Annotated in this window: 56 protein-coding genes and 1 tRNA gene (1 of these 57 running past the window's edge); 36 read left to right on the forward strand and 21 right to left on the reverse strand. The window is 36.1% G+C overall.

The window, feature by feature from the left end; all coding sequences use genetic code 11:
• Both N2Z72_03040 and N2Z72_03045 read right to left on the reverse strand, forming a co-directional pair.
• A partial coding sequence (locus N2Z72_03040; GenBank protein MCX7696654.1) for a hypothetical protein occupies positions 1-264 on the reverse strand: 264 nt, incomplete at its 3' end.
• A 41-nt stretch (positions 265-305) separates the two neighbouring features.
• On the reverse strand, positions 306-1,205 hold the full coding sequence (locus N2Z72_03045) for a hypothetical protein (GenBank protein ID MCX7696655.1): 900 nt from the start codon (positions 1,203-1,205) through the stop codon (positions 306-308).
• Between the two features lie 35 nt (positions 1,206-1,240).
• On the opposite strand from N2Z72_03045, the gene N2Z72_03050 reads away from it, so the two are divergent.
• Positions 1,241-1,951 (forward strand): ComF family protein, encoded by a 711-nt coding sequence (locus tag N2Z72_03050; protein ID MCX7696656.1) that lies wholly within the window; start codon positions 1,241-1,243, stop codon positions 1,949-1,951.
• Positions 1,952-1,955: 4 nt separating this feature from the next.
• On the opposite strand, the gene N2Z72_03055 is transcribed toward N2Z72_03050, so the two are convergent.
• Positions 1,956-2,028, reverse strand: a tRNA-Lys gene (locus N2Z72_03055).
• Positions 2,029-2,115: 87 nt separating this feature from the next.
• Between N2Z72_03055 and yidC the strand changes: the two genes are divergently transcribed.
• From yidC to N2Z72_03090, 7 genes are all read left to right on the forward strand, one after another.
• On the forward strand, positions 2,116-4,002 hold the full coding sequence (yidC, locus tag N2Z72_03060) for a membrane protein insertase YidC (GenBank protein ID MCX7696657.1): 1,887 nt from the start codon (positions 2,116-2,118) through the stop codon (positions 4,000-4,002).
• Between the two features lie 43 nt (positions 4,003-4,045).
• Complete coding sequence (gene rpmG, locus N2Z72_03065) at positions 4,046-4,234, forward strand: 50S ribosomal protein L33 (GenBank protein ID MCX7696658.1); 189 nt, start codon at positions 4,046-4,048, stop codon at positions 4,232-4,234.
• A 7-nt stretch (positions 4,235-4,241) separates the two neighbouring features.
• Positions 4,242-4,403, forward strand: coding sequence for a DUF4295 domain-containing protein (locus N2Z72_03070; protein MCX7696659.1), 162 nt, complete (start codon positions 4,242-4,244; stop codon positions 4,401-4,403).
• Positions 4,404-4,489: 86 nt separating this feature from the next.
• Complete coding sequence (locus N2Z72_03075) at positions 4,490-5,218, forward strand: tetratricopeptide repeat protein (GenBank protein ID MCX7696660.1); 729 nt, start codon at positions 4,490-4,492, stop codon at positions 5,216-5,218.
• Positions 5,215-5,709, forward strand: a complete 495-nt coding sequence (gene ribH / locus N2Z72_03080; protein MCX7696661.1) for a 6,7-dimethyl-8-ribityllumazine synthase — start codon at positions 5,215-5,217, stop codon at positions 5,707-5,709. Before N2Z72_03075 ends, ribH begins: the two co-directional genes overlap by 4 nt.
• A 26-nt stretch (positions 5,710-5,735) precedes the next feature.
• Complete coding sequence (gene fmt / locus N2Z72_03085; protein ID MCX7696662.1) at positions 5,736-6,677, forward strand: methionyl-tRNA formyltransferase; 942 nt, start codon at positions 5,736-5,738, stop codon at positions 6,675-6,677.
• On the forward strand, positions 6,661-7,584 hold the full coding sequence (locus N2Z72_03090; GenBank protein ID MCX7696663.1) for a helix-hairpin-helix domain-containing protein: 924 nt from the start codon (positions 6,661-6,663) through the stop codon (positions 7,582-7,584). The genes fmt and N2Z72_03090 overlap by 17 nt, the downstream gene beginning before the upstream one ends.
• Positions 7,585-7,635: 51 nt before the next feature.
• On the opposite strand, the gene rpsA is transcribed toward N2Z72_03090, so the two are convergent.
• Positions 7,636-9,468: a 30S ribosomal protein S1 gene (gene rpsA, locus N2Z72_03095; GenBank protein ID MCX7696664.1), complete on the reverse strand. Its 1,833-nt coding sequence runs from the start codon at positions 9,466-9,468 to the stop codon at positions 7,636-7,638.
• A 57-nt stretch (positions 9,469-9,525) separates the two neighbouring features.
• Complete coding sequence (locus tag N2Z72_03100) at positions 9,526-10,221, reverse strand: NAD-dependent deacylase (GenBank protein ID MCX7696665.1); 696 nt, start codon at positions 10,219-10,221, stop codon at positions 9,526-9,528.
• A gap of 69 nt (positions 10,222-10,290) precedes the next feature.
• Here N2Z72_03100 and N2Z72_03105 point away from each other — a divergent pair, with 69 nt between their 5' ends.
• Genes N2Z72_03105 through N2Z72_03120 form a run of 4 tightly spaced genes read left to right on the forward strand, consistent with a single transcriptional unit; the run spans position 10,291 to position 14,110 of the window.
• Complete coding sequence (locus N2Z72_03105; protein ID MCX7696666.1) at positions 10,291-10,800, forward strand: hypothetical protein; 510 nt, start codon at positions 10,291-10,293, stop codon at positions 10,798-10,800.
• 54 nt (positions 10,801-10,854) lie between these two features.
• Entirely contained in the window at positions 10,855-11,409 is a 555-nt protein-coding gene (locus N2Z72_03110; protein MCX7696667.1) for an RNA polymerase sigma factor, read from the forward strand.
• The gene (locus N2Z72_03115) at positions 11,406-12,647 is read left to right on the forward strand and encodes a hypothetical protein (GenBank protein ID MCX7696668.1); all 1,242 of its coding nucleotides are present in this window, start codon (positions 11,406-11,408) and stop codon (positions 12,645-12,647) included. Before N2Z72_03110 ends, N2Z72_03115 begins: the two co-directional genes overlap by 4 nt.
• On the forward strand, positions 12,644-14,110 hold the full coding sequence (locus N2Z72_03120; GenBank protein MCX7696669.1) for a T9SS type A sorting domain-containing protein: 1,467 nt from the start codon (positions 12,644-12,646) through the stop codon (positions 14,108-14,110). Before N2Z72_03115 ends, N2Z72_03120 begins: the two co-directional genes overlap by 4 nt.
• Here the strand turns inward: N2Z72_03120 and N2Z72_03125 are convergent.
• Both N2Z72_03125 and panB read right to left on the reverse strand, forming a co-directional pair.
• Complete coding sequence (locus N2Z72_03125) at positions 14,097-14,801, reverse strand: RNA pseudouridine synthase (protein ID MCX7696670.1); 705 nt, start codon at positions 14,799-14,801, stop codon at positions 14,097-14,099. The two genes, N2Z72_03120 and N2Z72_03125, sit on opposite strands and share 14 nt — an antisense overlap.
• Positions 14,802-14,803: 2 nt before the next feature.
• Complete coding sequence (gene panB / locus N2Z72_03130; GenBank protein MCX7696671.1) at positions 14,804-15,625, reverse strand: 3-methyl-2-oxobutanoate hydroxymethyltransferase; 822 nt, start codon at positions 15,623-15,625, stop codon at positions 14,804-14,806.
• A 68-nt stretch (positions 15,626-15,693) separates the two neighbouring features.
• On the opposite strand from panB, the gene N2Z72_03135 reads away from it, so the two are divergent.
• The 3 genes from N2Z72_03135 (at position 15,694) to N2Z72_03145 (ending at position 18,219) form a co-directional block, all read left to right on the forward strand.
• Positions 15,694-16,671, forward strand: a complete 978-nt coding sequence (locus N2Z72_03135) for a chorismate synthase (protein MCX7696672.1) — start codon at positions 15,694-15,696, stop codon at positions 16,669-16,671.
• A complete protein-coding gene (locus N2Z72_03140; GenBank protein ID MCX7696673.1) occupies positions 16,665-17,432 on the forward strand; it encodes a hypothetical protein in 768 nt (255 codons plus the stop codon). The genes N2Z72_03135 and N2Z72_03140 overlap by 7 nt, the downstream gene beginning before the upstream one ends.
• 274 nt (positions 17,433-17,706) lie before the next feature.
• Complete coding sequence (locus N2Z72_03145; protein ID MCX7696674.1) at positions 17,707-18,219, forward strand: shikimate kinase; 513 nt, start codon at positions 17,707-17,709, stop codon at positions 18,217-18,219.
• On the opposite strand, the gene N2Z72_03150 is transcribed toward N2Z72_03145, so the two are convergent.
• A complete protein-coding gene (locus N2Z72_03150; protein ID MCX7696675.1) occupies positions 18,181-18,651 on the reverse strand; it encodes an NUDIX hydrolase in 471 nt (156 codons plus the stop codon). The two genes, N2Z72_03145 and N2Z72_03150, sit on opposite strands and share 39 nt — an antisense overlap.
• Positions 18,652-18,692: 41 nt before the next feature.
• Between N2Z72_03150 and guaB the strand changes: the two genes are divergently transcribed.
• The 7 genes from guaB to N2Z72_03185 all read left to right on the forward strand — a co-directional run bounded on the left by guaB (position 18,693) and on the right by N2Z72_03185 (position 28,084).
• Complete coding sequence (gene guaB / locus N2Z72_03155; protein MCX7696676.1) at positions 18,693-20,162, forward strand: IMP dehydrogenase; 1,470 nt, start codon at positions 18,693-18,695, stop codon at positions 20,160-20,162.
• Between the two features lie 10 nt (positions 20,163-20,172).
• Entirely contained in the window at positions 20,173-22,152 is a 1,980-nt protein-coding gene (locus N2Z72_03160; GenBank protein MCX7696677.1) for a peptidylprolyl isomerase, read from the forward strand.
• Between the two features lie 68 nt (positions 22,153-22,220).
• On the forward strand, positions 22,221-22,985 hold the full coding sequence (locus N2Z72_03165) for a hypothetical protein (protein MCX7696678.1): 765 nt from the start codon (positions 22,221-22,223) through the stop codon (positions 22,983-22,985).
• Complete coding sequence (locus N2Z72_03170) at positions 22,975-24,312, forward strand: peptidylprolyl isomerase (GenBank protein ID MCX7696679.1); 1,338 nt, start codon at positions 22,975-22,977, stop codon at positions 24,310-24,312. The genes N2Z72_03165 and N2Z72_03170 overlap by 11 nt, the downstream gene beginning before the upstream one ends.
• Entirely contained in the window at positions 24,303-25,286 is a 984-nt protein-coding gene (locus tag N2Z72_03175) for a MoxR family ATPase (protein ID MCX7696680.1), read from the forward strand. The genes N2Z72_03170 and N2Z72_03175 overlap by 10 nt, the downstream gene beginning before the upstream one ends.
• A gap of 6 nt (positions 25,287-25,292) precedes the next feature.
• Positions 25,293-26,525 carry a U32 family peptidase gene (locus N2Z72_03180; protein ID MCX7696681.1) on the forward strand — a complete coding sequence of 411 codons (1,233 nt, stop codon included), beginning with the start codon at positions 25,293-25,295 and terminating at the stop codon, positions 26,523-26,525.
• Positions 26,522-28,084 carry an alkaline phosphatase gene (locus tag N2Z72_03185; protein MCX7696682.1) on the forward strand — a complete coding sequence of 521 codons (1,563 nt, stop codon included), beginning with the start codon at positions 26,522-26,524 and terminating at the stop codon, positions 28,082-28,084. The genes N2Z72_03180 and N2Z72_03185 overlap by 4 nt, the downstream gene beginning before the upstream one ends.
• On the opposite strand, the gene N2Z72_03190 is transcribed toward N2Z72_03185, so the two are convergent.
• The 9 genes from N2Z72_03190 to N2Z72_03230 all read right to left on the reverse strand — a co-directional run bounded on the left by N2Z72_03190 (position 28,077) and on the right by N2Z72_03230 (position 36,214).
• Positions 28,077-28,883: a TIGR02757 family protein gene (locus N2Z72_03190; GenBank protein MCX7696683.1), complete on the reverse strand. Its 807-nt coding sequence runs from the start codon at positions 28,881-28,883 to the stop codon at positions 28,077-28,079. The genes N2Z72_03185 and N2Z72_03190 overlap by 8 nt on opposite strands.
• Positions 28,867-29,421: a 2-oxoacid:acceptor oxidoreductase family protein gene (locus N2Z72_03195; protein ID MCX7696684.1), complete on the reverse strand. Its 555-nt coding sequence runs from the start codon at positions 29,419-29,421 to the stop codon at positions 28,867-28,869. Before N2Z72_03195 ends, N2Z72_03190 begins: the two co-directional genes overlap by 17 nt.
• Positions 29,422-29,432: 11 nt before the next feature.
• The gene (locus N2Z72_03200) at positions 29,433-30,233 is read right to left on the reverse strand and encodes a thiamine pyrophosphate-dependent enzyme (GenBank protein ID MCX7696685.1); all 801 of its coding nucleotides are present in this window, start codon (positions 30,231-30,233) and stop codon (positions 29,433-29,435) included.
• A 4-nt stretch (positions 30,234-30,237) separates the two neighbouring features.
• Positions 30,238-31,317: a 3-methyl-2-oxobutanoate dehydrogenase subunit VorB gene (locus tag N2Z72_03205; protein MCX7696686.1), complete on the reverse strand. Its 1,080-nt coding sequence runs from the start codon at positions 31,315-31,317 to the stop codon at positions 30,238-30,240.
• A gap of 10 nt (positions 31,318-31,327) precedes the next feature.
• Complete coding sequence (locus N2Z72_03210) at positions 31,328-31,552, reverse strand: 4Fe-4S binding protein (GenBank protein ID MCX7696687.1); 225 nt, start codon at positions 31,550-31,552, stop codon at positions 31,328-31,330.
• A gap of 92 nt (positions 31,553-31,644) precedes the next feature.
• Positions 31,645-32,775 carry a radical SAM family heme chaperone HemW gene (hemW, locus tag N2Z72_03215; GenBank protein MCX7696688.1) on the reverse strand — a complete coding sequence of 377 codons (1,131 nt, stop codon included), beginning with the start codon at positions 32,773-32,775 and terminating at the stop codon, positions 31,645-31,647.
• Entirely contained in the window at positions 32,759-34,657 is a 1,899-nt protein-coding gene (locus N2Z72_03220) for an amidophosphoribosyltransferase (GenBank protein ID MCX7696689.1), read from the reverse strand. The genes hemW and N2Z72_03220 overlap by 17 nt, the downstream gene beginning before the upstream one ends.
• Before the next feature lie 254 nt (positions 34,658-34,911).
• On the reverse strand, positions 34,912-35,535 hold the full coding sequence (locus N2Z72_03225; protein ID MCX7696690.1) for a hypothetical protein: 624 nt from the start codon (positions 35,533-35,535) through the stop codon (positions 34,912-34,914).
• 4 nt (positions 35,536-35,539) lie between these two features.
• Positions 35,540-36,214 carry a hypothetical protein gene (locus N2Z72_03230; protein ID MCX7696691.1) on the reverse strand — a complete coding sequence of 225 codons (675 nt, stop codon included), beginning with the start codon at positions 36,212-36,214 and terminating at the stop codon, positions 35,540-35,542.
• Positions 36,215-36,307: 93 nt separating this feature from the next.
• Here N2Z72_03230 and N2Z72_03235 point away from each other — a divergent pair, with 93 nt between their 5' ends.
• From N2Z72_03235 to N2Z72_03295, 13 genes are read left to right on the forward strand one after another with little or no spacing between them, the layout of a single operon-like run.
• Positions 36,308-38,254 (forward strand): hypothetical protein, encoded by a 1,947-nt coding sequence (locus N2Z72_03235; GenBank protein ID MCX7696692.1) that lies wholly within the window; start codon positions 36,308-36,310, stop codon positions 38,252-38,254.
• Positions 38,255-38,256: 2 nt separating this feature from the next.
• Positions 38,257-39,549: a DUF4270 domain-containing protein gene (locus N2Z72_03240; protein MCX7696693.1), complete on the forward strand. Its 1,293-nt coding sequence runs from the start codon at positions 38,257-38,259 to the stop codon at positions 39,547-39,549.
• Between the two features lie 8 nt (positions 39,550-39,557).
• Positions 39,558-41,399 (forward strand): glutamine--fructose-6-phosphate transaminase (isomerizing), encoded by a 1,842-nt coding sequence (gene glmS / locus N2Z72_03245; GenBank protein MCX7696694.1) that lies wholly within the window; start codon positions 39,558-39,560, stop codon positions 41,397-41,399.
• A gap of 53 nt (positions 41,400-41,452) precedes the next feature.
• Complete coding sequence (locus tag N2Z72_03250; protein ID MCX7696695.1) at positions 41,453-42,298, forward strand: CAP domain-containing protein; 846 nt, start codon at positions 41,453-41,455, stop codon at positions 42,296-42,298.
• Entirely contained in the window at positions 42,295-43,269 is a 975-nt protein-coding gene (locus N2Z72_03255; GenBank protein ID MCX7696696.1) for a glycosyltransferase family 9 protein, read from the forward strand. Before N2Z72_03250 ends, N2Z72_03255 begins: the two co-directional genes overlap by 4 nt.
• 51 nt (positions 43,270-43,320) lie before the next feature.
• Complete coding sequence (locus tag N2Z72_03260) at positions 43,321-43,710, forward strand: DUF4783 domain-containing protein (GenBank protein MCX7696697.1); 390 nt, start codon at positions 43,321-43,323, stop codon at positions 43,708-43,710.
• Positions 43,711-43,715: 5 nt separating this feature from the next.
• A complete protein-coding gene (nadC, locus tag N2Z72_03265) occupies positions 43,716-44,567 on the forward strand; it encodes a carboxylating nicotinate-nucleotide diphosphorylase (GenBank protein MCX7696698.1) in 852 nt (283 codons plus the stop codon).
• 42 nt (positions 44,568-44,609) lie between these two features.
• The gene (locus N2Z72_03270; protein MCX7696699.1) at positions 44,610-45,002 is read left to right on the forward strand and encodes a hypothetical protein; all 393 of its coding nucleotides are present in this window, start codon (positions 44,610-44,612) and stop codon (positions 45,000-45,002) included.
• Positions 44,999-46,351, forward strand: coding sequence for a DNA repair protein RadA (gene radA / locus N2Z72_03275; GenBank protein MCX7696700.1), 1,353 nt, complete (start codon positions 44,999-45,001; stop codon positions 46,349-46,351). The genes N2Z72_03270 and radA overlap by 4 nt, the downstream gene beginning before the upstream one ends.
• A gap of 4 nt (positions 46,352-46,355) precedes the next feature.
• Positions 46,356-47,195, forward strand: coding sequence for an MBL fold metallo-hydrolase (locus tag N2Z72_03280; protein ID MCX7696701.1), 840 nt, complete (start codon positions 46,356-46,358; stop codon positions 47,193-47,195).
• Between the two features lie 30 nt (positions 47,196-47,225).
• Positions 47,226-49,274: an acetate--CoA ligase family protein gene (locus N2Z72_03285; GenBank protein ID MCX7696702.1), complete on the forward strand. Its 2,049-nt coding sequence runs from the start codon at positions 47,226-47,228 to the stop codon at positions 49,272-49,274.
• Between the two features lie 12 nt (positions 49,275-49,286).
• Positions 49,287-49,961 carry a hypothetical protein gene (locus tag N2Z72_03290; GenBank protein MCX7696703.1) on the forward strand — a complete coding sequence of 225 codons (675 nt, stop codon included), beginning with the start codon at positions 49,287-49,289 and terminating at the stop codon, positions 49,959-49,961.
• A 6-nt stretch (positions 49,962-49,967) separates the two neighbouring features.
• Positions 49,968-50,666, forward strand: coding sequence for an Mpv17/PMP22 family protein (locus tag N2Z72_03295; protein ID MCX7696704.1), 699 nt, complete (start codon positions 49,968-49,970; stop codon positions 50,664-50,666).
• 1 nt (position 50,667) lies between these two features.
• Here the strand turns inward: N2Z72_03295 and N2Z72_03300 are convergent, their stop codons facing one another.
• From N2Z72_03300 to N2Z72_03315, 4 genes are read right to left on the reverse strand one after another with little or no spacing between them, the layout of a single operon-like run.
• Positions 50,668-51,942: an aspartate kinase gene (locus N2Z72_03300; GenBank protein MCX7696705.1), complete on the reverse strand. Its 1,275-nt coding sequence runs from the start codon at positions 51,940-51,942 to the stop codon at positions 50,668-50,670.
• 37 nt (positions 51,943-51,979) lie between these two features.
• Positions 51,980-52,621, reverse strand: coding sequence for an MBL fold metallo-hydrolase (locus N2Z72_03305; protein MCX7696706.1), 642 nt, complete (start codon positions 52,619-52,621; stop codon positions 51,980-51,982).
• Positions 52,622-52,644: 23 nt separating this feature from the next.
• Positions 52,645-53,832: a hypothetical protein gene (locus tag N2Z72_03310; protein ID MCX7696707.1), complete on the reverse strand. Its 1,188-nt coding sequence runs from the start codon at positions 53,830-53,832 to the stop codon at positions 52,645-52,647.
• 24 nt (positions 53,833-53,856) lie between these two features.
• Positions 53,857-56,304 (reverse strand): DUF5686 and carboxypeptidase regulatory-like domain-containing protein, encoded by a 2,448-nt coding sequence (locus N2Z72_03315; protein MCX7696708.1) that lies wholly within the window; start codon positions 56,302-56,304, stop codon positions 53,857-53,859.
• A 526-nt stretch (positions 56,305-56,830) separates the two neighbouring features.
• On the opposite strand from N2Z72_03315, the gene aspS reads away from it, so the two are divergent.
• Positions 56,831-57,671: the 5' end (the start) of an aspartate--tRNA ligase gene (gene aspS / locus N2Z72_03320; GenBank protein MCX7696709.1), read on the forward strand. Its footprint extends 911 nt past the window's final position; only the first 841 of its 1,752 coding nucleotides appear in the window; its start codon is at positions 56,831-56,833; the stop codon falls past the right edge of the window.

The raw sequence follows: 57,671 nt of genomic DNA on the forward strand, positions 1-57,671 counted from the left end.
TGCATTGTCCAACGTACTGAAGGGAGTATCCAATGAATTATCTGTTTGCTCCCCACCCCCAACTTTTTTATATGAAGACAATTCTTTATCGATTCGATCTAGCAATTCATCAACCCTTTTTGATAAATCACCCTGCGAATCGCTACTGGCATTTTGACTAGTTAATTGAGTTTGAGCAGGTTTTTTTCTTTTCCTGGTAGAAAAATAAATTATGATAACTGCAATGATTAAATAAAACAAAATTTGATAAAAAGCTTTTTCCATAACCGAATCTTAATTTAATTTGGTAAAAATATTAAAATTTTTTATTCCAACAATAAAAAAGTAGTACCTAATTCTCGCTCTGTAGTAAAAAGTGTGATTTGATATTTTCCTTTAGGTAAATCAAGATTTTCCCTTAAATAATCTACACAAACTTGTTCTGATTTCTGTTTGTAACGAACCGTTGTTTTAGTAGAATATTGTATTCTCTTTCCCTGGTAAACGACAGAATAACTTCCTTGAGAAAGAATTATATTATCAGGTCTAGCTATCCTAATATAAACTTCAAGATCATTACTTTGTACCAATGGATTTTCTCCCACAGTGAAACAAATACGAATTAAATCGGTTTTCTTCGCCTTGTTTGTTAGCTGCTCCTTTGAGCCACTTTTTATGTTGTATGCATTCGCTACTATGTTGTATACAGACAAATATGCAGCAGAAGTAATTTTGTTGGACAATTCTTCTTTTTCTTTTTCAAGTTCAATTGTTTTCTGGGTATATTCTTCTATTTTATTTCTCAAATTTTTATTTTCTGCTTGGAGTTGTAAATTTTCTCGATATAAGCTATCAATCTGATGTACATAACTCTGAGTGATTCGTCTCAATGCATCAAGTTTTTTCTTGATTCGATAATAATCTGCTTGACTGTTTATCAGTTTTTCTATTTCCTTAGCTTGTGCCATAATAATGCTGTCTTTTTCAGCCAGTTTACCTGATATCTCTCCGTATTGTTGCTTGATTTTTTCATGTTCTGCTAGCAAAGAGTCAAGCTCTGCCTTAAGTTCCATATTTTGTTGAATAGTGGTTTGTTTTTCAATCACAACAGTACGAGTTTCCTTTTTGTTTAACATCAATAAAACAACCAGTATAGCTATCAGAACAGCTTCAACGATGGCAACGATTTGCCATCTACGAGCTCTTTTCTCTGAAGTCATATCCATGATGAAAATTTTTGCAAATTTATAACTTTACAAATATGAAACGAATCCATGTTTTCAATACTTTCACAGAAAGCCTATTACATTTGTTTTATCCCAACATTTGTGCCGGCTGTGGGATGATATTGTTAAGAAATGAAAATACCATTTGCATCAATTGTTATACAAAACTCGAATTCAGAAATGATGTCAATGAAGAAGAAAATCCTGTCGCCCAACTATTTTATGGAAAAATTATTTTCCATCATGCCATGGCACTATTGCATTATCATAAACAATCCCTAATACAAAAGCTTCTATTTGATTTAAAATATCATCAAAAACCCAACATTGGATGGTGGCTTGGAAGAATGATGGCAATTCATATCCAAAACTCACCATTTCTAAAAGATGTTGAGATTTTAATTCCTGTTCCTTTGCACCCTAAAAAATTAAGGGCAAGAGGATACAATCAATCACAAGTTATTTGTGAAGGAATACTTGACGTACTACCACATCTGAGTCTTGAAACTGATGCAATCATTCGTTCCATTTTTACAGAAACTCAAACACGAAAAAATACGTGGCAAAGATTTCAGAATGTAAAAGAAGTTTTTCTACTTAAGAAACCAGATCGCTTGAAAAATAAACACATACTTATCGTAGATGATGTTATCACAACTGGATCAACGATGGAAGCTTGTGCAAAAAAAATCCTTCAAGTCGAAGGAACAAAAGTCAGTTTTGCTGCAGTAGCAAGTCCTGTTTAACTTGTCTCCCCGGCAGGATTCGAACCTGCGACCCGTTGATTAAGAGTCAACTGCTCTGCCAGCTGAGCTACGGAGAGAACCATTGCAAAGATATAACATAATTTTTAAATGTCAGCATTCGTATTAAATTTCTCTTTTACCTTTGTAACTCAAAACTATTACACATGAAATACAGAGAAATTATCGGTTTTACTCTTATATTTCTCATTATCATTGTTTTCTCCATCATCAATCAACCAACCTCCCCCCCCGCTCAGAATCCACCCAGTGATTCACTTACAGTAAAAACAACTCATGATTCAGACTCTCTTAGTCAGGCCCCATCGATGGAAGATTCGACATATCACCAAACAGGTTTGCATTTATCTTCTTCAGACTCTTCAGCATTAACTGTTTCATTTACTACATCGGGTGAATTTTATAAACATTTCAATGGAAAAGAAGACACGATTCAAGTCGAAAACGATGTAATGAAGGTAACATTTTCTACCAAAGGTGCAATGATACGACAAATTGAGCTCAAAGATTTCCTAACCTACGACAAACAACCTTTAAAACTATATTTTCAAAACGAAAATTTATTCAATGTCATCTTATCAACTAAAAAAATTCTTTTACATACGGAAAAATTATTTTTCACACCTCTTACCTCTCAAAAGCATTTAATGGTAACGAATGATTCGCTAAAGTTAATATTTGAAGCATTAGCTGTCAACGAAACAGACTCCCCGTGTGGCAAACTCATTTTTGAGTATGTTTTCAGAAAAGACGCCTACGACTTTAATTTTTACATAAGGACTGAAAACGGCAAAACGTTTCTTCCGCCAGGTATTTCTCTTTTCACTTTACAGTGGAAAAGTGAGCTGGCAAGAAGTGAAAAACATGCTGAAACCGAACGCACCAATTCCACTATTCACTATGCATCTGCAAAACTGGAGACTAATTACCTTTCAGAACGAAAAAATGATGATAAAAAAATCAATTATCAATTAAATTGGATTGCTTACAAAAGTCAGTTTTTCACTTCGGTATTGCTGACACAATCGAAACCATTTACTTCATCCGAAGTAAAAGTTTATACTAAGGAAATTGAAGACCCTAAGTATTTAAAGACAATGTATTCAACCTCTATCTATGAATTCAAACCCGAGGAAGAAAATTCAATCAAATTCAAATTTTTCACAGGACCACTTAAGTACAAGCTATTACGTTCCTACAAAGCTAAATTGGAACGACAAATCCCTCTAGGTTGGGGTTTTGCTCCTATAGCATGGATTAACAGGTTTGCTGTACTACCCGTATTCAACTGGCTTGAAAGCTATAATCTTAATTATGGAATTATTATTCTTATTTTAACCATTTTATTAAAAATTGTACTCTTCCCCATTACTTATCGAACTTACTTAAGTTCAGCTAAAATGCGGGTTTTACAACCAGACATAGAAGCCATTAACAAAAAATTTCCGAAGCCAGAAGACGCTGCAAAGAAGCAACAAGCCATGATGGAATTGTATAGGCGTTCGGGTATCAATCCTGCTGCTGGCTGCTTCCCTATTTTATTACAATTGCCCATACTCATTGCCATGTTTAGATTTTTCCCATCTGCCATTGAGCTACGTCAGCAACCATTTCTTTGGGCAGAAGATTTATCAACGTATGATTCTATACTTGACTTAGGTTTCCATATTCCTTTTTACGGAGATCATGTCAGTCTGTTCACACTACTGATGACGATCTCTACTCTCGTATACACACGCCTCAACGAAAAATTAATGAGTACCGGTTCTCAAACACTACCTGGTATGCGGTTTATTACTTATCTAATGCCCATCTTATTTCTTGGCTTTTTTAATAGTTTTTCTGCTGCATTGAGTTATTATTATTTACTAGCGAATCTGTTTACCTTTGTGCAAATTTTTGGAATTCGTTATCTTATTAGCGAAGACAAACTTAGAAAACAAATCGAAGAACATCGCAAAAAACCTCTCAAAAAATCTCGTTGGCAACAGCGACTTGAAGAAATGCAGAAACAACAAACAAAGAAAAAATAATTTTTAAAAAAGTATTATTTTTGCATCTCAAAAATTGATTCTTATGGCAAAGAAAAGCAAAGAAGCAAGAATACAAGTGATCCTCGAATGCACAGAACATAAAAACAGTGGTTTACCAGGAACTTCACGTTACATTACGACCAAAAACAAAAAAAACACACCCGACAGATTAGAATTGAAAAAATATAATCCCATTCTAAAAAAACATACCATTCACAGAGAAATAAAATAATTAAGCCATGGCAAAGAAAGTTATCGCAACCCTAAGAACGGATAAGAAAGCCCAATACACTAAGGTTATTAAACCTTATCGCTCAGCAAAAACTGGGGCATATAAGTTCAAAGAAGTTATTATTCCAAGTGAACAAGTGAAAGAATTTCTTCAACAAAAATTTGAGTAATTAACATTTTTCAATTACTAAAAGCTGCTGATAAATGGCAGCTTTTTTTATTTAAATATTGTAAGTTTGCATGTAAAATAAATAGTATGACAACAGAAAATCTTGAAAATGTTCAGCAAGAACCACAAAACCAGCAAAAAAGTGATCAGAAAAAAGGACCTCAATTTTCTTGGCATAACATAGATGAGTTTTTCAAAAAAAATAATAAGATCATTTCAATCGTAGTAGGTACTCTTGTTGTTATCGTGGTTGGATTTTGGGGATATAAAAAGTTCATTCAAGGACCACGTGAAGAAAAAGCAGGAGAAGAAATGTATTTCGCAGAATATTATTTTACTGTTGACTCCCTTAATAAAGCTCTTAATGGCGATGGTATACATCCTGGTTTTCTTGATATTATTAATGATTATTCTGGAACATCCGTTGGTAATCTCGCTCGCTTCTATGCTGGTGTCATTTATTTAAAACAAGGTCTTTATGATGAAGCTATTGAACAATTGAAAAAATTCAAAAAACGTGGATACATCATAGGTGCCATTGGCTACGGACTACTAGGAGATGCTTATGTAGAACTAGGAGATTACGAAAATGCTATCAAATACTATAAAAAAGCCAGTGAACATTATCCTAATTTTTTCACTACCCCTATGTATTTATTGCGTTTAGGCTGGTGCTACGAAGAAACTGGTGAATGGGAAAAAAGTCTCGAATGTTACAAACAAATACAAGAAAATTATCCAAATAGTTTTGAAGCACGCGACATCAAGCGATACATAGGTAGGGCAGAACATATGCTCTCATTCAATCAACCATGAAAAAAAAGAAAAATCTTTCTGAAATAACTTTTCCAAAACTTAATCATAAAAGACTGAGAATTGTTGTTATTACATCCGAATGGAATAGTGAGATCACACATGAATTAGAAAAAGGATGTATTAATACTCTTAAGGAAGCCGGTATTGAGAAAATTGAGACATACCATGTGCCAGGAAGTTACGAGCTTCCACAATATGCTAATATGCTTATCGAACATAACCTTTCGCTCAATCAAGCTATCGATGCTGTCATTTGTCTCGGATGCGTCATAAAAGGAGAAACTCCTCATTTCGACTACATATCTTCGGCGGTTTCGCATGGCATTATGAACGTTAGTCTCAAATTCAACATACCTGTTATCTTTGGTGTTCTAACAACTCTTAACATGAAACAAGCTAAAGAGAGGGCTGGAGGTAAATATGGAAATAAAGGCATTGAAGCAGCTGCCACTGCTTTGTGCATGATCTATGAACGACAGAAGTTGCTATGAAATGGCTAAATAAGCGTATCATATGCATGGGGAACACGCATTTTTCTTCCTATGTGTTTTCTTACTTATTTGCTCAAGGATTGCCTATAGTTGCCTTTGTTACTTCGCCTGATAAACCTGCAGGAAGAGGCTTGCATTTGAAGTCTACCCCTGTCAAACAACTTGCTCTGCAATTAAATGTTCCTGTTATTGAAACTGACTTGCTTCAAGATGAAAAACTTATTTTTCAATTACATTCTTTCCAACCAGATTTATTCATTGTCATAGCATTCAAAAAACTTCCGGAAGCCCTGCTGAAAGTTCCACAAGACGGGGCAATCAATCTTCATATGTCTTTACTGCCAAATTACCGTGGAGCAGCTCCTATTCATTGGGCAATTATTCGAGGTGAACAAAAAACAGGTCTCACCACTTTCATTCTTAATAATAAGATCGATGCAGGAGATATTATTCATCAGATGGAAATTCCTATTGAATTTCACGACACTCACGACACACTCGAAGAAAAAATGATTTCTTTTTCTGGTCAATTTATGATAGATTCGCTCAATAAGTTTTATTCTTTTAATTTCAAACCCCTTCCACAAGCCAACAATCCAGACCTACCTCGTGCACCCAAACTCACAAAAGATAACACGCGTATCAACTGGAATCAACCTTCCATTTCAATATACAACTTCGTAAGAGGTTTGTATTCAAAACCTATGGCGTGGACAACTTTAATGACAGATAAGCTTTCCACCCCATGGTACTTCAAAATCCATGAAACACGTCCCTTCGACGGATCCATCAACTTCAGTGATGAAGCAGGCACTATTATTTTACATCATAGAAAAAGAATTCTTGTTTGCACATCAAGCGAGCCTTTAGAAATTTTATTCCTTCAACCAGAAGGTAAAAAGAGAATGTCAGCCGATGAATTTATACGTGGGTATGAAAATTACTTAAATCATGCCAAATTTGCGTGAGTATTTAGACCGTCTGGTCAACATACCCCACAAAGAAAAAATAGGAATTATTTTGTTGATTGTTATTGCCTTGGTGATTTCCATCCTGCCTTACTTTCATGACAACCCCGTAGAAACGAAATCGTATGATTATGATGATTACCTCGAAATGATCAAACAAGCACAAACTCAAATTGATTATCATCATCGAAAAAAAGAATTATCTTTTGATTTTACAAAAAATGAACAAAGATCCTTTCATCTCAACCCATTTCCTTTCAACCCCAACGAATTCAGCTACGAAATGGGAAAGTCCTTAGGTTTAAACGATAAACAAATTCGCTCCATTATTAAATACCTTCAAAGCGGAGGGAGATTTTTGACCAAACGTGACTTTCGGAAAATGTACCTCATTTCCCCAGAAGAATATCAAGCACTCGAACCTTACATTCTTTTACCAGACAGCTTAATTCCAATCACATATGAAAAGAAATTTTCTCCTCAAACCTTTAAATCTAAACCAAAAATTGAGCTAAATTCGGCTGACAGCTTGGAACTACTAAAAATTAAAGGTATCGGCCCTTATTTTGCTCACAAAATTCTCCAATATAGAAAAAAACTAGGTGGCTTTTATAACATTCAACAGTTGCTTGAAATCAAAGGTATGGATAGCACTAAATTTAAAGCCATCGAAAGTGAAATTTTTGTCAATCCAGCACTAATACAAAAGATCAATTTAAATCATGCTACTTTTGATGAATTAAAAACACATCCATATATTTCATATAATTTGGCTCTTTCGATTATTAATTACCGAAAACAGCATGGTTTCTTTTTATCCATAGAAGACCTAAAAAAATGCAAGCTTGTGACTGAAAATATATACTATAGAATTTATCCTTACTTAGAAATAAATGCAACTGAATAAAAAAAGGGGAGATTCTCCCCTTCTCAACGATCTATTATAACGTGAACATACTTACTTTCCTTTCTTCCTGTCCTTAAGTTTAGCAAACACTTCGAGATCACCCAAGGTTTCTCTTTCTTGCGGTAGCTTTTTGGTTTCTTTCTTTTCCTTTTCTTCAGCTTTAGCTTTCTTTGGCTCTTTAGGTTCCTGATAAGTTTTTGTATGCGAAACAACGATCTTTTGAAGTTCTTTGGAAAACTCCATAACCTTGAAATCTAGGGTTTCATCAACTTCGGCTAAAGTTCCGTCCTGTTTGACAAGTTGACGAAGTGGAGCTGTTCCCTCTATACCATAAGGCAATGAAATAACAGCATTTTTATCGTTTTTCTCAACGACTACCCCCTTATGAATTGAACCTACCTTGAAAACTGTTTCGAAGAAATCCCACGGATTTTCCTCCAATTGTTTGTGTCCAAGGCTTAATCTTCTGTTATCCACATCAACTTCCAGTACAACTACGTCGATTTCATCACCTATTTTAACGAACTCAGCTGGATGCTTAATTTTTTTTGTCCAGCTCAGATCGCTCACATGAATAAGTCCATGTACTCCTTCTTCAAGCTCAACGAACACACCAAAATTGGTATAATTTCGGACTACAGCTTTATGCCTGGATCCTATGGGATACTTTTCATGAATGTTAACCCATGGATCGGGCATGAGTCGTTTAATACTAAGTGACATTTTTCTTTCTTCACGGTCAAGAGTTAGGATAACAGCTTCGACCTCGTCGCCTAGCTTGAGAAAATCCTGAGCAGATCGCAAATGTTGAGACCATGACATTTCAGTTACATGGATTAGACCCTCTACCCCTGGAGCTATTTCAACAAAAGCTCCATAGTCTGCCAACATTACCACTTTACCTTTTACTTTGTCGCCAACTTTCAAGTTTGGATCGAGTGATTCCCAAGGATGTGGGGTGAGTTGCTTCAAACCAAGAGATATGCGTTTTTTGCTTTCATCAAAATCTAAAATGACAACATTGATTTTCTGATCAAGATGAACTATCTCTTCAGGATTAGTCACTCTTCCCCAACTTAAATCCGTAATATGGATAAGCCCATCAACACCTCCTAAGTCAACAAAAACACCATAAGAAGTAATGTTCTTAACAGTTCCTTCAAGGATTTGGCCCTTTTCAAGTTTGGCAATGATTTCAGCTTTTTGAGCTTCGAGTTCATCTTCAATGATTGCTTTGTGAGAAACAACAACATTTTTAAATTCATGATTGACTTTGACTACTTTTACATCCATGATCTTACCCACAAACTGATCATAATCTCGGATAGGTTTCACGTCAATTTGAGAACCAGGCATAAAACATTCAATTCCAAACACATCTACAATAAGTCCTCCTTTTGTACGAGAAAGTACTTCACCTTGGACGATTTCTCCCCTTTCATATATTTCGTTAATACGATTCCACGCATTAAGCAATCGTGCTTTTTTGTGTGAAAGAACAAGTTGACCAGTTCCATCTTCCTGCACATCAACATATACGTCTATCTTATCACCCACCTTCAGGTTGGGGTTATAACGAACCTCATTCAAAGGGATGACTCCGTCGCTCTTGTAGCCAATATTTACAAAGACTTCTCGGTCAGTAATTGCAATCACGGTTCCTTGAATAAGCTCCTTTTCAGCAATTTGCTTCAAAGACTGAGTGTAAAGTTCTTCCAGCTTTTTTCTTTCTTCGGTTGGAATTTCTTCAGTTTCTTTTTCGTAAGCTTCCCAATCAAAATCATCTTCATTTATCTTCACATTTTCTGACAATGTTTCTTCCACCTTGCTGGCGGAAATCACCTCTTCTTGTTGTTTTTCACTTCTTAATAATTCTTCACTCATTCATGAATCTCCTTTCTTGCTTTTCTAAAGCAGGTGCAAAATTAAAAAATATTTTTATTACGTATATTTTTCAATTAATTCTTGAACAATCATGGGAACACCAGTTGATGCTGGTTCAGAAATATAGCGGATTCCAGGTCGGGAAACTTGCATTTCATGTGCTTTTGGATCGATTAGAAACACTGGAATATTGGGCCTACAATAGTATATAAGGCTTGCAGCAGGATATACGACCAAAGATGTTCCGATGATTAAAAAAATATCAGCCTCATTAACCAATTCTACAGCTCTAGGAAAAAGCGGAACATCTTCTCCGAACCAAACAATGTGGGGGCGTAAGAGGGAACCATCAGGTGCTTTTTCGCCAAGAATAATATCCCTATAACCAATATCGATAATTAAATTAGGATTTTGAGAACTCCGAGCTTTGGTGAGCTCACCATGCAAATGTAAAATTTTTGAAGATCCAGCTCTTTCATGTAGATCATCCACATTTTGAGTGATGATGTAAACATCAAAAAATTTTTCAAGTTCGACCAAAGAAAGATGTGCCCGATTAGGATATGCATCTTTGAGGGCTCTACGTCTCATATTATAAAACTCAAGCACGTCCTCAGGATGATTTAGCCATGCTTCCAAAGAGGAAATTTCCTCCATACGATATTGCTTCCACAAACCGTTAGCATCCCGAAAGGTGGGTATACCGCTTTCTGCACTGATACCCGCGCCTGTTAAAATTCTTATTTTCTTCATACGTATTCGTTTCTAATTTATTGCAAACATAAAAAACAGATAGATTTATAAAAATTGTATCTTTGTTATATGAAACACTTTTGTTTGTTTTTCAGTTTTATTTTTTCCTTATTACTCATATCTCAAGAATATGTTCTTAGCTTAGAATCGATGTACAAAACATCCAAAAAAATAATTATCTACCCTGGTGAAATTATAAGCGTATACATAAATAACAGCGACGAAGAAATTACAGGGAATGTGAAAGAAATCTCTTCTTCTCATTTGACACTTGATTCGGTCAAAATTCCACTTGGTGATATTCGTATTATAAAGACATATCATAACCGCAAACTTTATAAAAAAGTTTTACTTGGAGCTACTATCGTCATCTCTGGAGCAGTTGTAGTAACCGGATTCATTCTGATTTTTAATGCTATTCATGCAGGAGCGCCTGCTGTTTTTTATCTTTTGCCTACTGGTTTGGCTTTCGATATTGGTGGCATACAAGCTATTTCATGGGCATCTACAAGACTTTTTTCTAAAGGTACTATTCATTACGTGGGAGAAGATTGGGTAATATTTGTTAAAAAAAACTAACCATAATATAACTTTTTTTATTCCATCACGTCTATGAATATGAGTAAAATTAAAATGAAAAAATATCTGAGTGAGACTGCCTTGATTGAAGCTGTGAAAAAAGGTGATAGTTTTGCCGCAGAACTACTTTACCGTCGCTTTTCTTCAACTTTTTTTGGTGTTTGCCTACGCTATGCACGTAATCGGATGGATGCTGAAGATATTTTACATGATGCTATGATAAAAATTTTCTCCAAACTGGATTCATATAACTTCAATGGGTCTTTTGAGGGATGGGCTCGGAGAATTGTGGTTAATACTGCCATTGACTTCTACCATGCTCAATTAAAATGGAAAGAAAATACTCAGGATATCGACGAATTAAGAACAGAGTCCTCTGTTATTTGTGAAATGCCTACAACAGTAGATTTAAAGAAAATACTTAGTCTTATTCAATCTCTACCTGAGCCTCATAGAATAGTATTTAATCTGTTTGCCATAGAAGGATTTTCCCATAAAGAAATTGCAGAGATCCTAGGAATCTCAGAAAATCTTTCCAAATCTTATTTATTTAGAGCAAGAAAATATTTGCAGAAGAAAATAAAAGTCCTGGAGGAAGAATTATTATGAAAGAAAATTTTGATAAAATTTTCGAGCATTTAAGAGAATACAAGGAAACACCTCCAGAATCTGTCTGGCAAAGAATATCTTTTACTCTTACGAAGAGAGGTTTTTTTAAAAAACCAAAACATCAAGAAAGGTATTTCTATCTTGCTGTCATTGCTTTGCTTTTACTTTTTTGGTTTATTAACGAATGGTTTTCTCTATTTCATTTAGGAAGATCCAGCCTTATTGTAGCTCAACAAGCTAGCAATATTCAAGCATTGGGCTTACCTTATCCTTCCAGAGTATATAAGCAAACTATACCTTTAACTTTTTATTATGTATTTTACACCCCATCAAACACAGTTCAAAAAACGCACGAATCTGAACTCTTTAGAGAAACTCTTGAACACAATGAAATCATTACAAATAATTTTTCATTGGCCGATTATCCTATAAGATCATTAGAAGCATTTGACCTGAAGCAATTACCAGTAAAGGTTAATTCCGACACATTTTATCAAAATCTTTATGTAAATCCTTTTGATTTTCCTCACTCTTGGTTCGAAATTGAATTAACAGGTGCTGGTTTCGAGAAAATTTTTATACCTGAACTATACAAAGAAGTTTACGGTTATAACTGGGGTCCTTTTATCACTTTTCACTCTAATAATATTTACACCGGTACTGGTGTTTATTTTCACACCATCTATGTCCCTAATAGATATAAATATAGCAAATATGAGACCTTTGTGAAGGATTATACGATGGGGATTGATTCCATTGTGCTTATCCAAAGCGAACTGGATAAAATTTCATTTCAACCTCTAATCTATGCTGGTTACCATCCTATATATGATTCTGTGTTAAAAAACTACACCACAGAACATCCTGATGCATACTATTATGCTGAAATTCCTTTACATGTAGGTTTTCAAAATCAAATTAATCGATTTGGTTTCAAGGCAGAATTGGGGTTTTCGATTAATTTGCGCCAAGGCATGAAAGCATACACCAAAGAAAAATTTTTCGAAGAAACTGGAATTGTACCTGTAAATTGGAAGCCTTTCAATTATACTATGAGTTCTGTTTTTTATAACTTTTCTCTTAAGGGTGGTATATTCTATCAATTCTTGCCTTCATGGAACGCTGGTGTCAATGTCTACTATAGGAATTACCTTTCCCCAGTATTTGAAAATGAAGGTAAGAACTTTAATTATCCATCCTCCATGAGTGTAAGTCTTTCAATAAGCAAAACACTATGAAAAAAATATGGTTAACTTGTTTCTTTTTCTTACTCACATTTTTGATTTCCGGAGAGGAACTACCCATTCAGTTATTAATCACTGTTCGTGATAGTCTTACACAACAACCTATAAGTGGGAAAAAAGTTTTTGTTGTAGTCCCCCAAGGATTTGAAACACTTTTTACTCAGACTAGCTTTGTTACAGTGACAGATCAAAATGGTCAAGCTTACTTTGAGACTTTTGTTACTCAAAACATTCTTCCTATTCCTTTGCATGTTTACACTTATGATTTTAATTTTAACCAAAAAAAGAAGACCGTCTGGATTCAGAAATTTTATGATCCTCTTGAAGTTAGTTTAATTATACGCGAAAACGAGTTGCCAATAGCTCGTAGAAAATACATTCAAATTGATTTATACGATTCCCTATGTCGTGGTTTTTACATGCTCTCTCCGACCAATTTGACAAAGAAAAAAGGACTGATTGAAAACTACTATTGGGACGTACTCCATAGCGGATGGATTCATGAAGAAAATTATCTATATTATATCAGGCATTATCATGTTCCAGTATTTTTAAAAATCGAATATATTGATAGCCTTACCCAAATATTTTACGATTCAGTTATTTATGAAGATAAAATTGATATTCCTCGTGAAACGATGTTGACTTTTTATGGCCAACTGTGGGCTGGAACACCGTCCCATCCCATCAATGTGGTTTCTGGCAAAACAGCTGTTTTCCTATTAGCTCAAAATCAAATTTTTTCTCTTGAAGATACATTTGATATCTTATATCCCGGTGCCTATTATTCAGCTATTCCTATACTTTACTGCCGTGTAACTTTTAGAGTTTACGGTTTTCCTCCTAACATTGAAGAAGAATACTTTCCATGTTACTACAATTCTGTTGTAAGCTGGTTGCATGCTACTTTTTTCTGGATGGATACATTAGGTGAAAGACATGACATGTATCTTAAGAAAAAAAATAAACCATTTGGCCCCGGTTGGATTTTAGGACATCTTGGTTTTAATAAGCCCTATTTGTATGATATCATACTTTACAATCTCCAGATGGAACCGCTCGATCTTGTTCATGTGGATAGCTCCGGCTATTTTGAATTTAGAAATGTCGCTCGTGGAGCTTATTACTTGGCTACAGAACGAATAGGTGAAGATCCTGTGATTAAATATGTTATAGTTTCCGAAGAAGACCTCTCCCCCGAAGTTTATATCTCAGGGAGTGACGATCCTGATAACATCAAATACTTGATTTATCCTAACCCCGCATCTCACACCATCAAAATCCAAGGACCTGCAGTTCGTGAAGTTAAAATTTATGACATCACTGGTAAAGTTTATCATCTTGCCAACATTCAAAATAATATCGTTCCTATAGCAAACCTCAGTAATGGTTTATATCTTCTTCAATGTGAGCTTGATGGAGAATTAAAAACATTTACGTTTATTAAATCAAATTAGCATTTTCAAGAAGGCTTCGCCAAGGTTCGACAAGTGGTGGCAGAGAAACGCATTCAATGATTTGATGATGAACGGGATGGATGAATTTTATTTTCCATGACCATAGGCCTATACTTCCATCAGAATTTGAACGCCGCGCGCCGTACTTCAGATCTCCCTTGATAGGACATCCTATGTACGAAAGTTGTGCCCTTATTTGGTGATGCCTACCTGTAAGCAATTTAATCATAAGCATATAATATCTTTGAGATGACGAAATTAGTTGATAATGAAGTTTTGCACACTGATAGCCTTCACGAGGTTCGGAAGAAACATAGACCTTGTTGTTTTTTTCATTTTTTTTCAGATAATGAACAAGTTCAGCTTCCTGTAAACATGGACGACTTGTAACGATTGCTAAATACCATTTTTCTGTCTGTCGTTCGCTAAATATCTTATTCATTCGAGATAAGGCTTTAGAAGTTTTGGCTAATACTAGAACACCACCAACAGGTCTATCTAACCGATGAATTACACCGACGAAAGCATTTCCTCGTTTATGGTATTTTTCTTTTAAGTATAATCTGACATATTCAGAAAGTGGTATATCTCCTGTTTTATCCCCCTGAACAATCTCCCCAGGTAATTTTTCTATAATGATCAAGTGATTATCCTCATATAAAATGCGCTCACTGATAGCCTTTTTTAACATGCTCAATATTGTTCGTTCTCACTAGGGAACTGTAGTGTTTTCACGTCATTGATGTAATGTAAAACTGCTCCTAATATTTCTGCATGCAAGTTATGATATCTTCTTAAAAATCTTGGACTGAATTCCTGATTAATTCCCAGCATATCATGTAGTACCAATACCTGTCCGTCAACGTATTTCCCGGCACCTATACCGATCACCGGAATTTTTAGCATTTCGGCAACTTCTTTTCCCAGTTGAGCTGGGACTTTTTCTAATACAATAGCAAAACATCCGGTTTTTTCAAGCATAATAGCATCTTCTTTAAGTTTTTGAGCTTCTTCGACTTGAGTAGCTCTAACACTATACGTGCCAAATTTATAAATAGACTGAGGTGTAAGGCCTAGATGACCCATGACTGGAATTCCAGCTGATAAAATTCTTTCTACACTTTCTATAATTTCTCTTCCGCCTTCTACCTTGACAGCTTCAGCACCACTTTCCTTCATAATTCTTATGGCACTTTTTAATGCCCCATAAGAATCGCCCTGATATGTTCCGAAAGGTAAATCTACCACTACCATGGCTCTTTCCACAGCTTTTGCAACCGACGTAGCATGATAAATCATCTGATCCAAGGTGATGGGTAATGTTGTCTTGTTTCCAGCCATCACATTGGATGCTGAATCTCCAACTAAAATTACATCAATTCCTGCTTTATCAATAATTTTAGCCAGTGAATAATCATAAGCTGTGAGCATTGCAATTTTCTCCCCACGAACCTTCATGTTCATCAATACATGGGTTGTTACCTTCTTGATTTGCTTGAATTCTTGAATATTCATTCTTGATAATTTTTTCAAAAATAGATGTTTTATTTGTTACCTTAGCAGATTCTTCTTATGTTTGAATCATGAATTCCTTCGGAAGATTATTTCGCATACAAATTTATGGTGAATCTCATACCACCCAAGTAGGTATTTTAATTGACGGTTGCCCTCCTGGGATTCCAATTTCCGTTGATGACTTTCTCGACGATATGTTGAGGAGAAAACCAGGAAAGCATGGCACAACTCAACGAATGGAGGCAGATGTCCCTGTGATTACATCGGGAGTCTTCCGGGGTTTTACAACAGGTGCACCTATTCATATTTTTGTAAAAAATCAAGACCATCACTCGGACGAATATTTAAGTACGGAAAATATTCCCCGACCAGGGCATGCTGATTACGTTGCATATATTCGTTATAAAGGATTCAACGATCTTCGAGGAGGTGGCATGTTTTCAGGTAGACTCACTGCTGCACTAGTATTGGCTGGTGTAATAGCTAAAAAAATTATTGCTCCGACAAAAGTTGAAGCAAATGTTATCACAATTGGTGGATCAGACAAGGAGTGGGAAAAAATCATTGAACATGCTATTCAAGAAGGAGATTCATTGGGTGGCCTCGTAGAATGTCGCGTAAATCAAGTTCCTGTTGGACTAGGAGAACCCTTTTTTGATTCTGTAGAATCTCTTATTGCCCATGCCATCTTTAGCATACCCGGTATTAAAGGTATTGAATTTGGTGATGGATTTCGTGTCACAACCATGAAAGGCAGCGAGTACAACGACATCATTTTACCAGATGGAAAATTTGCTACTAATCATGCAGGAGGAATACACGGTGGATTAACCAATGGTAACGACATCATCTTCAGAATAGCTGTCCGTCCCCCAGCTAGCATACGAAAACCACAGCAAACCATAAATCTCAACACAGGTAAATCTGTTTCGATATCTGTCGGAGGCCGTCACGATGTTTGTTTTGCTCTACGCATTCCACCCATAGTGGAAGCTCTAACTGCTTGTGTAATTGCTGATCTTTTATTAATTGCCAAGTCATGGTAAAGAAAAAGCTACTTCTATTTGTAGCAGGATTTCCCATACGACATAGTCTAAGTCCTAGAATTTTTAGATACCTTGCAAACAAAACTGGAATTGACCTCCATTATACTCGATTATCTACCGAAGACCCAAACGATATCTCAAAGCTATTAGAATTAGGTTTTAATGGAGGAAACATTACCATGCCTGTAAAAGAAAAAATTTGTCAATTGCCATTTGTTCAGTCTCCGAATGTCCAGCTTATTCGTGCAGCCAATGTGATATACAGAAAAGAAAACATATGGTACTTAGAGAATACTGATATCATTGGTGTCAAGGAATCTCTTCGACCATTTGAAAAACACATTTGCAATCAACCAGCTTTGGTGATTGGTGCAGGAGGAGCTGGAAGAGCTGCCGTACTGGCTCTGAGAGAATACACTCATAATATTACACTAACCAATCGCACTCATGAAAAATCTCTTTATTGGGCAGAAAAATTATCCACTCAAATTCTTCCTTTTGAGCAGATTGCATACACAATATATCAGTTTAAAGTCATTATCTATACGATTCCCGTATATATCCCCCTCAATATAGAACCCTTTCAGATCTTTTTGGAAGCAAACTATTCTAAAAGCTTTTATTGGAACAAAACTCCCTTCTTTATTGGAGGACTTTATTGGTTGATTCATCAAGCTATTCCCTCATTTGAATTACTTACTGGCAAAGACCCGAAAGGGTCAATTACAAGTGTTGAAACTATTATAAAAGAAATAACTTGATATCTTAGATCTAACTCCTTTTATTTAAAAGTTGTTTTCTCGCTGATGCATTCAATTTTTTAGTGAAATAAAATGCTCCCAGCAGAAATAATGCATTTTGTATCTCAGTATGTAATTCTTTATTGCTTTGCCACGACACATCGTGTAATAGCATCCTTCACATGTAGTCATTTGCATCTATGCTAGTCGCTACACGGAAATCAGAATCAATTTGATCAAAAACACAATCAAGAGTATCAATGTAGAGATTAAAATTTTTTACATTAGCAAAAAAATGATCTTGCCCATCGATGAACTAGCGATTCGTCCTATTTTCCTCGTGGGTTTTATGAAAAGCGGTAAAACGACCATTGGAAGATTAATAGCCAAACGACTCAATCGTACTTTCATTGATTTAGATGAATATATTGAAGAGAAACTGAATCAAAAAATCAGCGTTCTTATAAGGGAAAAAGGATTAACTATCTTTCGAAAAGAAGAAACCAGAGCATTAAAAGAAGTCGTAAGAAATTATCCAACCAACTCTGTGATAGCTACCGGAGGAGGTATCGTAGATTACAAAGTGAACAGGATTTATTTGCCTAAGCATGGTTATGTCGTCTGGCTTTTCTCATCGTTGAATGAACTCATGAAAAGACAAGACAATAAGGATCGACCATTGTGGAATAATGATGTAACGAGTCTATTTTATTCGAGAATTTACCACTATAGCGAAATCGCCGATGAGATCATCATCACAGACGGAAAATCAATTGAGGAAGTCGTTCGTTATGTCGTTGGTCAATAAAAGATGTTTCTTCACATCTTCCAAAATCTTTGCATGATCAAATGCCATAGAAGGTAATGAAAAAAGAGAAAACCATGAAGCTTCTGCAGCATCATCTGCCGCACTAAGTTTGATTTGATCATCGAGCCAAGCAATAAATGTTATTGTAATGGTACGATGCCTTGGATCACGCTTTGGATCACTGTAAGCGCGAAATTGATTAAAGGTTTCTTCGGGTAAATCTATTTGTAATTCTTCCTTGACTTCACGTCGTATGGCATGTTCTAAAGTTTCATTTTCGTCTACAAATCCACCAGGCAATGCCCATAAATTCTTATAAGGTTCATTTTTTCTTTTAATAAGAGCAACAAAAACATTTTTCTTTTCTTTATATAACAATATTGCATCAACCGTTACGGCAGGACGAGGATAATCATAGCACCACCGTTTCATTTGGAAGTATTTTATTTATAAATTTGCACAAAGATAGGAAAATGAACAACTACATTTCTGAACGAGTTATAGGAGAAGGTCTCACTTTTGATGACGTTTTACTTTTACCTGCCTACAGTGAAATACTTCCTCACGAAACTGTTTTGACCACGCGTTTTTCTAGGAACATCATCCTCAATGTCCCTTTTGTTTCAGCTGCCATGGATACAGTTACCGAAAGTGCCATGGCTATAGCCATGGCTCAGGAGGGAGGCATCGGCGTGATTCATAAAAACATGAGCATTGAAGATCAGGCTAAAGAAGTAAAAAAAGTCAAGCGTGCTGAAAACGGTATGATCATTGATCCGGTTACAATATTCCCGAGCCAAACTGTGGGTGATGCACTTCAGATGATGAAAGAACATAAAATAGGCGGCATTCCTGTTGTAAATGATAAAAAACAACTGGTAGGTATAATAACCAATCGTGATCTTAGATTTGAAAAAGACCTTCACAAGCCTATCGAAGAGGTTATGACCAAATCACCTTTGATCACCGTCCCTGAATTCGTCACTTTTGATAAAGCTGAAGAAATTTTGCAAGAACATAAAATAGAGAAACTTCCAGTTGTTGATAATAACAACGTTCTGATTGGCCTTATAACGTACAAGGATATCATTAAAATCAAGGCTAGGCCCAATGCATGTAAAGATTCTTATGGCAGATTACGTGTAGCTGCAGCTGTAGGTGTATCAAAAGACACAATTGACCGAGCTTTTGCATTAAAAGAAGCAGGTGTTGATGCTTTAGTGGTTGACACAGCACATGCTCACTCTAAAAAAGTTTTTGAAGTAGTCAGATCATTAAAAAAGACTTTTCCCGACTTAGACATTATTGCAGGAAACATTGCCACATACGAAGCTGCCAAAGACCTTTCTACATTAGATGTTGATGCCATCAAAGTTGGAATAGGACCTGGATCCATTTGCACGACACGTGTCATTGCGGGGATTGGGGTTCCACAACTTTCAGCTATCATGGCTGTAAGCAAAGCTCTAGAAGGAAGCGGAATTCCTATCATTGCCGATGGAGGCATACGTTATTCAGGTGATGTGGTCAAAGCCCTTGCAGCTGGTGCTGATTCAGTCATGATTGGAAGCATATTTGCAGGCGTAGAAGAAAGTCCCGGAGAAACTATTCTTTACGAGGGTAGAAAATTTAAAGTCTACCGTGGCATGGGTAGCTTAGAAGCTATGCAAAGCGGTTCCAAGGATCGTTACTTCCAAGATGAGGAAGACGTCAAGAAACTAGTCCCCGAAGGCATTGTGGGACAAATTCCTTATAAAGGAACATTGAGTGAGGTGATGATTCAAATGGTGGGTGGACTCAGGGCTGGGATGGGCTATTGTGGTGCCAGAAATATTAGCGACTTAAAAAAAACACGATTTATCCAAATCACTCATGCAGGTATTATTGAAAGCCATCCTCACGATGTAACCATTATTCGAGAAGCACCTAATTACAGTCGATAAAACAACCCATATGAAAAAATACGTTCTCTCATTTGTCATTTTGTTATCTTTAACTTTTTCCTCCTTTGCTCAGGAGGATGAAATTATTATGATCATTGACAACGAACCTGTCACAAAAACAGAATTTCTAAAAGTTTATCTCAAAAACAACAATGATCCTGATCCATACAACGAACAAAGTATCCGTAATTATCTCGATCTTTTTATCAACTACAAACTTAAAGTAAAACAAGCCATCAAAGAAGGCCTTGATACCACTAAAAAATTTCGACAAGAATTTAATAATTATAAACGGCAGTTGGCTCAGAACTATCTCTATGACAAAGAAACTTATGACAAATTACTCAATGAGTCTTACGAAAGAAGCCAGTTTGACCTTCGCGTTTCACATATTCTTATAAAGCTTACACCTAATGCTTCACCTGCTGACACATTAAAAGCTTACAAAAAAGCTCTAGATATTCGATCGAAAATTCTCAAGGGGATGCCTTTTGAAGATGCTGCTCTAGCTTACTCTGAAGATGAAACAGTTAAAGATAGAACAGCAAAAGATGGAACGGTCATTTCAGGCAATAAAGGAGATCTTGGCTTCTTTACCGTATTTAATATGGCTTACGAATTTGAAACTGCAGCATACAACTTGAAAATCGACGAAATCAGTATGCCCGTACGTACCCAGCTCGGCTATCATATCATTAAGCTAACAGATAAAAGACCTGCCTTAGGAAAGGTACTTACAGCTCACATTCTTGTTCAGACGAAAGACATTGGTGAAGCAAATGCCATACAAAAAATCAATGAAGCATACCGACTTATTAAAGAAGGCAAAACTTTTGAAGAGGTTGCCAAAGAATATTCCGACGACAAAGGTTCCGCTACTAAAGGCGGTCAGCTTCCATGGTTTGGATGCTTTCGCATGGTACCTGAATTTATCACTCCGTTGTATACAATGAAACCTGGTGATATATCCGAGCCTATTAGGTCTATATATGGTTATCATATTATCAAGCTCATTGATCGAAAACCCGTTCTTTCTTTCGAAGAGGAAAAAAATAACCTTAAAAACCAACTTCAGCGAGATAAAAGGTATCAGCTAACCCGAAAAGCACTTGTCGAAAAACTCAAAAAAGAATATGCTTATTCTTACAAGCCCGAGGTCCTTAAAAAATTACTTCCTTTACTTAACGATAGCCTTTACGATGCAAGTTGGAAATATCCCAAAATCCCTATCATGAAGGACACATTATGTAAAATTGGTAAAAAAGTTTATACACTCGAAGAATTTGCAGACTTTTTTATGCAAAGGCAATCTCAACTCAAGAGGGGCGACGATTGGTGGACGTTTATTCTATTTCAATTTGACAATTTTATTCAAGATAAAATCATAGAATATGAATATGGCCAACTAGAACGCAAGTATCAAGATTTTGCAGATCTTGTCAAAGAATATCACGATGGCATCTTGCTTTTTGAACTCATGGATCAGAAAGTTTGGTCACGTGCAGTGAAAGACACCACAGGGCTCAAGGAATTTTACAAAACCGTTCAAAACAAATATATGTATGGAGAAAGAGCAGATGTAGTTGTTTTTACCACATCAAGTGAAAATACAGCCAAATCTCTCGAACGCTTTATCTCCAAAAAAGGTAAAAAAGTTCAAGATCCTATTACCATCCTCAAAACTGTTGTCAAAGATACTTCAGTTTCCGTGAAACACCAAGAGATGAAAGTCGAAAAAGGCACATCTCCACTTGTCGAAAAACTCCCATGGAAGCCTATGCAAGTAAAAATCGTTCCTGAGAATAATAATTTTCATGTTGTTTGGATTAAAAAAATATTGGCCCCTGAACCCAAACCATTGAACGAAGTTAAAGGTTTAGTGGCAGCTGAATACCAAAACTATTTAGAAGAAAAATGGATTTCAGAATTAAGATCTCGATACAAATGGCAAATCAACGAAAACGTTCTTTCCTCACTCTGGAAAAAGTAATTATTATTTTTCTTTTTGCTTCTGTTTTTCTTACATTTTGTTCAAAAAGCAAAAAGAAAAAGCTTCTTTTGGCTGAATTTGAAAAAGAAAAACTTTACGCAGAAGATATTTTTATTCCATCGGGTCTTGATAAGAAAGACAGCCTTGCTTATTTAAATAAACAAGTTGACAATTGGATCAAAAAAGAGGCTTTATTTCGTATGGCAAAAGAGAACTTGCCTGATTCTGTCTTGAAAATAATTAACAAAAAATTACAAGATGTCGAAAAGCAACTGGTTTTAGCAGCATATGAAAATTGGTTAATAGACAGTTTACCTCCAATTCATATTACTGACGAAGAGATAGCCGACTTTTACCATAAAAACAAAAATGAATTTCCTCTTCAACAAGTTATGGTACAACTTCATTTTGTTGAAATTTCCCAACAGGATCCCAATTACTTCAAAATCAAACAACAGTTTCTTTATCCTTCGCCAGACCTCACAATTATAAATTCGCTCACATCGCAAGCAAAAAGAACGTTCCTTGTTCCAAATACATGGGTGTATTTTAAGGATGTAGTAAAAGAAATACCATTTTCATTCAAAGATACTATAGCTTTTGTTCAAAATACCACCTTTTTTGAGGTAAAAACTACCGATGCTGTGTTTTTGGGGCGTATTTATAAATATCTTTTGCCTCATCAAAATGCACCTTTGTTTATGGTGAAAGATATGATTAAGGATTTACTGTATCATACCAAAAAAAACACTTTTCTAGAAGAATTATACAATAAAAAATACCTGAATGCTTTACATTATTATCGAATCAAAAATTATATGAATGAGAAATAGTGTTTTCGTTTTTCTGATGCTGGCATCACTAATGGCTCTGTCGCAACCCGTCGGTCAAGTTCTGGATAAAATTGTCGCCATCGTTGGAAATAAAATCATTACCCTTTCGGACGTAGAAATCCAATATTGGCAATTTGTGATGATGGGACAGAAACCGACTGATGAGTTACGTTGTTCAGTTCTGGAAGAACTTATGTTCCAGAAAATGCTGCAAGTGCAAGCAGAATTTGATTCTGTGACAATTTCTGATAATCAGGTTGAAAACGAACTTGACAGACGACTTCGTTTCTTCATAAATCAAATGGGAAGCCCCGAACAACTTGAAAAATTTTATAACAAATCTATTGTGGAAATCAAAGAAGAATTTCGTGAACTTGTTCGCGAACAATTACTTATAGAAACCATGAAGTCCAAAATAACAGAAAACGTTAGTGTTTCTCCTTCCGAAGTCAGAAAATTCTATCAACAACTACCCCCCGATAGTATACCACTGATAGAATCACAAATTGAATATGGCGAAATAGTTGCCATTCCACAACCTTCAGATATTGAAAAAAAAATTGCTTATGAAAAAATTAGTGAAATTCATCGGCGAATAACTCAAAAAGGTGAAAATTTTGAGGTTCTTGCCAGACTCTATTCACACGATATCGAAACAGCTAAAAAAGGTGGAGAAACAGGGTTCTGGGGTAAAGGTCAAATGGTTTCTTCCTTCGAAGCAGCAGCTTTTAGCCTGAAAAAGCCCGGAGATGTTTCGGACATTATCGAGACACCATATGGTTACCACATTCTTCAACTCATTCAGCGTCGTGGAGAATTTGTTAATGTCCGTCATATACTAATTATTCCTGAGGTTTCTGACGCTGATATTCGGAGAACAAAAAAACAACTTGATTCTTTACGTAATGAAATTCTCAGTGGTCGGATTACCTTTGAAGAAGCTGCTTTTAAGTTTAATCCACCTGAATTAAAAACAAGAAATGGACTTGTTATTAACCCTTATAACGGTAAAACTACTTTTTCACCTAGTGAACTAACCCCTGATGTTTTTCTGGCCATAGATAAACTTAAACCCGGTGAAATTAGCCCTGTCTTACCATATCAAACCGACAAAGGACAATCAGCATTCCGTATCTTTTATCTCAAATCTAGAACTGACCCTCGAAAGGCAACGCTCGAAAAGGACTATGCACTTTTTGTTGAACTCACAACAGAATTGAAAAAAAAACAAGCTCTTGAAAAGTGGTTTTATGATCACAAAAAATATATTTATATCAAAATTGACCCTGAGTTTTCAGATTGTTTGTTCAAATATAAATGGAATTAAATATGATAGCTTTTGCCAACGACGTTGAAGCAGCCAAAAAATTCAACGAACTTTACCACCGCATGCGGCAGGAAATTGCCAAAGTTATAGTAGGTCAGGACGAGGTGATCGAAAAGATTCTCATCAGTATGTTCTCTAAAGGACATACGTTGCTCATTGGCGTACCGGGCCTTGCTAAAACCCTCATCATTACCACCATAGCTCAATCCTTATCTTTAACCTTCTCACGTATTCAGTTTACACCTGATCTTATGCCAAGTGATCTCATTGGGACAGAAATTTTAGATGAAAACCGTCAGTTTAAGTACATCAAAGGTCCCATTTTTGCAAATATCATTCTTGCTGACGAGATCAACCGCACACCTCCGAAAACACAGTCAGCATTGCTCGAAGCTATGCAAGAAAGGGAAGTTTCTTTTGCCGGTGTAACTTATCCTCTTCCAAATCCTTTCTTTACATTGGCAACACAAAATCCTATAGAACAAGAAGGAACTTACCCTCTGCCAGAAGCTCAACTCGACCGATTTATGTTTAGCATCTGGCTAGACTATCCATCGTTCGAAGAAGAAATCGACATTGTCAAACGTACAACTCTCGAAACAATGCCTACAGCTTCGGTAGTCTCAAATGCTGAAGAAATCATTTTTTTTCAAAATCTCGTACGCCGTGTTCCTGTCACTGATTATGTTGTAGAATACGCAGTTAAACTCACAGCTAAAACACGCCCTAATTCTCATTTCGTACATCCATGGGCAAAAAAATATATTGCATGGGGTGCAGGTCCTCGTTCCAGTCAATATCTCATACTTGGTGCTAAATGCCATGCTTTACTTCACGGAAAACATATGCCAGACATCGAAGACATAAGGGCAGTTGCAGAAAATGTACTTCAACATAGAATTGTCAAAAATTATAAAGCAGAAGCTGAAGGTATCTCTTCTCGCGACATCATACGTGAACTGCTTAAGGATTAAACAAATATGTACGAAATTGAAGTAACAGCTCCTGTTGGTTCTTTTGAATCACTTCAAGCAGCATTAGAAGCAGGAGCAGATTCTGTCTACTTCGGAGTAGGCGAATTAAATATGCGATCCGCATCCACCACAAATTTTACTCCACAAGAGTTACCTTATATCGTAAAAAAAACTAAAGAACATAATGCAAAAGCATATCTCACGCTCAATGTTGTTATATATGAAGAAGAACTAGAAAATGCTTTTGATCTTTTACAAAAAGCAAAAGATGCTGGTGTAGATGCCATCATAGCTACAGATTACAGTGTTCTATCCAAAACGCGAGAATTGAAAATGCCTGTTCATCTATCTACTCAAACTAATATTACCAATTCTGAAGCTGTTCGGTTTTATTCCCAATGGGCCGATGTAGTTATTCTTTCAAGAGAACTTTCATTAGAACAAATCAATAAAATCCATACAAGAATTCACAAAGAAAAAATTCTAGGTCCTTCGGGAAAACCAATCAGACTGGAAGCTTTCGTACACGGTGCTTTCTGCATGGCTATCAGTGGAAAATGCTATCTCAGTAAGGATTTGCATAACCAAAGTGCTAATCGCGGAAAATGTCTGCAAGTGTGTCGAAGAAAATACAAACTTTTTGACGAAGAACGCAACATCGAATTAGAAATGGAAAATGGGTACATTCTCTCGGCACGCGACCTCTGCACACTTTCATTTCTAGATAAAATTATCAATGCTGGTATAAGTATTTTGAAAATTGAAGGAAGAGGACGTTCCGCTGAATATGTCTATACGACAGTTAAAGTGTATAAAGAAGCTGTCAAAGCCATTCAAAGTAATACTTTCAATCAAGACTTTATAAAATACGGTCTCGAACAACTCAGTAAAGTCTATCATCGTCAATTCTGGGAAGGCTACTATCTTGGAAGAACAACTATTGAATGGAGTAATCAGCCAGGCTCTGCTTCAACAGAATACAAAGAATACGTTGGTAAAGTAACTCATTATTATTCTCAACTTAATGTTGCTGAAATTAAGGCCGAAACTATGCCTGTTTATGTTGGAGCTGAAATCTATATTATCGGTCCCACCACAGGAGTCGTAAGAACTACCATCTCAGAACTTCACACCGATGTTGGTCCTTCCAGTTCAGCTTCTCAAGGAACCATTTTCTCTATCAAAGTTCCTGTAAAAGTTCGAAGAAATGATCAAGTTTTTATAATCAAACAACGATGAGTGCAACTCGTAGAATTTTAATATTTCATGCTATTGCAATAAAAGTGTTTTTTTCAAGCTTTTCTCAATCATGTATACCACGCAATATTATCATCATGATTGGCGACGGAATGGGATTTGAACAATATAAAGCGACACAATACTTTTTTGACAAGGACAGCATTTCGTTATTTAATCTATTTGAAATCAAAGCAGCAGCTCATACCGGCAACCATGGAGTGGACTACGATCCTGCTCGCGCATGGGTTGATAAAAATTACCTCATGTCAGCTTTTACTGAATCGTCGGCAGCTGCTACAGCTATTTCAACTGGTTATCTCACTTTACAAGGAATGCTTGGCTTAACCCCTGATAGTATCCCTGTTTTACACTTAGCTGAATTAGCATATCGCCTTAATAAATCAAGTGGTGTTGTTACTTCTGTTCCATTCACTCACGCTACACCTGCTGGGTTTGCTATACATCACCCCAACCGAAAATCTTATACCAACATTGCGTACGAGATGTTACTTCATTCACCACTCCAACTTATTATGGGTACCGGACATCCATTTTACGATAACGACGGCAAATTAAAAAATACACCCTCTTGGACTTACATCGATTCCTCTTTGTGGAATTTTTTCTTTGCCTTAAAAAATAAAAATATTATCTATAACGGTGCTTCGTATTATTTCTCCAAAGAATGGCTTGGAACAGATAACATTTTAGTTTTAGACTCTGCCATCCGATACAAAGCTAAGCTTAAAAAGCTTGTTTACATACCACCTATTTTTGAATCTTTGTCTTATAACCGAACAGGTATTTCAAAACAACCTTACGACATTCCATTTCCTGAAGGTATACCTACCCTTGATCGACTGAGTACTCTTGCACTTCGTTTTCTTTCACAAGATCCAGACGGTTTCTTCTTGATGATTGAAGGAGGTGCTATTGATTGGGCAGGTCACGACAACAACTTGTCCCGTCTTATTGAAGAAACGAGAGAATTTTTCAAGGCTGTCAGGACCGTCATACATTGGATCGACAGTACGAATTCATGGAGCAACACGTTATTAATTGTCATGGCAGATCATGAAACGGGGTTGTTATGCAACGAATTTGAAATTAACGAAGGATTTAAGCCCGTTCAGCATTCAGGTTATCATATCATGCCAAAAGCAAAATTTCTTTCAAGTGATCACACCAATCAATTGGTCCCATTTTTCGCCAAAGGTTGTGGATCGCAATTATTTGCATCATATCTGAAAAAAAATGATCCTCGTAGGGGTGTTTATCTTCACATTTCACATGTCTCTCATGCAGTGAAACAACTTTGGGGAAATTCCGTATTTGTTTATCCAACTGAAGTAACAGCTTGCAAAAACGAACCTATCACATTTTACGCTTCTATCCCCTGCCCTAATGCTAAAATTACATGGTATGTAAATACTAAACCTACTTCCTGTCAAAATTACTCGTGTTCATTCAAATTTAAGAAAAACGCTCAAATTATTTGTAGCGTAGAATGTAATGACCAAAAAATAACCTCTAACATAGTTCACGTTAAAATCAGGTAAAAATTCCTTGGCTTACAATTTTTTCATAATACGAAATTCCAAAAAAAGCATAATCCAAAAAAGCAGGATCATCTGGTTTAATACTACGCGCATAATCCGTTAATTCTAAAGCAACCTTACGAGACGGATGAATTGCCCTAGTTAAACCCAAAAAACGAACAGTTCGCATGACATGTACATCAAGTGGTATTACTAGTGAAGCGGAAGAAAAATAGTTACTCCATATGCCAAAATCTACTCCATATTTATCTCTTCTAACCATCCAGCGCAAGAAAAGATTTAATCGTTTAGCTGGACTAGTGCAAGATGTTATAGGAAAATGGTGTCGTGTATGTGGGTTTCTGATGCCAACGTGAAGTTTTTTTAAAAAATGTTGGATATAAACAAAAGCATGCTTAGATGAATCCGGTTCTAAAGATGGATTAAAAGTACGAATTAAACCCATTTCGTCATTCTTATATAGATTACGCAAAAAATATATCAACTCTATTATATCATCACCACATATGGTTCTATATACAAATTTCTCAATTTGACGTATTTCGTGGTGGTTTGCATTTTTTATAAAGTCATAAGGTGAATTATCCAATAACTTTAACAGTTGCTGTGCTGCTTTAATAATAGCCTTGCGATTGCCCCAGGCAAAGGTGGTTATTAAAAATGAAATGATTTCTACATCTCGGGTAGTCGAACATTGATGTACAACCCAAATGGGATCATCTTGCATAAAAAAAGGCTGATTGTAATAATCAGCCTTTTCGAGCAAATATTCCTTTAGAGAATCAGGATGGAACTTCATATTTTTCTATGATCTCCTGACCAATATAAACAGCTTTCATATTGTCAGGAATCAACTTATGATGTCGTTCTGGCAAGGATTTTTTTAAACCCGTTTCAATATAATCAAGAGAAACAAGAGGTTTTATTTTGAGGTAACCACCTAGAACCATCATGTTAAAGATCTTGACAAGTCCAAATTCTGAAGCCTTTTTAGTTGCAGGAATTGAAAAAATTTCTATATCTTTTCTAGTAGGAGGTTTAATAATCCCATTGGGATCGAAAATAAGTATACCACCTTTTTTTACTGCTTTTTCAAACTTGTCTAACGATTGCTGATTAAGAACGATGACCGTATCAAATTCAGTTAACACAGGTGAACTTATACGATCATCACTTAAAATAACTGTAACATTTGCAGTCCCTCCTCGCATTTCAGGTCCATAAGAAGGGAACCAGCTCACTTCAAGACCTTGAAGCATACCTGAATAAGCCAATATTTTTCCCATCGACAAAACACCCTGTCCTCCAAATCCTGCTATTAAAATTTCCTCGTTCATAGCTTCATGTATTAAATTTGACGAACCAATTCTCCGTTGACTTTGATATCACCCAATGGATAAAAGGATAACATGTTTTCTTCAAGCCACTTAATTGCCTGCACTGGAGTCATCTTCCATCCAGAATTACAGTTAGAGACAATTTCAATAAATGAAGTACCCTTCTTATTTCTGATATTTTCAAAAGCCTGACGTATGGCTTTTTTTAGCCTCCTCACATGAGCTGGTTTATGAACAGCATGCCTTGTCACATAATAAGTGCCAGGCAATTGAGCTACAAGCTCGCTTAACTTTAAAGGAAAACCATGAATGTTAACTTCACGTCCATAAGGGGAAGTACTTGTTCTTGCATTTAAAAGTGTTGTGGGTGCCATCTGTCCACCTGTCATTCCGTAAATGCCATTGTTAATAAAGATAAATAGAATGTTTTCACCGCGATTACAAGCATGTAATGTCTCGTTACCACCTATTGCACCGAGGTCGCCGTCACCTTGATAGCTGAAAACAAACCTGTCTGGCCACAATCTACTAATGGCAGTAGCAACAGCTGCAGCACGTCCATGAGCTGCCTGTTGCATATCAATGTCCAAAAAATCATAAGCTAACACTGAGCAACCTACGGGAGCAACACCAATGGTCTTATCTTGTATGCCCATTTCTTCTATTACTTCAGATAGCACTCGATGAACAACCCCATGGCCACATCCAGGACAATAAGACAGAACTTTATCGGTCATTACTGGGGTTCGCCTGTAAACCAAATTTTCAGGCTTTATAATATCTTTCCATGCTTCCAATGTAACTTCTGACATAATTTTACCCTCCAATGATTTGGGTTTTCATAGCATTTGCTATTTCAATAGGATTGGGAACAATTCCACCAACCCGTCCGTAATGTATCACTTTTTGATCCTTTCCAACAGCAAGCATAACATCTTCTACCATCTGACCAAGACTCATTTCAACAGCCATCATCCCTCTGGTTTGATGTGAAAGTTCTTCAATTCTTTTATAAGGGAAAGGAAATAAAGTAATTAGTCTAAATAACCCTACTTTGTAACCTTCATTTCGCAACAATTTAACAGCTTTCAAACAAACCCTAGCACTTGAACCGTAAGCAATCAATAAATATTGAGCATCTTCTACTTCGATTTCCTCATATCGTACGTCTTCTTGCATTTTTTCATATTTAGCTTTGAGTTTTAATACGTGCTTTTCTTGTCTAGCAGGATCGAGATCTAAGGAAGTAATAATATTCCTTTGACGATCTGGAGTCTTTCCTGTTGTAGCCCATGGGCATTGTTTTATAATTTCTTCCTCTGTTCTTCGTGGAATAGGATCAAATAGTTCTACTTTTTCCATCATTTGTCCAATGACTCCGTCACTAAGAATCATGACTGGATTTCGATATTTAAAAGCGATATCAAAACCAAGTGGGACAAAATCAGCCATCTCCTGCACACTAGCAGGTGCTAGAACAAACATGCGATAATCCCCATGGCCACCTCCCTTCGTAGCTTGAAAATAGTCTGATTGGGATGGTTGTATGGTTCCTAAGCCCGGACCACCGCGAACTATATTTAAAATGACACAAGGAAGCTCAGCTCCAGCCATATAAGATATACCTTCCATCATCAAGCTTATTCCAGGACTAGAAGAAGAAGTCATTACTTTTTTACCAGCACCAGCACCACCGTACAACATATTGATAGAAGCTATTTCACTTTCTGCTTGCATAACAACCATACCCGTCGTTTCCCATGGTTTTGCTGCCATGAGATATTCAATTACTTCTGACTGAGGTGTAATAGGATAGCCGAAATAACCATCCGTTCCTGCTCGAATGGCTGCTTCAGCAAATGCCTCGTTACCTTTCATTAATTGAATTTCACCCATATTTACTGTTTTATTCTATTTTCTTTGCATACACTGTGATAACCCCATCAGGACAAACGATTGCACAATTCATACAACCAATACAAGTATCCTGATAAGGCTCAGCATAAAAATAGCCTTTAATGTTCACTTGTGTCGACATCTTAATTACATTCATAGGACAAGCGGTAGTACAAATTTCACACCCTTTGCACCTATCTTTATCAATTACAATTGCTCCTTTAACCTTAGCCATGTCGTTCTACTTATGACAAACAAAAATAGTTTTTTTCCAAAAAGTAATACTACCACTCAAAAAAAATCCATCAATTTTTTTTGACTAATTTGTTAAAAAACAAATTCGAGTAACAAACTGTCCATTACCAAAACTCCTTCGTCTGTGAAGGATATTCTATCATCCAATACATAAAAATAGTCACCCAATTTTTTTGTTTCTATGATATATATCAATCTATCCCACTGATTCATACCAAAAGTATCAATTACTTCTTTCTTTTTTAGGCCTTCTTTCGTTCTTAATCTAAGCATTAACATCTCAATCCAGTGCTTATCCGAAGTTAGCACATCCTCTTCGTACCACGGTTGATTGGTTCTCAAATTTCTTATATAACGGAGTAGATGACTTACATTTGCTCTTCTAATAGGGTAACGATAAGAATGGGCGGAAGGACCTAACCCTATATATGGATGCCCAAGCCAATAAGCCAAATTATGTTTCGAAAACATACCATTCTTGGCAAAATTGCTGACTTCGTACCTTTCAAAGCCCATTGAAGTTAGTACACTGTGCACGTATATTAATTCCTTTCTCTGCATTTCTTCATCAATTAGAGTGAATTCTTTGTTTTTCAATGCTCTAGCAAGGGAAGTTCCCTTTTCAACCGTTAAACCGTATACACTGACATGCGATATGTCGAATTGCTTAATGCACTCAATGTTGAATTCTATTTCATTGAGTGTCGATATAGGTAAATGTAAGATCAAATCAATTGAAACATTCTGAAAATATTTCATTACGATCTCCAACGAAAGGAAATTTTGCTTGACAGTGTGCGTCCTGCCTAGCCACCGCAATTCACGATCTATAAAAGACTGCACTCCCAAGCTAATTCGATTAATTCCCATGTTTTTCCAGGCTTGTACTCGTCCTTCTGTGACATCATCTGGATTTGCTTCTAAAGTAATTTCAGCATCTTCTGAAATCTTCGAGGTGGTGTATATTTTCTTTACTATTTGCTCTAGTACATTTAAAGGCAATATCGACGGTGTACCTCCTCCAAAATATATCGTCGAAAAATGTTCATTTTTAAAAACTAAATCAATTTCTTTAAAAATAGCTTCTTTGTATTCTTCAAAAAGGTTTACACCCACCGTAGAATAAAAATCGCAATAGCGACATCTTTTTCGACAAAATGGAACGTGTACGTATAAGTGATTTTCTTCAATAAGGTCTTTCATCAATGTTCTTGACGTAATTTAAAAACGCATTGTTGACCACACGATTTCCGCCCGGTGTAGGATAATCTCCCGAAAAATACCAATCTCCATGGTTGCGAGTAAGAGCCTTGTGAAGATTATCGATCGACTGGTAAATAATAGTAACCTTAGCTTTTGTCCCTGGTGGTGTAACTAGTTCAGCTACTTTTCGGGCTATTTCTTCTTCGGTAAAAGGTGCATAAATACGTTTAACAAAATTTTCTATATCCTTGTCCTCTTTATTTCGTTGCGCAACACATAATCGATAAACCTCATCAATAATATGTGTTTGTTTCGTTTCCTTTAGTAATTCAATAGCTGCTTGAAAGGCTACAAGATCTTTGAGTTTTGCCATATCTATACCGTAACAATCAGGATATCTGATCTGAGGCGCGGAAGAAACAAATACGATGTGCTTAGGTTGAAGTCTGTCCAACATTTTAATGATGCTATTTTTTAAAGTTGTTCCACGCACGATGCTGTCGTCCACAACTACAAGGTTATCGATTCCCTCACGAACGACACCATACGTCACATCATAAATGTGTGTTACTAAGCCATCTCTATCTTTATCGTTAGTAATAAAAGTTCGAAGTTTCATGTCTTTAACTGCAATTTGAGCAATCCGGGGCCGTTTTTCTAAAATTTTGAAAATATTTTCTCGGTTAATTTCATGCAATGAAAGGATCTCTTCTACACTGTTTTGCAAGCAAAACTCAAGTAAGCCTTCGTATAAGCCTAAGAAAGCCACAAGAGCTGTATTAGGTATATAAGAAAAGACTGTATTTTCAAGGTCATAATCTATAGCCTTAAGCACATCTTTCACTAAAAATTTTCCGAGTCGTTTACGATCTTCATATATTTCAGCATCAGTTCCACGACTAAAATAGATAGATTCAAAACTACAACTATACCTGGGAACAGAATCGAATATGCGTTCAACACGGTAATCTCCGTTGTATTTCGTTACCAAAGCAAACCCTGGTTCAAGCTCCTTGACTTGTTCAGTCTTAATATCAAAAGTAGTTTGAAGTACTGGTCTTTCTGAAGCCACTGCTATTACCTCTTCATCCGCATAATAAAAGCAAGGTCGTATACCATATGGATCCCTCAGCACAAAACCATCACCATGCCCGACGAGTCCTGCAATAACAAAACCTCCATCCCATCCATCGGAAGCTCTTTTGAGCACTTTAGTTAAGTCAAGTTCATCTGCTATCCTCCTGGAGATTTCGACGCGAGATAGACCCTCGTTTTTATACTTCCTATATATCTGATCATTTTCCTCATCTAAGTAATAACCGATAAGTTCCATTAGAATGAATGTATCTCCCTTGCGTATGGGATGTTGACCTAACGATATAAGCTTATCTAAAAGTTGTTGTGTATTGGTTAGGTTAAAATTCCCAGCCACGAATAAACTCCTGGTTTTCCAATTATTGAACCTCATTTGCGGATGTAAATAATCAATGTCGTTCTTCCCATAGGTCCCATACCGTACATGCCCAAGGTAAATCTCTCCTACATAAGGATTATGTTTCTTTAAATATTGAACATCATAAAAACGTGGTGACCCTGTTTTTTCTAGCTCTTTGAATGTAGAAAAAACCCTATCAAAAATATGGATAATAGGCAATGCAGAGTTATCTCTTTCTCTATGAAAATAAATTTCTCCAGGTTGAAGTCCTAACTTAAGACAGGCAAAGCCAGCCCCATCTTGCCCTCGGTTGTGTTGCTTTTCCATGAGCAAACACAACTTCTCTATCCCATAATAGGAAAGTCCGTATTTATTTAAGTAATATTCTAATGGCTTTCGAAGATGTATAAAAGCAATGCCACATTCATGCAATAAATGATCAGACATTTTTTTTACAAAAGTAATGATGTTTAATATGATATGAATTATGTTTTAATTAAATAAAAGTATTAATGAAGTATTTTTGTTGCGTAAACATTAAAAATTTGTTTTGGAATATTTTAACTTTCTTATTTATCGGGTTCGCTTTGTATAGAACATTAAATGAGCTTAAAAGAATGCTAACTCACAAAAATTCCCCTTGTGATCGATGTCAACTCAAAAAAAACTGTTCAACCAAAAATTCAGCATGTCAACTTGGTTCACTTGACCTGAAGAATAGAAGTTTTAAAAAGCTTTAGGACTTCTTCTGGCTTAAGACCATTGGTTTTCTCAAACGTAAAGTCACCGAGAGGAATTTGAAAACCACCAACCGAACGAGCTGAAAAAACGTATGATTTCCTAAAAACTAATCTTTTTACTGGGGTTTTAGCTACTACACGGATGTGCAAGCGAGGCATATAAGATACAAAAGTTACAAATTTAAATTGATGTGCTCTTAGACGAATGACATATTTAAGGTACACATCTCCCGACTGTGCTTGCTTGGCAAGGCGAAAAGAATAATTTGGTAAGGCATAGTATCCAAAAGATAAACCACCACCGCTAGGCATCATTACAACATTTTCAGCACCAGTCAATTCTTTTGCACTTATTTGTACATACTGTCTTATGGAATCTACAATAGAAGGCGATAACCTACCTCTGTGAAGCAGTGGATCATTGGAAAACATCGTTACACCCTCACGAGCATAAAGACGCCCATCATCTATGAGCTTTATTTTGTGAACAACGGGATTAGAAAATTTCCCTTTAGGAAATTTTTTTTGAGCAAAAGACTCTCCCACTAAAAGAATAAACAATACAAAAAAGATAATCTTTTTCATGGTGTTATTTGTTTTCAAACAAGTTATGTTCAAGCCCAGATAAGTATATTAAAACTACATCCATAGGTGAGAGTGTTTCTGAGGTTTTGACTGCCCAAGTTTTGCCTGTTCGAGGATCGACCAAATATTCAGTTTTACTTCTGAGTTTACCAAATTTTTTGAGCGTAACCGTACGGGCATAGACTTTTTTCTTATTGCTATCAAAAACTTTCACAGTAACTGAAATTTGAGGTTTAATTTTGCTCACGCTTCCATTTGCAAATTCTATAGAAAAATCTCCTCCCCCAGTAAGATGAGCATCTATTAAAGCATAATAGTTAGCGGAAATAGAAGAAACCGTTTTTTTGTAAGTATTATCAGGCAAGCCTTCCAATTCCCCATAAACACCCATGGTGGTAATTTTCTTCCCATTTTTATAGTATGAATAAAAGGCTTCAAATGGCACTCCAAATTTACGACTCAATATTTCTTCGCTTTTCGCAATGATAAAATCAGTCAATGTATCAGGAAAACATTCACGAAATGAAAAACTACCTGTGAGAGGCTTGTTTGTTGAAATTTTAACTTCTTCCACCAAAGCAGGATCAACTTTGATTCTCATAGAATAAATAACTGCTCTGGTTTGAGCATATGCCCACACACTTACAACAAAGGTTAAGAAAAAATATTTCTTTTTCATATGCGTTATTATGTTTTACAAAATTTTACAAAAATTGTGCCTCAAAACTAATAATCAAGAAAGTATTAACTTTGAAAAACAAAATGCTTAACAATGACTGAACAAGAAAAAAAGGTAGAAACCCAAGAAACCCATTTTGGCATTACCGAAAATAAATATGAGTCGCATGTTAAAACAATAATTATTGATGTGAGTTCTGGAATGTATAAAGTAGTTCGATATCCCGTTGGTGAATTTTTTGGCCCTGTCGACTTAGGACTTCATCATTCAACTCAATATAATTCTTTAAATTTTGGTATTGGACTTCTTGCAGGTTCTATATTCCCTGGTTCAAATAGACTTATTTTTACTGGATTTAGTCCTTGTTGGACTGGTTTTTACATTTCAAGCATGGGGGGTGCTGGGCTTGCCTTTGATAATCTCGGTTTAAACATGGTGAGCATCACAGGCAGAGCTCAAAAACCATCCGTACTCATTCTGAATCGTATACATGGTGAAGAAATTCAGGTTCGCGTGGAACCCATTCATGACCTTTGGGAAATATGGGACAGTGGGCGTGGCGGTGTATATTCATTGATGGATTACGTTAATGAAAAATATGGTGAAGAATATATAGATCAATATCGTATTCTTGTTGTGGGGCCAGCAGCTGCTACCACCGATTTCGGTGCTATTGTGAGTGTTCCTGTTAGAAAGGGCGAACTAACCTATGTAGATACGTGGGCAGGCAGGGGAGGATTCGGATCTAAGATGCTTCAGGAGTACAACATTGCTGCAGTCATCTACGGAGGAACATACATTGACAAGGACTTTCGTGATAGGTCTGTAGCAGACAAATGGTTCGAAGACAGATATCAAAAAAAACTAGCTGCTAAAGACCTTGAAGCCACTACCAAATATAGGTTTGACCCCAAATTCGAAACAGGTGGAACATTTGGAGTCAATTTCGCTACAATGGGTGGCCGCGTAATGGCTTTCAATTATCAGTCTTTTTTTTGGTCAGAAGATGAGCGAATTTCTTTACATCAGAATTTTATAGTCAATCATTATCTCAAGCAATTTAACGAAGAAACTATTCGAAAAAAACAAAATTGGACATGTGGTGAACCCTGTGTGGCTGTATGCAAAAAAATGAATAATCAATACAAAAAGGACTACGAACCCTACCAGACAATGGGACCTCTTTGTGGAGTTTTTGATCAACGAGCTGCTGAACTTCTCAACCACCATGCAGACACATTGGGTTTTGATGCAATTTCCGTAGGTGGCGTTCTTGCCTGGCTGATGGAACTTCTCTATAAAGGACTTGTCACTAAAGAAGAACTTGGAGTTACACAGTTTCCTATTTGGCGTAAAGATGGTTTTGATCCGGTACTTGATTCTCTTCATAATGCAAGATTAGGAGTGGAGCTACTCAATTCTATAGTGTATAAAAGAGGTATCATAGATTTCACTTTTGGTCCGAGGCGTTGGGCTCGTAAACTTGCACGCCAACGTGGTAGAATAATTATTGACCATTTCCTTTACGTCACTTTTGGTCGCAGGGGATGGATGGTCCCCAACCAATATTGGACACCAGGAGTTTTATCTCCCATGCCCATCATGGGGAAATACTACATGTATTATGGCAATGACTTCATGCATCCACGCATTCTGGGACGCTTAAACACCGAACGTTTCAAGAAAGAACTTATTATGGACAACCTTGGTTTTTGTCGTTTTCATCGCAATTGGGCCGAGGATTTCATGCCGGATATTTTAGGACAACTTTTTGGTAAAGAATCTGCTGAAAAATTCACAAAAAGCATTGATGCTCTTGCATACAATATCAACAGCAGAAATAACAGCGGTCTTTGGGAATCTTACAAAAATGTAGAACTCGTTGAATCATACTTGCAACGCAAACATGAAATCGAAGGCGACAACAATCCTGATCTATTGGGGTGGATAGATTACCTTCGCCGCGACAGACGTACAGCTGCTATTGACTACTGGTATGAAATACATAAAGGAATTACCGAAACTCTAAATGAATTTTAAAGATGAAAAAAATTATTTTATTTTCCATCATCGTGGGTTTTTTACTATACTCATGCCAGCATAACGAAGACATTGGTTGGGAAATTTATCCACCTGATGAAGAGATCTCAGGCCTCAAGGTAGATACTTTTACCATCATAGCCTATACTCAGAAAACTGATAGTGTTCGTTCCGATAGAACTGCTCAGAGTTTAGCCGGTATTTACGTGGATCCTATTTTTGGGACAACTTATGCTGCTTTTTGCACTCAGCTCAACCTTCCTACTACCAGTGTTGTATTTCCTCAAGATATTATTGTAGATTCTCTTGTCTTACATTTGGAATACTTTTACATCTACGGCTTTCCCAAAGAGAATAACCTAATCACTTACCAAGTACGCGAACTCGTTTCTAATGTTAAAGATACCATTTATTATTCTAACAACCCTTTTGAAGTAGGACAGTTACTTGGCTCTGCTACTGTTACACCAGACCTACAAGACAGTGTATATATAAACAATCGTCGATTTCCTGCGCAACTCAGAATAAAGCTTTCGAACCAGTTTGCTAAAAAAATTGTGGAAGCTGCTCATGAAGGGCTACTATATAACAATGCCACATTTACAAGTTTTATTAAAGGTATAGCTATTTTACCCGTTTATGAAGGGGGAACCGGCTGTTTAGCATCGTTTGATGTTACTTCAAACAATTCCGGTATGACATTGTTTTACCGTACCAATGGAGAAAACCGCTCCTATACGTTCAAAATTACCAAAACAACTCCCAGGTATACATTCTTTTCCCACAATTATCAATATTCCCACCCTGACCTTATATCTCAATTAAACGGTGACACAACAATAGGACAAAAAATTTTATTTCTGCAATCCATGGCTGGAACCAAAGTGATAATTAAATTTCCAGGTATACATAATTTTTTGAATGGAAAAGTAATCATCAACCAAGCCAAGCTTGTAATTCCTATAGAAGCTACAGACCATACTTCCAATACCTACCCTGTACCTAAAATTATTTCTATTCTACGAATCAATTCAAAAGGTCAATTCGAAGCTACGCTTGATTATGGTGCTAGTAGCTCGGAATTAAACAAACCAAACTACGATGCTAACAATAAATTTTATAGTCTTTTGTTTACTCTTGAGTTACAGAACATTATTAAGAAACACGACTCCACTGCAACCTATGCACTCATGGTCAATGGTAATGCTGTTAATCCCCATAGAGTGGTTCTCTCAGGTCCACAAAATCTTATTCAACCAATGAAATTAATTGTTTATTATACACCAATAAAATAACAAAAATTATGTGTGGGATTGTTGGATATATAGGTTACAGGCAAGCATATCCCATTTTAATCAATGGGCTTTACAGACTTGAATACAGAGGTTATGATAGTGCTGGAATAGCTCTTTTGAACGAAAAAATCCAAATACATAAAAAAAGGGGGAAAGTCAAGGATTTAGAAAACATGATTAAAGACTTGGATCTGCGAGGAACTCTTGGCATTGCCCACACGCGTTGGGCAACTCATGGCGAGCCTAACGACGAAAATGCTCATCCTCATTTTTCTCAAAGTCAAAAAATGGCGATTATTCATAATGGAATAATTGAAAATTATAACTCCCTTAAGGAGGAACTTATCAAGCGTGGTCATAGGTTTGAAAGCACAACTGATACGGAAGTATTGATACATCTAGTTGAAGACATCATGATTCATGAAAGAAAAGACCTCATAACTGCTCTTCAAATTGCATTAAATCAAGTTATAGGAGCATATGCCATAGCCATTATTTCAGAAGACCATCCAGACATGATCATAGCAGCCAAGAAAGGCAGTCCCCTCGTGATTGGCATAGGTAATGATGAATACTTTTTAGCTTCAGATGCCACGCCTATTGTAGAATACACCAGAAACGTAGTTTACATGGAAGATGAAGAAATTGCTATCATTCCTCGACGAGGCGAACTCAAACTCATCACCATTCGAAACATCGAGAGAACTCCCTATATTCAGCAATTAGAGCTAAGTCTAAGCGCTATTGAAAAGGGTGGTTTTCCACATTTCATGCTCAAAGAAATTTACGAACAACCCAATTCTGTCAGAGATAGTATGCGTGGCCGATTAAGATTGGAGGACAGCAAAATCCAATTGGGAGGTATCATAGACTATAAGCAAAAAATGCTTTCTGCCAAACGCTTTATCATAGTTGGATGTGGCACATCATGGCATGCAGGACTGGTCGGTGAATATTTGCTCGAAGACCTTGCTCGTATACCCGTAGAAGTTGAATATGCATCAGAGTTTAGATACCGTAATCCTATTATCGATGAAAATGACATTGTTATAGCCATTAGTCAGTCTGGCGAAACTGCCGATACACTTGCTGCCGTAGAACTTGCACGAGACAAAAAATCCACTGTGCTTGGCATATGCAACGTGGTTGGCTCATCCATAGCTAGAAAGACACATGCTGGTGTATATACACATGCAGGTCCTGAAATTGGTGTCGCATCCACCAAAGCTTTTACAGCTCAGGTAACCGTCCTTACTATGATGAGCTTGATGTTAGGTTATCAGAAAGGATTGATCAAAGAATCAATTTTTCAGGAATATCTTCATGAATTAGACAAAATTCCCGATAAAATAAAAGTAACACTCGAAAAAAATGCCGAGACGATTAAACAAATCGCTGAAATTTTTAAAGATTCTCGCAATTTCCTCTATTTAGGTAGGGGCTACAATTTTCCGGTGGCTCTAGAAGGAGCTTTGAAACTTAAAGAAATTTCTTACATACATGCCGAAGGATATCCAGCTGCAGAGATGAAGCATGGTCCTATCGCCCTTATCGATGAAAATATGCCCGTTGTTTTCATAGCTCCAAGCAATGGCATTTACGAAAAAATCATTTCTAATATCCAGGAAGTTAAAGCACGCAAAGGTAAAATTATTAGCATTGTAACAGAAGGTGATCAAGCTGTAAGAGCTCTTAGCGATCACGTCATTGAGATACCACATACCCTTGAGTTCCTTCAACCACTTCTGACCACTATTCCTCTGCAACTGCTTGCTTACTATATTGCTGTCTTAAGAGGATGCAACGTCGATCAGCCTAGAAATCTAGCTAAATCAGTTACTGTTGAATAATTTAACGAGGGTGACTAACTTTTTTTTATTTAAAACCAAAAAAATTATTCATAATGATAAAAGTGCAAAAGTTCATTTACCCTTGCTCAAGTAAAATCTTTTTTTCTTTTACTTTTTTCTTTGTTTTCCTAACCCTTCACACGCAACAAAGTGGTGGATCAGCATTCAAAAAAATTAAGTATTCTTATAAAATTTCAGACTTTGAAAATTTTGTCCGTAAGTATCCAGCATCCTCCTACACTTCACTAGCAAGAAAAAAAATCGACAGTTTGCGTGAAATATATCTTTTTTATGATGCTATTGGTTCGTCCGATACATTGGCTTTCTCTAAAGCATTGAAAACTTTATCAAATGATTCGTTAAAACAAGAATTAGAAAATTATTCCATATCCTGGAAGAAGTGGACAGAGCACAAATTTTATAAAGATCCATCCCTGTTGAAAAATCTTTACAAAATCCCTATTTCGGACCTTTACGCCACATATGGTGATACTTCTTATTTTATTATCATTCACTTGATGTTAGATAAAATCAACGTCATACGGAAGAAGCATGCACGAAAAAAATTGGAAATGAATTACAAACTATCATACGAAGCACGTCGTCATGCTGAAGAAATGTGTCGAAGAAAGTTTTTCAACCATCAGGATTTAATTAGAGGTAACCCTATGGTTCGTGCGATGCGTGCAAATTTTCAAGGAAGTATGGTAGGCGAAAATATTGCTGCTGGTCAAACGACGATCGAATCTCTATTCGAAAGCTGGATGGCAAGCAAAGGACATCGTGCCAATATATTGAATTCCAAGTTTAACCGAGCAGGTATGGGATTTACTATTTGCAACGCTCCCGGAAGCAAATTTTCTTACTATTATGTCAATCTTTTCGGCACGGAACCATGAAATCGAAATTCCTTTTTTATCGACTAAGTTCAATGGGAGATATAGTGCTAACAACTCCTCTATTAAGGGTACTGAGAAAAAATTTTCCCGACGTAGAAATCCACTATATTACACGAGAACAATATGCAGATATTCTTCGTTATAATCCAAATATAGATCACCTATGGACAGTCGAAAAAAATCCCTTAAAAAATCTTGAACTACGATCTTTAAAGTTCGACTATTTTATCGATTTACATAGAAACTGGAGAAGCAAAACATTTGCTTTTTGCTTTTCATCTGCTTCGTATTCTACTTTTCCAAAACTTAACATAAAAAAATTACTTCTTACCCGATTTAAAATAAATTTTTTACCACAACAACACATCGTCGAAAGATACTTTAAAGCATTAAGAAAACTAAATTTAAGTTATGACGGAGAAGGACTGGATTTTTATCTACCACCTTCTTTTCATATCGATATTGATTTTAAGCCGTTTATAGCCGTAGTTTTAGGTGGAACATATTATACAAAAAAATATCCGACCTATCTTTGGTTAGAGGTAATAGATCATTTAACACAGCCAGTGGTTTTATTGGGCGGAAGGGCTGAAGAAGTTGAGGGGATTTTTCTTACAAAAAACAGTAAAAACAAGGTTTTTAATTTTTGCGGCAAACTAAGTATCGCGGAGTCGGCCTATTATATCAAAGAATCAACTGTTGTTATCTCGCACGATACTGGACTTATGCACATAGCAGCAGCATTTAAAAAACCTCTTATTTCCATCTGGGGAAATACAGTTCCTGCTTTTGGCATGTATCCATTATTTCCCAAGACATATCAAAGCCAAAGCATCATCGTTGAAACAAAAAATCTTTCATGTAGGCCATGTAGCAAACTAGGCTATCATCGTTGCCCGAAAGGTCATTTTAAGTGCATGGAAAACATTTCTCCCATGCGAATTGTTTCTGCTGTTTCAAATCTAATATAAAATATCTAATTTTGGCTTAAAATTTGCTCTTGGAAGTTAAATTTTATTATCATGCTCCAAACCATTATTTACATATTGGTTTTTTCAGTACACCCAGTTACTGATACTATATCATCATGGAAAAACGTCAACGATGGTATCAGAAAAGCTATTGCAACCGGTGATGCTTCTCAACTAGCAACATTTTTTGCTCCAACGATACAACTTTCTATTCCTGGCAACAAAGGTGAATTTAGCAAAGTTCAAGCAGAGATTTTGATGAAAGATTTCTTTTCATCGTATCCCCCTGTTTCTTTCGAGGTAGTAAGCGAAGGAAGAAATGGCGATAATTCTTTCTATACCATTGGTAAATATTTTACTCAATCCAGGTCTTTTAATGTTTACTATGTTGTTGAAAAAAAGGGTAATTCCATTCAAATGCATATTTTAAAATTTGAATAATTTGTATGAATTTACCCCCCCTCAGTATTGAACAAATTATTCAACTTGCCTTGCGAGAAGACATAGGTAATGGTGATCATACTACGCAAGCCACTATTCCACCTGGTTTTCGTGGCAAAATGGCTTTGTTTGTCAAAGAAAAAGGGATTATAGCAGGTGTTGAACTGGCACGCCAGATTTTCCATCACATTAATCCTTCCATTGCCATTCAATTGCTTATAACAGACGGCAAGGAAGTACAAAAAGGCGATGTGGTTTTTATAGTAGAAGGACCTATGCAGGATCTACTTTTGTGTGAAAGAACCACCTTAAATTTCATGCAAAGAATGAGTGGAATCGCTACACTAACTCATCAGATGGTAGAACTTATCAAAGATACTCCTGCTAAGCTTCTTGATACACGAAAAACCACACCTATTTTACGTCTGATTGAAAAATGGGCTGTCCGCATTGGAGGTGGCTACAATCATCGCTTTGGACTAGACGACATGATACTTATCAAAGACAATCACATTGATGCAGCTGGTGGAATCCGACAAGCCCTTACCAGAGTTAAAGAGTACCTCGAAAAGAATAATTTGCAAATTCCTGTAGAAATTGAAGTACGAAATAAAAAAGAAATCGAAGAAGTTCTTTCTTATGGCTACGTCCAACGTATCCTACTCGACAATTTTACTCCTGACCAACTCAAAGAGGCTGTTCAAATGATTAATAAGTGTGTTGAAACTGAAGCAAGCGGTGGAATTACACCTGATAACATTCGCCCTTATGCTGAAACAGGTGTCGATTTTATCTCATCAGGCTTCATCACTCACCACTACTCTAGCCTTGATCTGTCACTAAAGTTTGTTAAGTGATTGAGCAATTTTTTTTACCTTTGTCATACTTGAAAAAACAATATGAAAAAGTTACTTTTTATTTTTCTCGTAAGCATTTTTTTCTTCCTTTCATGCGAAAAGAAGAAACAGGAAAAAATTCAGCAAAGTTGGAGACTCATTCGACTTTCTAAAGATTCTCTTGTGACATGGTATGAAGTCTGGGAATTCAACAATGGTAATATTCAGATGATTAAAAAAGATAACCCCCAGACTCCCATAGACACAACCGATTTAGGTAAGTATCATCTTTATGTAAAATTAGACAGAACTTATGTTGATATAGAAGGATTAAGCTATTTTTACAAATACAATGGGCAATGGATGGTATTGAAAATGAATGATGAAATTCTCATCATGCTCTATGAAAAAGGAGAAAACTGGTTTTACAGAGAATTCGTACGTGAAGATAAATGAGTAAAAGTAAACGAATATTTGTTTGCCAAAATTGTGGAGCTATATATTCTAAATGGTTGGGCAAATGTTCTCAATGTAATAGTTGGAATAGTGTCGTTGAAGAAAGCATAGAAACTTCAATTCGTGAAAATTTGCTTACCGACTTTAGGTTTTATTCACTTCATGACGTTCCTTGTGAGGGCGTAGAAAGGTTTGTTACTCAATATCAGGAATTCAATAGAGTCCTTGGCGGGGGGTTAGTACCAGGCTCTTTTATTTTACTAGGAGGGGAACCTGGAATAGGAAAATCTACTTTGCTTTTGCAGGTTGCTCTTCATAATCCCGAACTTAAATGTCTCTATGTTTCTGGGGAAGAAAGCCTTTCCCAGATTAAAATACGTTCAGAAAGACTTGGATCAATATCAAACAACATTTATATAAGTAATGAAACGAATGTAGATCAAATTATCCAAGCAACTTTAAACCTAAAGCCTACCGTTCTTATTGTGGATTCTATTCAAACAGTATACAACCCCAAAGTAGAAGCATTTACTGGATCATTGACTCAAATTCGACAATGTGCTAACGATTTACAACGATTAGCAAAAGAAAATCACATTTCTGTTTTTTTAATTGGTCATATTACCAAAGATGGAATGATAGCTGGGCCTAAATTACTAGAACACATGGTAGATGTAGTTTTGCAATTTGAAGGCGACGAACATTATGGCTATCGAATTCTAAGAACCCTTAAAAATCGATTCGGTCCTACCAACGAACTTGGTATTTTCGAAATGACATCAAACGGTTTACGTGAAATAAGCAATCCTTCAGAAATTTTACTCTCTCATCGAACACAAAACCTTTCCGGTACGGCTGTTGCTTGTACTATTCAGGGAATAAGGCCCTTACTTGTAGAAGTGCAAGCTCTTGTTAGTTCTTCAGCCTACGGTAACCCACAACGAACAACGACAGGCTTCGATCCTAAAAGGCTTAACATGATTTTAGCTGTTCTTGAAAAAAGACTTGGTATGAAAGTAGGTTTTCAAGACGTTTTTCTTAATATCACAGGAGGATTAAGAATTGATGATCCTGCATTGGACCTTGGTGTTGCCTGTTCCATTATTTCTTCTCATTTTGACTTTTCTATACCTCCTTATGCTTGTTTTACGGGGGAAATAGGACTTACTGGAGAAATTAGGCCCGTCGATCGACTTGAATTACGAGTTTCTGAAGCTATTCGAATTGGCTTTAAACATATCTACCTGCCTCTTGTAAATCTTAAGAATCTTCATATCAATCATCCTCCTGATGTCCAGTTTATAGCTTTAGAACATCTTAAAAATCTCTTGGAAAACTTGCAAACATAAACCCATGAATATCATTAAAGCTATCCCATTGATTCCTGAAATTTGGAAAATTGACGGAGGTGTTGCCTTTGGTGTTGTACCAAAAAATCTTTGGGCCTCTCTTTATCCTTCCGATGAACATAATTTAATTACTCTGGTTAACCGCTGCCTTCTTCTAGAATTGGCCGATCAACTCATACTCATCAATACTGGCTTTGGTCAAAAAAGAGATGACAAATACTATCAATACAAATTCATTTTGGAGCGTCACAATTTAAAAGAATTAATCCAACAAGCAGGTTATCATGTCAATGACATAACTGATGTTATTTTCACGCATTTACATGATGACCATTGTGGAGGTGCCACAGAAAAATTAAATGATAAGCTTAGACTAATATTTCCACAAGCTAATCATTGGGTTTCTCAAGAACAACTTTATCATTTTTTTCACGCCAATCCTCGCGAAAGAGCAAGTTTTTTCGAGGATAACATTCTTCCCATACTAAAACTTGGCAAACTAAAAGTGGTCCATGCGCAAGATTCTACAGTTGCAGGACTTCCCTACTTGCTTACACATGGACATACTCGAGGTCAACTCCTTCCTTATTTCACGTGGAAAAATCAAACTTATCTTTATGCATCCGACTTTATTCCATCCATCTCTCACATACAACCTGTTTGGTGTGCTTCGGTTGATACGCAACCTTTAGTTGCCATTGAAGAAAAAAAATTTTTTTTACAGAAAGCATTAGAAAAAAACATTTTTCTTTTTTTTGAACACGACTCCATGAACGAAAGTGCTAAAATCCTCCTCACCGAGAAAGGCTTTAAAGGTGAGAAATTTTTATTTCCTAAATCGTAAAATTTTGCATTTTTGGTAAAAGATTTTCTTATGATTAGCAAAGAATTGATTCAGCCAACAAGTATTACCATAGTTGGTGCATCGAATGATATTAGAAAACCTGGTGGGAAGGTCGTAAAAAATCTGCTGGATTCCAAATACCAAGGAAAACTGTTCGTAGTTAATCCTAAGGAAACCGAAGTTCAAGGCTTAAAAGCATATCCTGATGTTCGCTCGATTCCTCCTTCTGACCTGGCAGTTCTTGCGATTGCCGCAAAATTTTGCCCAGAGACTGTCGAAATATTAGCCAAAGAAAAAAATGTTAAAGCTTTTATCATATTTAGTGCAGGATTTAGCGAAGAAAGTCATGAAGGTAAATTGCTTGAGGAAGAGATCGTAAAAATAGTTAATGAAGCTGGAGCCACACTCATTGGTCCCAATTGTATTGGAGTAATGACTCCTTACCACGCTTCCGTATTCACCACGCCTATACCAAAGTTGGAACCCGGTCAAATAGATTTTATCAGTGGAAGTGGAGCAACTGCGGTTTTCATCATGGAAAGTAGCATACCTCTTGGACTTAAGTTTTCTAATGTCTTTAGCGTTGGTAATAGTGCACAAGTTGGAGTAGAAGACATCCTAGAATATTTGGATCAAACTTATGAAGAAGGGAAAAGTGCTCCTATTAAATTACTCTACTTGGAAACAATTAAGCAACCTCAAAAATTGCTTCAACATGCAAGATCTCTTGTGAGTAAGGGCTGTCGAATCGCTGCTATAAAAGCAGGAAGTTCTGAAGCTGGTGGCAGAGCTGCTTCCTCTCATACAGGAGCGATGGCAACCAATGATGCAGCTGTAGAAGCATTGTTCAGAAAGGCAGGAATTATTCGATGTCATGGGAGATCGGAATTAGCCACGATGGCTTCTGTTTTCAAATTTCCACGCCCACAAGGGAAAAACGTTGCTATCGTAACCCATGCTGGTGGGCCGGCAGTTATGCTTACCGATGCTTTGTCAAACGAAGGTGTGCATGTTCCACCTATCGATCACCCAGCCAAAAATGAGCTAGCTGAAAAACTTTTTCCGGGATCCTCTGTCAATAATCCCATCGACTTTCTAGCTACCGGTACAGCAGAGCAACTGGATCATATCTTACATTATTGTATAAACGTATTTGATCAAATACATGCAATTCCTGTGATTTTTGGTAGTCCTGGACTTTTCGAAGTATACGACGCCTATGATGTTCTTGATAAGCACATAAAAACTTCACATAAACCAATATATCCAATCTTGCCTTCCGTCATGAACGTAGCCCGCGAGATACAACACTTTATTGAAAAAGAAAACGTTTTTTTCCCGGACGAAGTTATTTTCGGCAAGTGTTTTGCTAAATACGTAAATACTTTTATTCCTAAAAGCGAAGAAAAAATTCCTATGAATGAGGATTTAATTGCAAAAAGTTTAAATGGTGTAAATGGTTATATCTCACCGGAAAAAATAAGTTTCATTTTGGATGGCGCAGGTATTCCACGCGTGCGCGAAATAATATCTAACTCCGAAGACGAACTTATCGAAAAAGTTCATGAAATAGGATTTCCCGTGGTTATGAAAGTCGTAGGACCTATACATAAAACTGATGTAGGTGGTGTCGTGCTGAACATCAATAGTGAAAGCACTTTAAGAGAAGAATTCAAGCGCCTGATGCAAATTCCATCCGCAACTTCAGTTCTAGTTCAGCCCATGATAAAAGGTATTGAACTTTTTATGGGAAGTATACACGAAGGTGACTTTGGACATTTGTTGATGTTTGGTCTGGGTGGAATTTTCGTGGAAACACTAAAAGACGTATCCTATGGATTGGCTCCCCTTTCTCAGGAGGAAGCCATGTATATGATTCAGTCCATACGTAGCAACAAAATGCTAGATGGCGTCCGGGGATTTCAACCTATTAACAAAGCTAAATTAGCTGAAATTTTAGTACGACTTAGCTGGCTTGTTAAGTTATTCCCACAAATTAAAGAACTTGATCTAAATCCTATTATTGCTGATGGAGATCAAATTTACGTAGTTGATGCAAGAATTAAAACAACATTATAAAATATTATCACTATGAAAAAAATCCAAGTTATTTTAATGTGCGTTTTCGTTTATGGTGCAATTCATGCTCAAGTGAAAACTTTTTTTGGCAGTGGAATAGATTGGGCAATTTGTATGGCTCGGTTTGAAGACACTCTTTACACCACAATGGAGCCACGTGTAAGCTGGTGGTTTAATTTTTCTGAGTACTATCATGTTCATTTCACTGACTATTTTGGTTTATTTATCGGTGCCGGTATTCGAAATCTTGGCTTTATTGCTAATTATACAGATACTTCTTTTACCAAAAGGAAGTATCGTGTATATGCTTTCAAACTACCTCTAGGTTTTAAAATTGGTAATATTTCAGAAAAAAATGGTTTTTTTGTTTTATTCGGAGGAGACATAAGCATTCCTTTGCATTATAAGGAAAAATGGTTTGCGGGCAAAAACAAAATTGAAAAAATCAGTGAATGGTTTTCCCAGCGAACGGAACTATTCATGCCTTCTGCTTTTATAGGCATAAATTTTCATAAAACTACTCTTCGCCTCCACTATTATCCGATGAATTTTATGAACAAGAATTTTTCTATTACTTCACAAGGGCAAACCACCAAACCCTACCGCTATATGAATAAATCCAATCTGATAAGTATAGAAATTGGACTTTCACTTACCAACTTAAAAAACAAGAAACAAGATAAGTAAGCAAATATGAATAAGAAGGATTTATTGGTTTTAATACTTCTTGTTATTATTTTCACGCCATTTATATTGATAGAACCTGCATACGCCTGGTTTCTTGAGATGAGCAAAAATCATGGAATGCTCATGAGTTTTCTAAAATTTGCTGTTCTTGCTACTGTGGGAGAAGCTATTGGCTATAGAATCCGACGAGGGGAGTATCCTTCATGGAATTTTGGTTATTTGCCTAAACTAATTATTTGGGGAGTATTAGGATGCTTTATTTTCATTGCATTCAAGGTTTTCGGAATAGGTATTCCACTATTTCTTGAATACATGGGACTTAAAGGTGCTACAGCCTCAATGTCACAATCTATTTCATGGATTAAAGTTGTTACAGCTTTTGGAATTAGCTTTTTCATGAATCTCATTTTTGCTCCAGTTCTCATGACAACGCATAAAATTACAGATACACATATCGAAAATCACCAGGGGAAACTGAATTCGCTTTTTAAACCTATACACGTAAGTAGAATTCTTAAAAACTTGGACTGGAACGTCCATTGGGGATTTGTTCTTAAAAAAACCATTCCTTACTTTTGGATTCCTGCCCACACCATAACATTCCTTTTGCCGGAAGAATTCCGTGTGTTATTTGCAGCTATTTTGAGCATGGTTCTTGGCATTTTCCTTGCTTTTGCTGCCCAATTGAGCAAGAAAAAACATTAATTTATTCGCTTTTTACTAACAAATGGCGCATAATTCGTGTCCGTTGCTCAAGATAAACTTTTCTCCCTCCGACGAGTTTTTCAATGTTTTCAGCAAATTGATGATGTCGTATAGTAATAAGCTCCATTGAAGTATTGTATTTAATATAAAAAGGAACAGAAAGCTCTTGCAAAATAAAATCTATTTTATATGGATCTTCATCAAAACAAACTGAAAAACTCAATGCTGTGTTTTCCATCAGCCTAATTTTGATCTGATGTCGGGCAAGAATACTAAAAATTAAACTTAAATTAGATTCATCAATAAAAGAAAAATCTTTTGGGAAAAAACTCATAAGCACTTGTTGTGGCTTGATGATGTAAAAAGGGAGTTTTAACGATTCTTCTCGGTCATCGATGCTGGTTCCTGGCAAGTCTGAATCGATAAATGATCGTACGAAAAGTGGAATTTTTTTGTTTTGAAGAGGTTTGAGAGTTTTGGGATGAATTACCGAAGCACCATAATATGCAAGTTCGACTGTTTCTTTATAGGAAAGATGTGGAACAGGGACAGCATCAGGTAGACGTTTAGGATCAGCATTCATGACCCCAGGAACATCTTTCCATATGGTTAATGATGTTGCATCCAAAGCATAAGCAAAGATGGCAGCTGTATAGTCTGAGCCTTCCCTTCCTAAAGTTGCTGGCTCACCATCCTCCGATGAACCAATAAAACCTTGCGAGATGATAATATCGTGTTTCTCAAATGCATTCAATGCAAAATAACGAATAGCTTCACATGTCTTATCCCATAAAACATTGGCTTCTCGATAAGCGCAATCTGTCAAAATACAATCCCTCGCAGAAACTAATGCAACATTTAAGCCGCTTTTTAATAAAAACCAATATAGTATAGTTGAAGAAAATAATTCACCGTAATGTACGATACGATCATAAGCTTTATTAAAATTTCCATCATAAAAAACTTGTAATTCACTTCGCAACTGAATAAATAATTTTTCTAGTTCGGTAAAAATTCTCAATGTTTTGTCCGACCCAAAAAGTTCTTCGACAATTGCGTGATGATAAGCATAAACTTTTTCAAAATGAGGCTCAAGAGACCTCTGTTCGATGTATGCATAAAATAGCTGTTCCAGATTATTGGTGGTTTTTCCCATGGCAGAGATCACTAAGACTAATTTTGCAAAAGATTGTCTTTGCAAGATTTTCAACACATTTCTGACAGATGATCCATCTTTAACAGATGCACCACCAAACTTAAAAACTTGTACGGACATGACTGCTCCTTGTTAGAAGGGACAAAATTAACTTTTTTCACATAAGATCAGTAAGAAAAGGATTGGTTTGAATTTCTTCTTTTAAGGTGGTCGAAGGTCCATGTCCTGGATAAACTTTTGTTTCTGGAGGAATTGATTCAATTAAAAGTCGGAGAGAATTCATCAACACATCGTAATTCCCAGTGGGCAGATCGGTTCTTCCTATGGAACCTGCAAAAAGAACATCACCCGTAAAAAGACTTTGAATTTCTGGAAAGAAATAACATACCGATCCATCAGCATGACCTGGAACATAAAGTGTATTAAAAGCAAAGGAATCGATCAACATCTGATCCTGGACAAAACACACAGGTTCTGGCATTTTAGGTATGTTGATGCCAAAAAAAGAAGACCACGTATGTACTTGTTGGTAAAGTTCCAATCCGGCTTGATGAATATAAGTAGGTATGCTATAGCTATCCGTAAGAAAAGGTACTCCCATCATATGATCGAGATGTGGATGAGTGATAAGAACAGCCACTGGAGATAAATGATATTTGGTTAAAAGTGCTGTGAATTTTTTTTGTTCATCCACACCATAACAACCAGGATCAATGATTAAACATTTATTGTCCTTTATAACGATGTATGTATTTACCAAAAAGTCATTAAATTGCATAGAATAAATTTGCATATTCATTAATTTTTTCAAATATAAGTTTTTTAATTCAAGAGTTTAAAGACTAACCCTTTCAGTGTATTCTTTACGCTGGCCAGATCGTATTTATGTTTGTAATGTACGTTAGCTTCACTTCCAATTTTTTTTTCAATCAACACTTTTAATTTTTGAGGAGAATCACTAGGATAATGTATTTCACATAAACCTAGTTGATTAAATCTTTGCACATTCCATTCTTGCTCAAAGTTCCATGGAATACTGATTATTGGTAATCCGGCATTCAATGCCTGATACATACTTCCATTACCTCCATGATTAATTATGAGTTTCAATTTGTCTTGTATTGATGTAAAATTTATAAATTGTCTAAAAATGGAGTTTTTTTTCTGATGGTTGTATTTCGCACCAGAGATGATGAAAAAAACGTCGTCAAATTCGTCGGGATTTAAAATTTCAGGTACGATATTTCTACCACTACTACCAGTTGTAACGTAAACCATTGGTCGTGAACGGTATTTTTCGACAAAATCTAACAGACTCATATCAATTTCATTCGACTGATAAAGAAGAGGTCCAATGTAGTGATATTGAGGCAGACTCTTTTTTAAAGGGAAAATCTGAGGGTCGTCACAAATCAAATTTATTTTGCCGAGAAATTCATCAAAAAGATTTTGATGAAGAGGTAAGTTATATTTTTTGCGAATTTTTCTAAAAGGTGAGTGGACTTTTCTAAGAGTCAATGTTTCTACACTTCTCACCAAAGCTTCCCATTGTTTAGCATTTACATACTTTTTGAAGCGATGAGCTTTATGGTGATAAGGGACATCACGAAAACATGCATAATGGTTTGTTACGTAAGCATTCAATAAAGCCACATGGAGAATATCCCATTTTTCAGCAACTATTCTCACTCCTAAAAAAGTATCACTCACAATAATGTCAGGTTTTTCCGTATGGATAATTTTTTCCAAGTGATTTACTACGAAGGAAACGAACTTGATGTTAATCCAATCGAAATTGAATGTTGTAGCATAATCATTAATTCGTTCAACGAAATCAAAACAAAGCGAAACTGTTGTGCGAAATCCTCTATTTTCTATAAAAACGTCATAAGCGGGATGACTTAAAAAAACTCCATCATAATTACTAATTTCACGTAATATTGAAGCAAATTCCAAAAGTCTCAAATAATGAGAAAGCAAACCAAAAGGAATGAAAAGTATTTTTTTCATAAACAATCACATTTTCAAAAGATATCAGAAAAATGCCTGAACAGTGAAAAACGGCTGAAAACGAGAAACACGAGGATGATCTAGGTATGAGAACCTCCACACCCCATCTATACGGAAAAACTTAAAAATATTTTCAATACCTATACCTGCCTCAAAATAAGGCTTAGATAAAGTATAAGTATATGTTGGAAAACTTGAAAAGGAGAGATTTTTTTGAGACATGGTACCAGCTAACCCTTTTACCCAAATTAATTCACGCCATTTTAACTTTTTTAACAAAGGAAAATAGTTTAAAAATAAACCATCGAATCGATGTATATAATAGAAACTAATCCAGGAATCTGAAATAAATTCAAAATAATTCATCATGTTGAAAGCCGTCTCATCGAGAAAATATGTTTCATTTCCAGGATGAATAAAGAGAAAAGGGTAAGGTAATCGTCCAAAAATTTTTCCAGCTTCAATGATATACTTTGACCAACCCAAGTTTCCAACATTAAACCAATCATTCCATGAAAATTGTAACTTATGATAAGAAAAATCTCCATGAAATAAATCTTTCACACCACGACTGTATTGAAATTGAATAATTGGAAAAGTAGATCCCATGCTCATCCGGTTAAAATCGTTATATAGAAACTTCTCTTTATAAGCAAGACGTAGGACAAAAGTGATTTCGCTGTTAGTTAAGTTTTCTTGAGTACCCTCCAAAAATGAAAAAGGTTGATTGTCGAGAGAAAAAATTTCTCTGTTCACAAAACGAAAAGTGGTCATAAATCCTGGAAACCACTCGTATTCGTTTTGTAAACGCCATTGATTGACCATGGTTAGTTTGCTCAATGACTGACGAGTGAAAAGCGTTGCAAGTATGAAATCTTCTCTGAAACCAGAAGGACTAATTCCAAGTTGTTCATAATCATGCTTATAATTAAAACTGAGCGTACGACGAGGATTTTTCTTAAAAACATATAAAAATCCACCGGCATACTTAAAATCCTTGTCTTTTGTCCCGTAAGCTGAATAAGCCCATAGTCGCAATTTCTTAGAAAAATTTGGAGAAGTACGTCCGCCCACACGCATACGTGTTCCTTCTATGGCATTAAAACTTACAAGAGAAGCATAGGGGCCTATTTCAACATAAAGCAATGGATAGAAACCACTTGAAAAAGTCTGGACGAGATTGTAGTAAAATTTAAAAACCGGATGTTTTTTAAGACTGTCGACCATTGAATAAATTTGTTTTTCACGAGCTGATAACGTATCAGGTCTTATTTTGTCCCAGTATTCAGAAGATTTTTCCATGAAATCTGGCAAAAAAATAACTTTATTAGGGTTGAGATAAAATTCGTCTTCACGAGGCTGCCCAATGACATAATTTCGATAATATGTATTTTTTCGTGCAAAAAAACCAGAAATTATTTTTTGATTATTCTGAAAAAGATTAAAATCAACAATAACTTGCTCACGAGTAGGGACCCATACAGATGAATCTTGAATGGCGGTAAAATGTTGCTGAATAAAAAGTGCGTTGATAAAATTGATATTTGCCTCAGAAGAAATTTTCATTTCAACTTTTTTAATGGCATAAGATGGGGTGGCCACCCAAAACGTACCACTAAAAGTCAATTCTTGCTCTCTCCGGGGTTTGAACATAATTTTATAACACCAAATACTATCTACATACATACTATCAACCAGGTAGTATTTGTAATACAATTGTGCCACATCAGCAATGGGGGAAACAAAATTTTTATCCAAAATAGTAATGAAATTATCGTAAATATTAATTTCCTGATACATGTTTCCGAGAAACTGAGAGACACTCTGATTTTCTATACCGGATATCTTAACAGCTTCTATGAATTCCCGCTTTGATCGTGGAAAATAACGATAATATAGTTTCGAAACACTTTCGGAAATGAAAAGAGGAAGATAAACTGTTCCATTCTCCAACGAAGTATCAGCATAATCTAACACCCATTCAAACGGTTTAAGAAGGCGTGGACTTTTCTTTTCATTATTGATGTTATTAATGTCAACTTCAAGTTTGTTGTATACTTCGACTTCGTAAAAACGTATTCGTTCGAATGAATTTCTTTTTTTGTTTGCTAAAACTTTTTTAAGAATTGGTATGGCTGGATTTTCGCCTGGAAGAATGACAACTTCCTTGAGCATATAATCGGTAGGCACTAAATATATGGTTATTTCCTGAAATTGCATTTTAATTGGAACTAACTTCTTTTTGTATCCTAAATAACTTACAACCAAAGTATCGGCATTGACAGAAGTTTCGATTCTGAAATCGCCATCGAAGTCAGTAATGGCACCCACATTAGTTCCTTTAAGCATGACATTAGCAAAAGGAATAGGATCTCCTGTTAGTGAATCACGTACATGACCAAGGATGCGAATGGTTTGACCCTGCATCAACATGTAAACCCCTATTCCCCATAAAAAAAATAAATATCTCATTTTCTATGGAATAAGTTACAACAAAGTTAAAACAAAAAAAATTTCCATTATTCATCGCGATAAACGGTTTATTTCTTATAAATCCTAATTTACTTACATTATTTTAAACCTTCAAAATATTATTAAGCAACATGATAGCATGATTGAATAAAACCTAGTTTCTCCACTTCAAGCATATACTTATGCTTTCCGATGCATGGAGATTAGTACTTTCCCACTGTGGCAAAGAAAGCATCAGCTTAATTATACATTCATGGTGTACCATCTAATTGCTTTCTGAGCATAAGAGGACAAATCACAGAATCGCATAAAGGATGTATACTAAAACAGGTGTAAACATAATTTCAATTGATTCACTTCATTATTCTTATTTAATAACCCTGCCGCATTAGCTAAAGTTTCCATTAAAGAGTATAATGCCTTACAGAGATCTATCGCAAAATCTCGACTATATTTCATTTTTTTAACTAACGAAAAAAATTTTCCTCACCAAAACTCAAAATTTGTTCATACTTTCGCACAAAAAATGTATAGATCACATACTTGTGGGGAATTACGTCTAAAGGATGTAGGAAAAAAAGTAGTATTGGCTGGATGGGTTCATCACATTCGATCTTTTGGGAATTTTATTTTTATTGATTTACGTGATCATTACGGTACCACACAACTGGTTTTCTTGCCCGAAATTAACGAAGTCCTTTTCGAAGAAGCCAAAAAACTGGGACGAGAATTTGTCATTCAAGTCGAAGGAAAGGTAAGAGAAAGAATTAATAAAAATCCTCACCTTCCCACAGGCGACATTGAGGTGGAAGTGATTTCTCTCAGAGTTCTTTCAGCCGCTCAAACCCCGCCTTTTACCATCGAAATCGATACAGATGGAAACGAAGAATTGAGACTCCGATACAGATATTTGGACCTACGTCGTAAACCTCTTCATGATGCCATGGTTTTCAGGCACGAGGTTGCTCTTGAAATAAGAAATTACCTTTCAAACCAAGGTTTCATAGAAATAGAAACTCCATTTCTGATACGTAGTACACCCGAAGGAGCTCGTGACTTTGTTGTACCTTCACGTTTACATCCTGGACATTTCTATTCTCTTCCGCAATCTCCTCAGCAGTACAAACAAATTTTAATGATTGCTGGATTTGACAAATATTTTCAACTCGTTCGCTGTTTCAGGGATGAAGATCTGAGAGCTGACCGTCAACCAGAATTTACTCAGATCGACTGTGAAATGGCATTTGTAGATCAAGAGATTGTAATGCAGACTTTCGAACAAATGATAAAACATCTTTTTAAACGTATTTTAAATATTGATCTTGAAGATTTTCCAAGAATTCCATATGAAATTGCTATGCGGAAAT

The organism is Bacteroidales bacterium (assembly GCA_026418905.1).
GTDB lineage: Bacteria > Bacteroidota > Bacteroidia > Bacteroidales > DTU049 > JAOAAK01.

Excerpts from the sequence above, each read along its gene's own strand:
- N2Z72_03045 (MCX7696655.1), bottom strand. The coding sequence starts at position 1,205 with ATGGATATGACTTCAGAGAAAAGAGCTCGTAGATGGCAAATCGTTGCC.
- N2Z72_03050 (MCX7696656.1), top strand. The coding sequence starts at position 1,241 with ATGAAACGAATCCATGTTTTCAATACTTTCACAGAAAGCCTATTACAT.
- yidC (MCX7696657.1), top strand. The coding sequence starts at position 2,116 with ATGAAATACAGAGAAATTATCGGTTTTACTCTTATATTTCTCATTATC.
- rpmG (MCX7696658.1), top strand. The coding sequence starts at position 4,046 with ATGGCAAAGAAAAGCAAAGAAGCAAGAATACAAGTGATCCTCGAATGC.
- N2Z72_03070 (MCX7696659.1), top strand. The coding sequence starts at position 4,242 with ATGGCAAAGAAAGTTATCGCAACCCTAAGAACGGATAAGAAAGCCCAA.
- N2Z72_03075 (MCX7696660.1), top strand. The coding sequence starts at position 4,490 with ATGACAACAGAAAATCTTGAAAATGTTCAGCAAGAACCACAAAACCAG.
- ribH (MCX7696661.1), top strand. The coding sequence starts at position 5,215 with ATGAAAAAAAAGAAAAATCTTTCTGAAATAACTTTTCCAAAACTTAAT.
- fmt (MCX7696662.1), top strand. The coding sequence starts at position 5,736 with ATGGGGAACACGCATTTTTCTTCCTATGTGTTTTCTTACTTATTTGCT.
- N2Z72_03090 (MCX7696663.1), top strand. The coding sequence starts at position 6,661 with ATGCCAAATTTGCGTGAGTATTTAGACCGTCTGGTCAACATACCCCAC.
- rpsA (MCX7696664.1), bottom strand. The coding sequence starts at position 9,468 with ATGAGTGAAGAATTATTAAGAAGTGAAAAACAACAAGAAGAGGTGATT.
- N2Z72_03100 (MCX7696665.1), bottom strand. The coding sequence starts at position 10,221 with ATGAAGAAAATAAGAATTTTAACAGGCGCGGGTATCAGTGCAGAAAGC.
- N2Z72_03105 (MCX7696666.1), top strand. The coding sequence starts at position 10,291 with ATGAAACACTTTTGTTTGTTTTTCAGTTTTATTTTTTCCTTATTACTC.
- N2Z72_03110 (MCX7696667.1), top strand. The coding sequence starts at position 10,855 with ATGAAAAAATATCTGAGTGAGACTGCCTTGATTGAAGCTGTGAAAAAA.
- N2Z72_03115 (MCX7696668.1), top strand. The coding sequence starts at position 11,406 with ATGAAAGAAAATTTTGATAAAATTTTCGAGCATTTAAGAGAATACAAG.
- N2Z72_03120 (MCX7696669.1), top strand. The coding sequence starts at position 12,644 with ATGAAAAAAATATGGTTAACTTGTTTCTTTTTCTTACTCACATTTTTG.
- N2Z72_03125 (MCX7696670.1), bottom strand. The coding sequence starts at position 14,801 with ATGTTAAAAAAGGCTATCAGTGAGCGCATTTTATATGAGGATAATCAC.
- panB (MCX7696671.1), bottom strand. The coding sequence starts at position 15,625 with ATGAATATTCAAGAATTCAAGCAAATCAAGAAGGTAACAACCCATGTA.
- N2Z72_03135 (MCX7696672.1), top strand. The coding sequence starts at position 15,694 with ATGAATTCCTTCGGAAGATTATTTCGCATACAAATTTATGGTGAATCT.
- N2Z72_03140 (MCX7696673.1), top strand. The coding sequence starts at position 16,665 with ATGGTAAAGAAAAAGCTACTTCTATTTGTAGCAGGATTTCCCATACGA.
- N2Z72_03145 (MCX7696674.1), top strand. The coding sequence starts at position 17,707 with ATGATCTTGCCCATCGATGAACTAGCGATTCGTCCTATTTTCCTCGTG.
- N2Z72_03150 (MCX7696675.1), bottom strand. The coding sequence starts at position 18,651 with ATGAAACGGTGGTGCTATGATTATCCTCGTCCTGCCGTAACGGTTGAT.
- guaB (MCX7696676.1), top strand. The coding sequence starts at position 18,693 with ATGAACAACTACATTTCTGAACGAGTTATAGGAGAAGGTCTCACTTTT.
- N2Z72_03160 (MCX7696677.1), top strand. The coding sequence starts at position 20,173 with ATGAAAAAATACGTTCTCTCATTTGTCATTTTGTTATCTTTAACTTTT.
- N2Z72_03170 (MCX7696679.1), top strand. The coding sequence starts at position 22,975 with ATGAGAAATAGTGTTTTCGTTTTTCTGATGCTGGCATCACTAATGGCT.
- N2Z72_03175 (MCX7696680.1), top strand. The coding sequence starts at position 24,303 with ATGGAATTAAATATGATAGCTTTTGCCAACGACGTTGAAGCAGCCAAA.
- N2Z72_03180 (MCX7696681.1), top strand. The coding sequence starts at position 25,293 with ATGTACGAAATTGAAGTAACAGCTCCTGTTGGTTCTTTTGAATCACTT.
- N2Z72_03185 (MCX7696682.1), top strand. The coding sequence starts at position 26,522 with ATGAGTGCAACTCGTAGAATTTTAATATTTCATGCTATTGCAATAAAA.
- N2Z72_03190 (MCX7696683.1), bottom strand. The coding sequence starts at position 28,883 with ATGAAGTTCCATCCTGATTCTCTAAAGGAATATTTGCTCGAAAAGGCT.
- N2Z72_03195 (MCX7696684.1), bottom strand. The coding sequence starts at position 29,421 with ATGAACGAGGAAATTTTAATAGCAGGATTTGGAGGACAGGGTGTTTTG.
- N2Z72_03200 (MCX7696685.1), bottom strand. The coding sequence starts at position 30,233 with ATGTCAGAAGTTACATTGGAAGCATGGAAAGATATTATAAAGCCTGAA.
- N2Z72_03205 (MCX7696686.1), bottom strand. The coding sequence starts at position 31,317 with ATGGGTGAAATTCAATTAATGAAAGGTAACGAGGCATTTGCTGAAGCA.
- N2Z72_03210 (MCX7696687.1), bottom strand. The coding sequence starts at position 31,552 with ATGGCTAAGGTTAAAGGAGCAATTGTAATTGATAAAGATAGGTGCAAA.
- hemW (MCX7696688.1), bottom strand. The coding sequence starts at position 32,775 with ATGAAAGACCTTATTGAAGAAAATCACTTATACGTACACGTTCCATTT.
- N2Z72_03220 (MCX7696689.1), bottom strand. The coding sequence starts at position 34,657 with ATGTCTGATCATTTATTGCATGAATGTGGCATTGCTTTTATACATCTT.
- N2Z72_03225 (MCX7696690.1), bottom strand. The coding sequence starts at position 35,535 with ATGAAAAAGATTATCTTTTTTGTATTGTTTATTCTTTTAGTGGGAGAG.
- N2Z72_03230 (MCX7696691.1), bottom strand. The coding sequence starts at position 36,214 with ATGAAAAAGAAATATTTTTTCTTAACCTTTGTTGTAAGTGTGTGGGCA.
- N2Z72_03235 (MCX7696692.1), top strand. The coding sequence starts at position 36,308 with ATGACTGAACAAGAAAAAAAGGTAGAAACCCAAGAAACCCATTTTGGC.
- N2Z72_03240 (MCX7696693.1), top strand. The coding sequence starts at position 38,257 with ATGAAAAAAATTATTTTATTTTCCATCATCGTGGGTTTTTTACTATAC.
- glmS (MCX7696694.1), top strand. The coding sequence starts at position 39,558 with ATGTGTGGGATTGTTGGATATATAGGTTACAGGCAAGCATATCCCATT.
- N2Z72_03250 (MCX7696695.1), top strand. The coding sequence starts at position 41,453 with ATGATAAAAGTGCAAAAGTTCATTTACCCTTGCTCAAGTAAAATCTTT.
- N2Z72_03255 (MCX7696696.1), top strand. The coding sequence starts at position 42,295 with ATGAAATCGAAATTCCTTTTTTATCGACTAAGTTCAATGGGAGATATA.
- N2Z72_03260 (MCX7696697.1), top strand. The coding sequence starts at position 43,321 with ATGCTCCAAACCATTATTTACATATTGGTTTTTTCAGTACACCCAGTT.
- nadC (MCX7696698.1), top strand. The coding sequence starts at position 43,716 with ATGAATTTACCCCCCCTCAGTATTGAACAAATTATTCAACTTGCCTTG.
- N2Z72_03270 (MCX7696699.1), top strand. The coding sequence starts at position 44,610 with ATGAAAAAGTTACTTTTTATTTTTCTCGTAAGCATTTTTTTCTTCCTT.
- radA (MCX7696700.1), top strand. The coding sequence starts at position 44,999 with ATGAGTAAAAGTAAACGAATATTTGTTTGCCAAAATTGTGGAGCTATA.
- N2Z72_03280 (MCX7696701.1), top strand. The coding sequence starts at position 46,356 with ATGAATATCATTAAAGCTATCCCATTGATTCCTGAAATTTGGAAAATT.
- N2Z72_03285 (MCX7696702.1), top strand. The coding sequence starts at position 47,226 with ATGATTAGCAAAGAATTGATTCAGCCAACAAGTATTACCATAGTTGGT.
- N2Z72_03290 (MCX7696703.1), top strand. The coding sequence starts at position 49,287 with ATGAAAAAAATCCAAGTTATTTTAATGTGCGTTTTCGTTTATGGTGCA.
- N2Z72_03295 (MCX7696704.1), top strand. The coding sequence starts at position 49,968 with ATGAATAAGAAGGATTTATTGGTTTTAATACTTCTTGTTATTATTTTC.
- N2Z72_03300 (MCX7696705.1), bottom strand. The coding sequence starts at position 51,942 with ATGTCCGTACAAGTTTTTAAGTTTGGTGGTGCATCTGTTAAAGATGGA.
- N2Z72_03305 (MCX7696706.1), bottom strand. The coding sequence starts at position 52,621 with ATGAATATGCAAATTTATTCTATGCAATTTAATGACTTTTTGGTAAAT.
- N2Z72_03310 (MCX7696707.1), bottom strand. The coding sequence starts at position 53,832 with ATGAAAAAAATACTTTTCATTCCTTTTGGTTTGCTTTCTCATTATTTG.
- N2Z72_03315 (MCX7696708.1), bottom strand. The coding sequence starts at position 56,304 with ATGAGATATTTATTTTTTTTATGGGGAATAGGGGTTTACATGTTGATG.